The 52,599-nt window shown below is 55.3% G+C and carries 74 protein-coding genes and 1 tRNA gene (1 of these 75 only partly in view); 29 read left to right on the top strand and 46 right to left on the bottom strand.

Annotation, left to right across the window (positions count from 1 at the left end; genetic code table 11):
* The 33 genes from HZU72_RS17715 to HZU72_RS17555 all read right to left on the bottom strand — a co-directional run.
* Positions 1-174, bottom strand: the 5' end (the start) of a protein-coding gene (locus tag HZU72_RS17715; RefSeq protein WP_180094500.1) for a hypothetical protein. The gene continues 789 nt to the left of window position 1, outside the view; 174 of the gene's 963 nt are visible here — the first part of the coding sequence; the start codon lies at positions 172-174; its stop codon lies off the left edge, out of view.
* 9 nt (positions 175-183) lie between these two features.
* Positions 184-720 carry a hypothetical protein gene (locus tag HZU72_RS17710; protein WP_180094498.1) on the bottom strand — a complete coding sequence of 179 codons (537 nt, stop codon included), beginning with the start codon at positions 718-720 and terminating at the stop codon, positions 184-186.
* Positions 720-1,421 carry a phage adaptor protein gene (locus HZU72_RS17705; protein WP_180094495.1) on the bottom strand — a complete coding sequence of 234 codons (702 nt, stop codon included), beginning with the start codon at positions 1,419-1,421 and terminating at the stop codon, positions 720-722. The genes HZU72_RS17710 and HZU72_RS17705 overlap by 1 nt, the downstream gene beginning before the upstream one ends.
* A 3-nt stretch (positions 1,422-1,424) precedes the next feature.
* Positions 1,425-1,754: a hypothetical protein gene (locus HZU72_RS17700; RefSeq protein ID WP_180094493.1), complete on the bottom strand. Its 330-nt coding sequence runs from the start codon at positions 1,752-1,754 to the stop codon at positions 1,425-1,427.
* A 57-nt stretch (positions 1,755-1,811) separates the two neighbouring features.
* Positions 1,812-2,756 (bottom strand): phage major capsid protein, encoded by a 945-nt coding sequence (locus tag HZU72_RS17695; RefSeq protein WP_235976163.1) that lies wholly within the window; start codon positions 2,754-2,756, stop codon positions 1,812-1,814.
* A gap of 51 nt (positions 2,757-2,807) precedes the next feature.
* Entirely contained in the window at positions 2,808-3,791 is a 984-nt protein-coding gene (locus tag HZU72_RS17690; RefSeq protein WP_180094491.1) for a hypothetical protein, read from the bottom strand.
* Positions 3,792-4,038: 247 nt separating this feature from the next.
* Positions 4,039-6,300, bottom strand: coding sequence for a cell envelope integrity TolA family protein (locus HZU72_RS17685; protein WP_180094489.1), 2,262 nt, complete (start codon positions 6,298-6,300; stop codon positions 4,039-4,041).
* Positions 6,293-6,742, bottom strand: a complete 450-nt coding sequence (locus tag HZU72_RS17680) for a hypothetical protein (RefSeq protein ID WP_180094487.1) — start codon at positions 6,740-6,742, stop codon at positions 6,293-6,295. Before HZU72_RS17680 ends, HZU72_RS17685 begins: the two co-directional genes overlap by 8 nt.
* Before the next feature lie 17 nt (positions 6,743-6,759).
* Positions 6,760-8,370 (bottom strand): terminase, encoded by a 1,611-nt coding sequence (locus tag HZU72_RS17675; RefSeq protein WP_180094485.1) that lies wholly within the window; start codon positions 8,368-8,370, stop codon positions 6,760-6,762.
* A complete protein-coding gene (locus HZU72_RS17670) occupies positions 8,351-8,926 on the bottom strand; it encodes a hypothetical protein (protein ID WP_180094483.1) in 576 nt (191 codons plus the stop codon). Before HZU72_RS17670 ends, HZU72_RS17675 begins: the two co-directional genes overlap by 20 nt.
* A 199-nt stretch (positions 8,927-9,125) precedes the next feature.
* Positions 9,126-9,374, bottom strand: a complete 249-nt coding sequence (locus HZU72_RS17665; protein WP_180094481.1) for a hypothetical protein — start codon at positions 9,372-9,374, stop codon at positions 9,126-9,128.
* A 37-nt stretch (positions 9,375-9,411) separates the two neighbouring features.
* The gene (locus HZU72_RS17660; protein WP_180094479.1) at positions 9,412-9,672 is read right to left on the bottom strand and encodes a hypothetical protein; all 261 of its coding nucleotides are present in this window, start codon (positions 9,670-9,672) and stop codon (positions 9,412-9,414) included.
* A 12-nt stretch (positions 9,673-9,684) separates the two neighbouring features.
* On the bottom strand, positions 9,685-10,143 hold the full coding sequence (locus HZU72_RS17655) for a 3TM-type holin (RefSeq protein WP_180094477.1): 459 nt from the start codon (positions 10,141-10,143) through the stop codon (positions 9,685-9,687).
* Positions 10,140-10,460: a hypothetical protein gene (locus HZU72_RS17650; RefSeq protein WP_180094475.1), complete on the bottom strand. Its 321-nt coding sequence runs from the start codon at positions 10,458-10,460 to the stop codon at positions 10,140-10,142. Before HZU72_RS17650 ends, HZU72_RS17655 begins: the two co-directional genes overlap by 4 nt.
* 13 nt (positions 10,461-10,473) lie before the next feature.
* Complete coding sequence (locus tag HZU72_RS17645) at positions 10,474-10,827, bottom strand: YcbK family protein (RefSeq protein ID WP_180094473.1); 354 nt, start codon at positions 10,825-10,827, stop codon at positions 10,474-10,476.
* 32 nt (positions 10,828-10,859) lie between these two features.
* Positions 10,860-10,936, bottom strand: a tRNA-Met gene (locus tag HZU72_RS17640).
* Between the two features lie 131 nt (positions 10,937-11,067).
* Complete coding sequence (locus HZU72_RS17635; RefSeq protein ID WP_180094471.1) at positions 11,068-11,649, bottom strand: hypothetical protein; 582 nt, start codon at positions 11,647-11,649, stop codon at positions 11,068-11,070.
* Positions 11,650-11,674: 25 nt separating this feature from the next.
* Positions 11,675-12,472 (bottom strand): hypothetical protein, encoded by a 798-nt coding sequence (locus HZU72_RS17630; RefSeq protein WP_180094470.1) that lies wholly within the window; start codon positions 12,470-12,472, stop codon positions 11,675-11,677.
* Positions 12,472-12,786, bottom strand: a complete 315-nt coding sequence (locus tag HZU72_RS17625; RefSeq protein WP_180094469.1) for a hypothetical protein — start codon at positions 12,784-12,786, stop codon at positions 12,472-12,474. Before HZU72_RS17625 ends, HZU72_RS17630 begins: the two co-directional genes overlap by 1 nt.
* Positions 12,779-13,015, bottom strand: a complete 237-nt coding sequence (locus HZU72_RS17620; RefSeq protein ID WP_180094468.1) for a hypothetical protein — start codon at positions 13,013-13,015, stop codon at positions 12,779-12,781. Before HZU72_RS17620 ends, HZU72_RS17625 begins: the two co-directional genes overlap by 8 nt.
* Positions 13,012-13,209 (bottom strand): hypothetical protein, encoded by a 198-nt coding sequence (locus tag HZU72_RS17615; protein ID WP_180094467.1) that lies wholly within the window; start codon positions 13,207-13,209, stop codon positions 13,012-13,014. The genes HZU72_RS17620 and HZU72_RS17615 overlap by 4 nt, the downstream gene beginning before the upstream one ends.
* Positions 13,202-13,573, bottom strand: coding sequence for a hypothetical protein (locus HZU72_RS17610; protein WP_208458143.1), 372 nt, complete (start codon positions 13,571-13,573; stop codon positions 13,202-13,204). Before HZU72_RS17610 ends, HZU72_RS17615 begins: the two co-directional genes overlap by 8 nt.
* Positions 13,570-13,713 (bottom strand): hypothetical protein, encoded by a 144-nt coding sequence (locus HZU72_RS17605; RefSeq protein WP_180094466.1) that lies wholly within the window; start codon positions 13,711-13,713, stop codon positions 13,570-13,572. Before HZU72_RS17605 ends, HZU72_RS17610 begins: the two co-directional genes overlap by 4 nt.
* The gene (locus HZU72_RS17600; protein WP_180094465.1) at positions 13,713-14,024 is read right to left on the bottom strand and encodes a hypothetical protein; all 312 of its coding nucleotides are present in this window, start codon (positions 14,022-14,024) and stop codon (positions 13,713-13,715) included. Before HZU72_RS17600 ends, HZU72_RS17605 begins: the two co-directional genes overlap by 1 nt.
* Positions 14,024-14,533 (bottom strand): hypothetical protein, encoded by a 510-nt coding sequence (locus tag HZU72_RS17595; protein WP_180094464.1) that lies wholly within the window; start codon positions 14,531-14,533, stop codon positions 14,024-14,026. The genes HZU72_RS17600 and HZU72_RS17595 overlap by 1 nt, the downstream gene beginning before the upstream one ends.
* Positions 14,530-14,760, bottom strand: a complete 231-nt coding sequence (locus tag HZU72_RS17590; RefSeq protein WP_180094462.1) for a hypothetical protein — start codon at positions 14,758-14,760, stop codon at positions 14,530-14,532. Before HZU72_RS17590 ends, HZU72_RS17595 begins: the two co-directional genes overlap by 4 nt.
* Positions 14,753-14,959, bottom strand: a complete 207-nt coding sequence (locus HZU72_RS17585; protein ID WP_180094460.1) for a hypothetical protein — start codon at positions 14,957-14,959, stop codon at positions 14,753-14,755. Before HZU72_RS17585 ends, HZU72_RS17590 begins: the two co-directional genes overlap by 8 nt.
* Positions 14,956-15,528, bottom strand: coding sequence for a hypothetical protein (locus HZU72_RS17580; protein ID WP_180094457.1), 573 nt, complete (start codon positions 15,526-15,528; stop codon positions 14,956-14,958). Before HZU72_RS17580 ends, HZU72_RS17585 begins: the two co-directional genes overlap by 4 nt.
* Entirely contained in the window at positions 15,525-16,346 is an 822-nt protein-coding gene (locus HZU72_RS17575; protein WP_180094455.1) for an ATP-binding protein, read from the bottom strand. Before HZU72_RS17575 ends, HZU72_RS17580 begins: the two co-directional genes overlap by 4 nt.
* Before the next feature lie 2 nt (positions 16,347-16,348).
* Positions 16,349-17,296, bottom strand: coding sequence for a replication protein (locus HZU72_RS17570; RefSeq protein WP_180094453.1), 948 nt, complete (start codon positions 17,294-17,296; stop codon positions 16,349-16,351).
* Positions 17,297-17,405: 109 nt separating this feature from the next.
* Positions 17,406-17,609, bottom strand: coding sequence for a hypothetical protein (locus HZU72_RS17565; RefSeq protein ID WP_180094451.1), 204 nt, complete (start codon positions 17,607-17,609; stop codon positions 17,406-17,408).
* A gap of 19 nt (positions 17,610-17,628) precedes the next feature.
* Complete coding sequence (locus HZU72_RS17560) at positions 17,629-17,955, bottom strand: hypothetical protein (protein ID WP_180094449.1); 327 nt, start codon at positions 17,953-17,955, stop codon at positions 17,629-17,631.
* Between the two features lie 55 nt (positions 17,956-18,010).
* Entirely contained in the window at positions 18,011-18,187 is a 177-nt protein-coding gene (locus HZU72_RS17555) for a Cro/CI family transcriptional regulator (protein WP_180094447.1), read from the bottom strand.
* Positions 18,188-18,276: 89 nt separating this feature from the next.
* On the opposite strand from HZU72_RS17555, the gene HZU72_RS17550 reads away from it, so the two are divergent.
* The 14 genes from HZU72_RS17550 (at position 18,277) to HZU72_RS17485 (ending at position 26,402) form a co-directional block, all read left to right on the top strand.
* Positions 18,277-19,005 (top strand): LexA family transcriptional regulator, encoded by a 729-nt coding sequence (locus tag HZU72_RS17550; protein ID WP_180094445.1) that lies wholly within the window; start codon positions 18,277-18,279, stop codon positions 19,003-19,005.
* Positions 19,006-20,219: 1,214 nt separating this feature from the next.
* Positions 20,220-20,390, top strand: a complete 171-nt coding sequence (locus HZU72_RS17545) for a hypothetical protein (RefSeq protein WP_180094443.1) — start codon at positions 20,220-20,222, stop codon at positions 20,388-20,390.
* Positions 20,387-20,629, top strand: a complete 243-nt coding sequence (locus HZU72_RS17540) for a hypothetical protein (RefSeq protein WP_180094425.1) — start codon at positions 20,387-20,389, stop codon at positions 20,627-20,629. Before HZU72_RS17545 ends, HZU72_RS17540 begins: the two co-directional genes overlap by 4 nt.
* A complete protein-coding gene (locus HZU72_RS17535; protein ID WP_180094423.1) occupies positions 20,626-20,847 on the top strand; it encodes a hypothetical protein in 222 nt (73 codons plus the stop codon). Before HZU72_RS17540 ends, HZU72_RS17535 begins: the two co-directional genes overlap by 4 nt.
* Positions 20,844-21,128, top strand: a complete 285-nt coding sequence (locus HZU72_RS17530) for a hypothetical protein (protein WP_180094422.1) — start codon at positions 20,844-20,846, stop codon at positions 21,126-21,128. The genes HZU72_RS17535 and HZU72_RS17530 overlap by 4 nt, the downstream gene beginning before the upstream one ends.
* Positions 21,125-21,532 carry a YoqU family phage-derived protein gene (locus HZU72_RS17525; protein WP_180094420.1) on the top strand — a complete coding sequence of 136 codons (408 nt, stop codon included), beginning with the start codon at positions 21,125-21,127 and terminating at the stop codon, positions 21,530-21,532. The genes HZU72_RS17530 and HZU72_RS17525 overlap by 4 nt, the downstream gene beginning before the upstream one ends.
* A gap of 73 nt (positions 21,533-21,605) precedes the next feature.
* The gene (locus HZU72_RS17520; RefSeq protein ID WP_180094418.1) at positions 21,606-22,445 is read left to right on the top strand and encodes a hypothetical protein; all 840 of its coding nucleotides are present in this window, start codon (positions 21,606-21,608) and stop codon (positions 22,443-22,445) included.
* Complete coding sequence (locus HZU72_RS17515; RefSeq protein WP_180094416.1) at positions 22,438-23,472, top strand: hypothetical protein; 1,035 nt, start codon at positions 22,438-22,440, stop codon at positions 23,470-23,472. Before HZU72_RS17520 ends, HZU72_RS17515 begins: the two co-directional genes overlap by 8 nt.
* 52 nt (positions 23,473-23,524) lie before the next feature.
* Positions 23,525-24,118 (top strand): 3'-5' exonuclease, encoded by a 594-nt coding sequence (locus HZU72_RS17510; RefSeq protein ID WP_180094414.1) that lies wholly within the window; start codon positions 23,525-23,527, stop codon positions 24,116-24,118.
* On the top strand, positions 24,115-24,354 hold the full coding sequence (locus HZU72_RS17505; protein ID WP_180094412.1) for a hypothetical protein: 240 nt from the start codon (positions 24,115-24,117) through the stop codon (positions 24,352-24,354). The genes HZU72_RS17510 and HZU72_RS17505 overlap by 4 nt, the downstream gene beginning before the upstream one ends.
* 14 nt (positions 24,355-24,368) lie before the next feature.
* A complete protein-coding gene (locus tag HZU72_RS17500) occupies positions 24,369-24,605 on the top strand; it encodes a hypothetical protein (protein ID WP_180094410.1) in 237 nt (78 codons plus the stop codon).
* Between the two features lie 61 nt (positions 24,606-24,666).
* Positions 24,667-25,026, top strand: coding sequence for a YfdP family phage-associated protein (locus HZU72_RS17495; RefSeq protein WP_180094408.1), 360 nt, complete (start codon positions 24,667-24,669; stop codon positions 25,024-25,026).
* Positions 25,026-25,820, top strand: coding sequence for a DUF2303 family protein (locus HZU72_RS17490; RefSeq protein ID WP_180094406.1), 795 nt, complete (start codon positions 25,026-25,028; stop codon positions 25,818-25,820). The genes HZU72_RS17495 and HZU72_RS17490 overlap by 1 nt, the downstream gene beginning before the upstream one ends.
* A 54-nt stretch (positions 25,821-25,874) precedes the next feature.
* Positions 25,875-26,402, top strand: a complete 528-nt coding sequence (locus HZU72_RS17485) for a single-stranded DNA-binding protein (protein ID WP_180094404.1) — start codon at positions 25,875-25,877, stop codon at positions 26,400-26,402.
* Positions 26,403-26,418: 16 nt separating this feature from the next.
* On the opposite strand, the gene HZU72_RS17480 is transcribed toward HZU72_RS17485, so the two are convergent.
* Positions 26,419-26,637 (bottom strand): hypothetical protein, encoded by a 219-nt coding sequence (locus HZU72_RS17480; protein ID WP_180094402.1) that lies wholly within the window; start codon positions 26,635-26,637, stop codon positions 26,419-26,421.
* A gap of 83 nt (positions 26,638-26,720) precedes the next feature.
* Between HZU72_RS17480 and HZU72_RS17475 the strand changes: the two genes are divergently transcribed.
* The 7 genes from HZU72_RS17475 to nadB all read left to right on the top strand — a co-directional run bounded on the left by HZU72_RS17475 (position 26,721) and on the right by nadB (position 32,191).
* The gene (locus HZU72_RS17475; protein ID WP_208458142.1) at positions 26,721-28,289 is read left to right on the top strand and encodes a DNA cytosine methyltransferase; all 1,569 of its coding nucleotides are present in this window, start codon (positions 26,721-26,723) and stop codon (positions 28,287-28,289) included.
* Between the two features lie 19 nt (positions 28,290-28,308).
* Positions 28,309-28,518, top strand: coding sequence for a hypothetical protein (locus HZU72_RS17470; RefSeq protein WP_180094398.1), 210 nt, complete (start codon positions 28,309-28,311; stop codon positions 28,516-28,518).
* Positions 28,518-29,060, top strand: a complete 543-nt coding sequence (locus HZU72_RS17465; protein ID WP_180094396.1) for a hypothetical protein — start codon at positions 28,518-28,520, stop codon at positions 29,058-29,060. The genes HZU72_RS17470 and HZU72_RS17465 overlap by 1 nt, the downstream gene beginning before the upstream one ends.
* The gene (locus HZU72_RS17460; RefSeq protein WP_180094393.1) at positions 29,057-29,263 is read left to right on the top strand and encodes a hypothetical protein; all 207 of its coding nucleotides are present in this window, start codon (positions 29,057-29,059) and stop codon (positions 29,261-29,263) included. The genes HZU72_RS17465 and HZU72_RS17460 overlap by 4 nt, the downstream gene beginning before the upstream one ends.
* 81 nt (positions 29,264-29,344) lie before the next feature.
* On the top strand, positions 29,345-29,902 hold the full coding sequence (locus HZU72_RS17455; protein WP_180094391.1) for a hypothetical protein: 558 nt from the start codon (positions 29,345-29,347) through the stop codon (positions 29,900-29,902).
* Between the two features lie 59 nt (positions 29,903-29,961).
* On the top strand, positions 29,962-30,216 hold the full coding sequence (locus HZU72_RS17450; RefSeq protein WP_180094390.1) for a hypothetical protein: 255 nt from the start codon (positions 29,962-29,964) through the stop codon (positions 30,214-30,216).
* A gap of 367 nt (positions 30,217-30,583) precedes the next feature.
* The gene (nadB, locus tag HZU72_RS17445) at positions 30,584-32,191 is read left to right on the top strand and encodes an L-aspartate oxidase (protein WP_180094388.1); all 1,608 of its coding nucleotides are present in this window, start codon (positions 30,584-30,586) and stop codon (positions 32,189-32,191) included.
* Here nadB and HZU72_RS23885 read toward each other — a convergent pair.
* On the bottom strand, positions 32,188-32,616 hold the full coding sequence (locus HZU72_RS23885) for a hypothetical protein (RefSeq protein ID WP_235976162.1): 429 nt from the start codon (positions 32,614-32,616) through the stop codon (positions 32,188-32,190). The genes nadB and HZU72_RS23885 overlap by 4 nt on opposite strands.
* A complete protein-coding gene (locus tag HZU72_RS17435; RefSeq protein ID WP_180094386.1) occupies positions 32,576-32,869 on the bottom strand; it encodes an FAD assembly factor SdhE in 294 nt (97 codons plus the stop codon). Before HZU72_RS17435 ends, HZU72_RS23885 begins: the two co-directional genes overlap by 41 nt.
* 206 nt (positions 32,870-33,075) lie before the next feature.
* On the opposite strand from HZU72_RS17435, the gene HZU72_RS17430 reads away from it, so the two are divergent.
* The 3 genes from HZU72_RS17430 to lapB all read left to right on the top strand — a co-directional run bounded on the left by HZU72_RS17430 (position 33,076) and on the right by lapB (position 34,973).
* Entirely contained in the window at positions 33,076-33,372 is a 297-nt protein-coding gene (locus HZU72_RS17430; protein WP_008959540.1) for an integration host factor subunit beta, read from the top strand.
* 89 nt (positions 33,373-33,461) lie between these two features.
* Positions 33,462-33,767 (top strand): LapA family protein, encoded by a 306-nt coding sequence (locus tag HZU72_RS17425; RefSeq protein ID WP_180094384.1) that lies wholly within the window; start codon positions 33,462-33,464, stop codon positions 33,765-33,767.
* Positions 33,768-34,973: a lipopolysaccharide assembly protein LapB gene (lapB, locus tag HZU72_RS17420; protein WP_180094382.1), complete on the top strand. Its 1,206-nt coding sequence runs from the start codon at positions 33,768-33,770 to the stop codon at positions 34,971-34,973.
* A 30-nt stretch (positions 34,974-35,003) separates the two neighbouring features.
* Here lapB and pyrF read toward each other — a convergent pair whose 3' ends face one another.
* Entirely contained in the window at positions 35,004-35,705 is a 702-nt protein-coding gene (pyrF, locus tag HZU72_RS17415) for an orotidine-5'-phosphate decarboxylase (RefSeq protein ID WP_180094380.1), read from the bottom strand.
* A 270-nt stretch (positions 35,706-35,975) separates the two neighbouring features.
* On the opposite strand from pyrF, the gene HZU72_RS17410 reads away from it, so the two are divergent.
* Positions 35,976-36,257 (top strand): ComEA family DNA-binding protein, encoded by a 282-nt coding sequence (locus HZU72_RS17410; protein ID WP_180094378.1) that lies wholly within the window; start codon positions 35,976-35,978, stop codon positions 36,255-36,257.
* A 78-nt stretch (positions 36,258-36,335) separates the two neighbouring features.
* Here the strand turns inward: HZU72_RS17410 and prpD are convergent, their stop codons facing one another.
* The 6 genes from prpD to HZU72_RS17380 form a co-directional block, all read right to left on the bottom strand.
* Positions 36,336-37,820 (bottom strand): 2-methylcitrate dehydratase, encoded by a 1,485-nt coding sequence (prpD, locus tag HZU72_RS17405; protein ID WP_180094376.1) that lies wholly within the window; start codon positions 37,818-37,820, stop codon positions 36,336-36,338.
* A gap of 57 nt (positions 37,821-37,877) precedes the next feature.
* Positions 37,878-39,074 (bottom strand): 2-methylaconitate cis-trans isomerase PrpF, encoded by a 1,197-nt coding sequence (prpF, locus tag HZU72_RS17400; RefSeq protein ID WP_180094374.1) that lies wholly within the window; start codon positions 39,072-39,074, stop codon positions 37,878-37,880.
* Between the two features lie 83 nt (positions 39,075-39,157).
* Positions 39,158-41,767, bottom strand: a complete 2,610-nt coding sequence (acnD, locus tag HZU72_RS17395; RefSeq protein WP_180094372.1) for a Fe/S-dependent 2-methylisocitrate dehydratase AcnD — start codon at positions 41,765-41,767, stop codon at positions 39,158-39,160.
* A 67-nt stretch (positions 41,768-41,834) separates the two neighbouring features.
* Positions 41,835-42,962 carry a bifunctional 2-methylcitrate synthase/citrate synthase gene (prpC, locus tag HZU72_RS17390; RefSeq protein WP_022522897.1) on the bottom strand — a complete coding sequence of 376 codons (1,128 nt, stop codon included), beginning with the start codon at positions 42,960-42,962 and terminating at the stop codon, positions 41,835-41,837.
* A 231-nt stretch (positions 42,963-43,193) separates the two neighbouring features.
* Entirely contained in the window at positions 43,194-44,084 is an 891-nt protein-coding gene (gene prpB, locus HZU72_RS17385; RefSeq protein WP_180094370.1) for a methylisocitrate lyase, read from the bottom strand.
* A gap of 48 nt (positions 44,085-44,132) precedes the next feature.
* Entirely contained in the window at positions 44,133-44,876 is a 744-nt protein-coding gene (locus HZU72_RS17380; RefSeq protein ID WP_180094368.1) for a GntR family transcriptional regulator, read from the bottom strand.
* 233 nt (positions 44,877-45,109) lie between these two features.
* On the opposite strand from HZU72_RS17380, the gene pabB reads away from it, so the two are divergent.
* Both pabB and HZU72_RS17370 read left to right on the top strand, forming a co-directional pair.
* On the top strand, positions 45,110-46,462 hold the full coding sequence (gene pabB / locus HZU72_RS17375) for an aminodeoxychorismate synthase component I (protein WP_180094366.1): 1,353 nt from the start codon (positions 45,110-45,112) through the stop codon (positions 46,460-46,462).
* A 117-nt stretch (positions 46,463-46,579) separates the two neighbouring features.
* Positions 46,580-47,200 carry a phosphoadenosine phosphosulfate reductase domain-containing protein gene (locus tag HZU72_RS17370; protein ID WP_180094364.1) on the top strand — a complete coding sequence of 207 codons (621 nt, stop codon included), beginning with the start codon at positions 46,580-46,582 and terminating at the stop codon, positions 47,198-47,200.
* A 34-nt stretch (positions 47,201-47,234) separates the two neighbouring features.
* Here HZU72_RS17370 and cysB read toward each other — a convergent pair whose 3' ends face one another.
* Positions 47,235-48,209 carry an HTH-type transcriptional regulator CysB gene (cysB, locus tag HZU72_RS17365; RefSeq protein WP_180094362.1) on the bottom strand — a complete coding sequence of 325 codons (975 nt, stop codon included), beginning with the start codon at positions 48,207-48,209 and terminating at the stop codon, positions 47,235-47,237.
* Positions 48,210-48,600: 391 nt separating this feature from the next.
* On the opposite strand from cysB, the gene trxA reads away from it, so the two are divergent.
* Positions 48,601-48,924 (top strand): thioredoxin, encoded by a 324-nt coding sequence (trxA, locus tag HZU72_RS17360; protein WP_007113240.1) that lies wholly within the window; start codon positions 48,601-48,603, stop codon positions 48,922-48,924.
* Between the two features lie 68 nt (positions 48,925-48,992).
* Here the strand turns inward: trxA and HZU72_RS17355 are convergent, their stop codons facing one another.
* Entirely contained in the window at positions 48,993-50,096 is a 1,104-nt protein-coding gene (locus HZU72_RS17355; protein WP_180094353.1) for an AI-2E family transporter, read from the bottom strand.
* A 204-nt stretch (positions 50,097-50,300) separates the two neighbouring features.
* On the opposite strand from HZU72_RS17355, the gene HZU72_RS17350 reads away from it, so the two are divergent.
* Positions 50,301-51,158 (top strand): SIMPL domain-containing protein, encoded by an 858-nt coding sequence (locus HZU72_RS17350; protein ID WP_180094351.1) that lies wholly within the window; start codon positions 50,301-50,303, stop codon positions 51,156-51,158.
* On the opposite strand, the gene serS is transcribed toward HZU72_RS17350, so the two are convergent.
* Positions 51,103-52,380, bottom strand: a complete 1,278-nt coding sequence (gene serS / locus HZU72_RS17345; protein ID WP_180094348.1) for a serine--tRNA ligase — start codon at positions 52,378-52,380, stop codon at positions 51,103-51,105. The genes HZU72_RS17350 and serS overlap by 56 nt on opposite strands.
* Positions 52,381-52,599: the final 219 nt, after the last annotated feature.

The raw sequence follows: 52,599 nt of genomic DNA, 5'->3' as shown, positions 1-52,599 counted from the left end.
AGCGCCGCCGCCTGGGACGCTGAAGTATTTACCGTCATCGACAGCTTGCCGTCCTTCTGTAATCGTCGGATAAACGGCGTTAAACCCCATCGCGGCATCACGAAAGCGAACCACTTCTTCCTGTAACGCCGCGTTGGTTTGCTCCAGATTTACAACAGCTTGCTCGAATGACATACAGCCCCCTTAAATTAAGCGTCGAGGTTTAACACGCGCACCCTGTTGCTGCCCGTACACTGACAGACGGTAAGCATCGTTAATGCCCGCGTTAAAGTGGGTTTCGTGATACGCGGCTTGCTCAACGTTGCGCCACGGCTGGGGCAGCATAAGAAGCCGGAACGTCGCGCCATGGCGTAGCGCTTCAAAGTGCTGATCGCGTAACGCGTCGGGCAGCGCGCTGTCAGCCATGGGCTTAACCGCTACGCGGGCAGTAAACGTATCAGCATCACTCTGGCGATGAATGGTGACGGCATCAGGGGCAAGCTGCTCATAGTCTGTTCCGGGGGTCATCTCGCGCCCATTTCGATATACCGTCAGCGCACGGACGCAGTAAACCCCGTCAGGGGCCATGACGCCCCCCTCGCTGCTGACAGTGACATCAGTGACTATCCAGGCATTGCCATCTTGACACAGCCTGAACTCCGCCCATCGAATCGCGTCCCGTATGGTGATAAGTGGCGCTTCGGGCACGTCCTGCACGATGGCTTCTAATAGAGAATCCATTACTGGCGCGTCCGTGGTGGGTTGGATGAGTTGTCAGGCGTATTTGGTGAAATAGCGCGTGCTACCTCTATCTTCTGTCCCAAAGCCCCCATGTAGGCCGACATGTGCATTTGAGCCCGATTAAGGTTCGCCGCATGCTCAGCATCTTTGGAATAAGCGCGGTACAGGATGTAATCGGTAATCACCGGCGCGTAGCTGTCGTTGAGGCGGATGGTTTCGCTTTGCAGTCCTTCCAGCCCTTGCGCGACATCGTGCGGCGTAGGTGTTGAGGAATAGATAAGCTCCACTTCTGCGCCTAACGCTGCAGGTGGGTATACGTAAAAGCGTGTCGGATCCTGGTCATCGAACATGTACTGCTCAATGTCGACGCTTTCAGCGTCGCCGTGCCAGCTTCGTCGCGTGGTATCCAGGGAGCGTCGCGTGGTAATCATGATGCCCATCTTATCGCTGGCAGCTGCCGTGTTGCGCACTACATCAATAAGACGAAGGCCGTCGGCGGGTATCTCTTGACGCGTGCCGACAACAAGCTCCATCGAGGCGTTAATTGCGGATGCATCGGGCTTGATCTGAACAATGGCTTGATAGCTTTCATTCAGCCAGCCGATTAGCTCTTCGTTCGTCCAGCGGGTACCGGCGGCCGTCACTTCTTGCAGCACCAACTTGGCGTTGCGAATGACGGTGCCTACAGTCGTGACGGCCATGGCTTACACCTCCTGCATGTAGCGGTTCTTAGCGAGGGCTGCTGTCCAGGGAAAGATGCGCCCGTTCTTAATGTGCTTGAGCTTCCGGCCCTTATACTTGGGCTTTTCAGGGGCTGGCACATTCTCAAGGTCATAGTCGCCAGCATCTGGGGATAGCTCTTCCGAAGAAGTGACGCCCTGCTCTGCCAGGGTTTCAGCGGCCTCAAGCAGCTCGGCGCGAATCGTTTCAACGCCTTGGCGCTTATTGATTTCAACGTTTAGCTGCTCGGCGATAGGCTCAAAATCTTCCTTGGTCACCGCCTCTTCAATCTGCTCAATCAGTGTCTTGCTCATAGCGTGTTACCTCACGGTAAGTAAAACGCCACCCCGGAGGGTGGCGATGTGGGGCGCTTAGGCAGCGCGCTCGGCGTACAGGTGGCCCATGGCGTTGGGGTCAATGACCTCATAGCCGAAGACGTTGAGACCACGCACCAACTGACCGAAGTCAGTCGGGTTAGGCAGGTTCTCCATTTTGGTCATCTGTGACGCAAAGGTAAGCGCTTTCTTGTGACCGAAGATCACGTTGGTGGCCTGGCGTGTGGTCGTGGCATCGGTGACTTTCGACATGTTGTTGCTGATGTACACGTCAAAGCGGTCGAGCATGCCGACCTTGCCGTTGCGGAAGACTGACTGGTTGTCACCCATCGCGCTGGCATCACGCAGGTCGGACTTTTTGAGCATGCCGTTCATCCACGCAGGCAACACAATCCAGCGTGCGTCGTCAGGAACGTTCTGCTCATCCAGCACCGAACCACAATCCACCAGCACATCCAGGATGTTGGTTTTGGAAATGCTCACCGGCGCACCGGCTGCGCCCATGTCGTAGCCGCCAGACTCTTTGCCCGCGCCTGCACCGGCGTTCTCGGCAGCGGCATCGGCAAATACATCGCCAAGGATCACCTTGTCGATGGCGATCTTCATCTGCTGGCCAGCGTCATCCGACCAGTTGTCCATCAACTTGATGTCCGCCTGGTACTCATCGACATCGTTCACTTCAAAGGCAAAGTACTTCGCCTTATCGATGTGCAGTTCGACTTTGTCGCTGGTGGGCTTCTCGTAATTGAGACCGCCGCCAATTTCGTAGTCGCGGATGGTGATAGACGGCGTGGTGCGGATCATCACCGTGTCGCCATGGCTCTTAATTTCCCCTTCATAATCCGTGTTGGAAATCTCAGCGAAGCAGGTTCGCGTATATAACTTCTCGATCATTTTTCCCGACCAGACCTGCGGGATAAAACCCGGGCTGGAGGTGCTGGAATAGTCGGGATGACTTGCGTCGCGTACTGGGCCTGCCATTGGAATAACCTCTTATCGCCTCACGGCGAGGAATCGGAACCGCCAGCCGGGTTAACGAACCCGGCCTTCACGTTGGGCGGCGAATATGTCGGCTTCCAGGCGTTGCGCTTCATCGGCGGCATAGCGGCCAGCGGTCTTATCGCGATAGAACTGTGAAATCTCGGCCCCCGTCCACAACTTCGCGCCTTGAGAATTTGGCGTTTGCGTTGCTTTCGTGGTGCGAGGCTCCACCTGCTCATCGGGTACCGTGCGCTTTTCCGGCGTCTTTGGCGTCGCCTGACTCAGATAGAGCTTGAAGATGTCTGCCACCCCCTTCGCGCTCTGGGACTGCTGCGCCTCACTCAGCGCTTGCTGATACTGCTTACCCGACTGAGGGTCGAACTTGCTAAGAAACTGCAGGAACGCAGGATCACTATTGATCTGACGGAAGTTAGGAACGGCTTGCTCCAGGTTCACCCAAAAGCGTGCTTCGGCGTCTTCCCGCTTTTCAGCCGCATCGGCTTCCTTCTCAGCTTCGAGGCGGTCTAGACGCTCTTGCAGTTCTTTTGTATTGCCTGTTTCGGGTGCCGCGTCCTTCTGTTTCGTCATGCGTTCAATGAACGTCACCAGGTCTTCGCCAAACTCCTGCTTGAAGTGGGCGAGCTGGTCGTCAGTGATGCCGCTGCTATCAGGCGAAGGGGCTTGTTTTTCCAGCTCCTGAATGCGCCGATCCTTGTCAGCGACCTGCTGTTTTAGCTGTTCGTTCTCTTTACGCAGCGCTGGGAGCTCACCGTTGTACTTGCCTTGCAGCACTTGAAAGCGATGCTGCCAATACATCGCATCTTGGGTTTCTGGCTTAGGCTCGTCTTTCGTCAGATCAGCGGGTTGCGCGTCTTCGGGATTGGCCGTGTCAGCCTGCTTTGTGTCGTCTTGCGGGTTTTGCTCGCTAGCGGGAGTCGGGGTCTGTTCTTCCTCAGCCTCGGGGTTCTCTGGCGTGCGATCAAAGTGCTTGGCGGCAGCGGCAGCTTGTGCCTGAACGGATTGGGGTAGTGACATTTCAACTCCTATGACGCCTCTCGGCGTGTCTGTGAGCCGGCATTTGCCGGGGTTCACGATTTGGGTAACGGGTTCAACCTGCAGTGTTGAGCGCACCCACAAAAAAACCGCCTCCAGGGAAGCGGCTTGTTTGTGAGGCCGGGCAGTGCCCGGCTATTTAAAGCGTGTATCGATTACCTCCCGTGAGGTCTCCAATTTTTCAATCCAGTCTGACAGCGCGGCCGCCTCGCCCTGCTTGCGAGCCAGTTCAAGCGTATCCCGGCATTGCTCCAGGGAGTCGCGACAATCCTCGCGCTGGGACTTGAGCATTTCCAGCAGGTATTTGCCGTCCTGGCTGCTGTTGATTCGCGACAGGGCTCTCCACTGCTGTTCGTTCATTCTGTTTTCCCTGTGTTTCGGCAATGAGCTTGGCAATCTCAGCAAGCAGGTGCTGGGCATCAAGCGGCGCCTGCTGCTGGGCGATCTGGGTGTCGGCTTGGGTTTCGGCAGCATCGGCGCCGTACTTCTGGGCCTGTGCCTGCTTAACCGCTACTTCTGCCTGGCCCTTGGCCTGTTCAAGCTGTTGCTCGGCCTCCATCTTGGCCTGCTCGGCTTTCTGCTGCTGGGCGAGGTTCTGTTCCATTTGCTCTTCCGTTGGGATGAGCCCCGGCATGTCCAACTTCTCGGCTACGCTATCCAGCAGCTTGCGGCGACCTTCCATACCCAAGATGCTCATGTCGGTCTCGTTACGGGTCAGCTGCAAGAACTGCTGGCGAAGCATGCTGGTCTGCTCACGAATGAGCATGGCAGAGCTACCGCGTGCCACGACGTTGACGTCACCTTTAATACTGGGGTCGTCGCTGTACTGCATGTTGTAGAGCCATAGCGCCTCGATGACACGACGCATCACACCACGGTCAATGTGGCGAATCGCGTCTTTGATGCCCTTATTGGCCGACTCCATGAGCATCGATAGGCCGCTAGCGGTATTGCCTGCGCCGCCGACGTTTTCGTTACCGTAGGTATAGCGCGGAATATTGGTGGCATCGTCGGCACGCTTTTCAAAGGCGTCGTAGACACTCAAGAGCTCGGCAGCATTGCTCGCAGGCTGATAAAACCGCACGGCAGCGTTATTGCCAGTGACGTTGCCGTCTTTGGTGCGCCATATCTTCCACGGGTAAATGTTGGTGGGATCTTCGTTGGGCTGTAGGCGCTCTTCGTAGACTTCAACTTGCGGGCCGGAGGAGATGGCCAGGTTGTTAACCAAACTGCGCGCCGTGGCGTTACACACATCCTGAATGTCGGCCATGAGCTCAGGGATCGCTTGCCCCCAGAAACTTCCCGGTACCGGCTGATAGCTCGCCTTGTGGTAGGGACGGCGCTCTAGCGGGTCGCGATTGATACGCACCCGGATAACGTGCTGGCCAATCAGAATGGCTTCAATTTCGTATTCAGCTAGCGGGTCTTCAATATCGTCAGGATTCACGCCCCATTGCAGCAGCGTGACGCCTTGGGCGCCACCGGAGTAGATCAGCCCATCGATAGTTTCACCGTGGGTAAGCCATTCGTGGCCGCGCCCTTCCAGCTCGGCACGCTCGCCATCCGTCCATAGCCAATCGCGCAAGCCGCCCTGGCCGTACTGCTCAAGTACGCGGCGAATAGACTCTTCGTTAAACGATGGCACGCCGATCAGCTGGTTAAGCTGCAGACGGGTAAAGCGAGCCCGCTCAATGATGAACGCGCCGTCATCGATGTTTGTCGCGTCTGGGCTGGGGTACATATCAAACGGCGACACCCGCTCAAACTCAGGGCGTACCGTAGTAGTCTTGACCGGCTGCCACCCTTCTAGCCACTCCAGCGTGGGCACACGGCGAAGAATAGGGGCGCGGATGAAGGACGTCGGATAGGTGACAAAATCATCAACAAACTGCTCGAACGCATCGTTCCAGCCACCTTCCGATAGCTGATCGGCTATGACCACCTCATGACGTTCAGCGGCTTCCTCGGCCTTCTCTTGCGCCATTTGCCGGACTTGCTCGCGTGCCTGCTCAACCAGGGCAGCCATATCCACCTGCTGGCCTTGCTGCTGTGCCTGCATCGCCTGCTGCTGGAGCTGCTGCAGCACTGGCATGATGTACTCGTCAGGGACGTCGGCAACAGGCGTAGGACGTAACCCCCAAGGGCGCTCATTGGCGGGCATCATGATATCGCGGATCCATGAGCCCGCGGCACGGCACTTCGTGGCCGTCAGCATCATGTAAATCTCGGCACCACCTTCCTTGCGAATCGCCGATAGCTTATCAGGGGAATACTCACCCTTTCGGCGACGCAGGCAATCCAGCAGCCGGTATTCGACTTCCTGCTTGGCGGTTTTGGCTGATTCCCACGAACGGCGAATATGAGCGCCCAGCGACGATTCCACTAGCTGGCGGCGACGCTCTTCCTCTGCGGCCATTTGCTGGGCTTCCGCTGCCTGCTCAACGTGCATTTCTGAGGCAGTCTTGTATTGCAGCAGTCCCAGATTAGCCATTAGCGGCACCTTGCGTCAGTGCGCGATAGATGGCGGCGTCAGCTGCACGCTTATGGGTGCGCATACGCTGAATGTTGCGGCGCATTGGGCCAAGCTGGGTGAACAAGTCGGTTACGTACCCTTTAGGATCCTGCAAGAACTCCAGCAGCTTGATCGTGAAGGTAACACCCATGCCGCCTTCCACATCAAACTGCAGTCGCATGCCTGGCTCAGGCGCCGATACCTTCTCCTCGATGATGATCATGTCGATCTGCACGTTGCCAACGTCAGGGCGAATCTTCTTAGACGGAATGGGTATCTGGTGTTTCATCAGCTCTTGCGCAATACCCATCGCCGAATCGCGGGCGAGCTTTTCAATATCGCGGCTCTGCAAACCGGCTAGGCGCAGCGCTGCCGTATTAGCCCGCTGCTGTTGTGAGCTGTCAGGTGCGGAATAAATCATAGCGCCTCCCGGCGTGATTAAGTGTGAGCAGCCCAATTGCCACGCCTGCCGGTGCTGGCTGGCGTGCCGGGCAGTTGAGCCCTTGCAAAAAGTGATGATCGGGCGAGAGTTTCTAGCGCCTTAGCGCCGTGGGATGCCCAATCATGGCGAGGTGTCGGCTTATAAACGCCGCGTTTGTCATCCCACTCTTTGCGGTAGTTATCGAGGCAAAGCACACCTTGGTGGCAATCCTCTTCATTGATCCAGCACATCGGCAAGAATTGGCGTGTGGCCTGTACGCCCTCAGCATGGTTGCTAATGCGCGGTACCGTTTCAAAGTTAATACCGAAGCCTTTCGCCACATCGGAACGACTTTTACCGGTGCCAAGCTCACGAACAGCAAGATCGTGTGGCCCGAAGTGCCCGCCGTAGCGGTAACCCTTCTTATTGAGCAGGTCAGCGTAGTACTCGATGCCTTCGCCCTCGCCTTCGAGGTAGTCCACCAGGTGCACTTCACGCCCGACGACTTGAGCAAACCAAATCGCCATGGTGTCGTTCATACCCAAGTCCCAAGCGGTATAGACCGGCAGGCTAGGATTAACCTGCACCTGGCTAGTGAGGCGCTTGTGCTTACGCAGGAACTGCATCTGCGTGGCGAAGTAAGCACCCTCGACCGACTGGCTAAACGCTTCTTCTGGCGTGCTGGGGTACTCGCGCTGCATATCGTCTTGCAGCTTTTCGGCTTTTTTGGCGTACCACGCCTGCTGGCCTGCAGTCGTTTTAATGCTGTGCTTGTGTTCAAGCTGCTCGAAATACTCCCGCAACCGTTGCGGTACCACGACGCCCTTTGGCGACATGGTGTAAGTCGGCTCTTGCCACCATGGGAAGAAATGGAACTGGAAGTCCATCTCCGTCAGCGGGCGCCCCATCTCCTTGAGCTGCTGCGCTGTCTGACTGTAGTCGAAGAAGTAGCCTTCACGCCCCTCTGCGGTACTTTCGAGCGTTATCTGATTGCCGATACCCACCGCTTCAAAGGCGCCGGTAACGATCTCTTTAGCTTTATGCGGAAACTGCCGACAGATCTTGCCGAATTCAGATACATGCAGACGCTGGAGCGTGCCGCCACGGTAAGAAGTGGAGACCTTGATGCTTGAACCGTTATCAAAAACGTAGGCACCGCTACCGCTCTTGTCGCTGATCGCCTTGGGTATCTTAGTGCCCAGCATTTTCAGAAGCGCATGCCAGGCGTCGTCGATGTTCTCGTAAGCGAAGGTGATCTTGTTCCTGAAGATATCCTGCGCATCTTCCAGCTTGTGGCAGATACAGCCCGCGGCGAAGTTGTCCTTGAACAGACAATCATCCAACGCGTCGATCATTTCAAAAGTGGTGAAGCCCAACTGGCGCGCCTTCAGGATGAGATCAAGGCAGTGACCATTCAGGTAGCGCTCTCGCTGCGCCTTGTTTGGCTTGAAGCGAACCTTCTTACCGGACTTATCCTTGATCTTGTAGAGCGAGTTGAGACGGAACCATTTGAGGTTAAGCGCTGCTTTAAGATCGGCTTTATCGGTTAACCTGCCCTTCGCGTGTGCTCTCAGATAGGCGTCTGCGCGCTTGACCTGACGTGCCCGCTCACTCGGCGCCAGGATCATCAGGAGCCACCTCATTCATCAGTTCTTCAAACGTCTTCACGCCTTCGTCTTTATCGTTGGCATCAAGGCCATAGTTCTGGCGTTCTAGCTTGATAACGCGGTCGAGGGCTTGGGTACCGTGCCCCATGCACTTGCCGACGTACTCCAGGGGAATATCAATCTCCGTGATGACATCAAGCATTTGCACCTTGATCTTGCCTTCTGCCAGCTGACTGTCCAGCAGCTCGGCATAACGCTCAGCAATCCCTCGCCAGCGCTCCAGATTCTTACGGTGACCCTTAACGACGGCAGCGTTCTCATTCGCCGCATACTCAACGATCTGCTCGTCGTCGTTATCGAACGCCGCCTGGGCTTCCGGTGACAGCGACGCCTTGGTGATTTTCTGCTGCGTGCGCTCGCGTACCCGCTCAGTTAGATCCTTTTCCCAATTTCCCTTCTTTGCGCGGCGCGAGATACTGGAGCGGTGAACGCCGTGGCGCTTTTCGAGCTGAGTCATCGAGAAACGACCAGTGCGGAATTCGCGCTCGATCAGCTCCCAGTCGTTTCGTTGAGCCATAAAAAAACGCCACCCTTAACAGGCAGCGTCTCCATAGAATAGGGGCCGGGCGTCTCACGACGTGCCGGCGGTTATTGGCGGTGCCTCACGGCATGGCCAAAGGCGACGCTTCGCAGCGTAGCCGTGTCGCTTCACAGCGAGAATCAGCATTGGTTGAGCGCCCTGATGTGAGCGCTAGATCACCCCGCTGCAATAACAGTTAGGTAGGGCGCTCACCGATGCCGGTGCATTGATTGGTGCTCGATATCTCCCGCCCATCTGCGTAAGTGGCTTTGCAGACCATTCCCGCAGAGTTGCTGCGCTCAAACATAGCGCCTGCAATATCATCCGCTTGGCGCTGCGTGAGGTCTGACGCTACCACCTCGTTGCTGCCAGTGGTGCGCTCGACGTTCTCGCTATAGCGGGTCACTTCATAGCGTTCAATTTTACGTACTCGATACTCAATCATGCTTTACTCCTCGACGGCCTCAACCGCCTATTTGGGTTTACTCTTCATCTTGAATGCGTTCGTGCATCCAGTGCGCGGACTGGTGCAGCGTGGCCGCGACCATACCCCAGCACAGGCCAGCCTCTTCTGCTTCGCTGATAGCCTTCATGATGTCGTCTTCCAGCTTTATGCACGCTGCCTCGCCCGAAGGCGTGAGGGTTTTCATCCTACGGAAGTGCGTTACCGATCCCATTATCGCCTCCAGTGCCAATAACCAGATGAGAGGAACACAATCACGATCCAGCGCAGCCTGAGCCACGCTGATAGGCGCCTACTTGGTGTCAGCTTCACGATAGAGGTTCGGCTGGGTGCGATTACGCTCACTCTGGACTTCGCGCCAAGCGTTAATGCCTTTGTCCGCTGTGCGCGCCCCAACGTAACCGCCAACGCCGAGCGTCATTAAATTCCATAAGGGCTCAGGGAGGTCGAGCATTAAACCCACGCCAAACATTGCGCCTAAATAAGGTGCCAGTAGATAGTTGTTCGCAATGATGGCAACGATCACGATCATCAGCAGCGGGCGCCAATTACGCTGTAACCAGCTCTCGCCTTGCGCTTCTGCCAAAATAATCTGCATCTGCGCCTTAACGATACTGTTCTCGGAATCGATAAGCTGAGACTGGATGTCGCTCTTTAGTCGGTTGGCTTCGTCTTTATCAGTCACTGCTTTATCGATCACGCCAAACAGAGGGCCAGTAATAGCGCTCAAAGCCTTAGTTACTAAGCTCATGGTTTACCACCTCGCACACGATCAGCGAACGCCATTATCATCACGTCAATGCTGCGCGGGCCTGCCCAGCCACATACAACTGCGACGCTCGTCGAAGGCCAGCCATCCAGCCCAAACCAGATGTTTAAGCCTGCTGCGATAACGCACATAACGATGAGCGCAGGCACATCGAGCAACAAACGCTTCGTAAAAAATTTATCCCGCTCGCCGCTTTTAATCTCGGCGGCAATCTTAGCGATAAAGCCCATAAACACTGCTCCCGCTAGCGTAACCGCCAGCAGCGCTTCTTGTAGCCAGCCTGTGTTTCGCCATGGCATTGCACTCCTCCCCTTACCAGCGTGCCGGACCATGAGAGCGCGTATCGACGTGAGTAAACGTCTGATAGCGCCCAAGGCTGGCAGTGGGAAAGTTTTCGGCGAGCCAGTCGTACACGTCGTCAGTCTCTACGCCTTGAACGCGAATATCAGCGGCACGGCCAAGCGTGTGCAGGCTGTTAGGCGCTCCGCCTACCTTGGCGTTGTAATCATGGCAGCGGCAGCCGCTGTTGATGATCACAGCTTTGCCGAAATGAGTGCGCACCGCTTCGAGCACGTCGAGCGTATCCACATCTACGGTGTCAAAACCGCAACCGCAGTTACACGCAAACTCGGTGCGATGAAAGTGGGCACTAATCTTGTTGGGCATATTAAGCTCCAGCGCCTCACGGCGGGGGAAATTGGTAGCGGGCGATGGATTCGAACCACCTGTTGTCTAGGTTATGAGCCTAGCGAGACGCCATTTCTCAATACCCGCTATAAACAGAAAAGCCCCACCAGATACTGGCAGGGCCTCAAATGTAAACGCCCCGGCGCAATGCCAGGGCGTAGAATTAGATAGTGGGGATAGATTAGCTAATTCAGGCACAGTGCGCAAGAGACCTAGGCATTAATGCTTAACCTTATAGGCATCCTGAATTGATTGGGTCAAAGCGCTAAATGAATTTTGAAAGAGATTTTTCTCTTCCTTAGATTTTTTAAGCTTTTCCCGTTTTGAATATGCATTCATCCAAACCTCTGACTCTTTGCGATCAGCTGACATTGCACTATAAGTCGATTCTATATTTCGTGTGTGCTCCAGCTTCATACAGTTTAATAGCTCTAAAAGCCGTGCCATCTCACCTGCAGCATCCTCTCCAATCGCTTGAGCCAAGGATTCACAAACTTTAGCCTCGTGAAGTAAATCATCCAAAGGTAGGCCCAAGGACATAGCCAGATGCGTGACTGATGTTGTACTGAACTCAAGCTGTTGGTCGATATTGTCGATATCTCTGTAGTGCAGCTTAAGAATATCGCTCAGCTTCACAGCCCTTTGAGCATACATAAACCGCAAGTCCTGTTTGCGTTGTTTTGTACTATCGTTAATAGCCTTACCTGCAAACCAAGCCGCTACGGCAGCTGCAATTGTTGCAATAACCGTAAGGGGGAGCGAGAAAATAGCTACTACATCTGAGGCTGAGGAGACATCCATCACATTATCCTTCACTAAGTTGAGGCTAAGCAGCCCTAGACAATAACTCTGCCACAGGATGAAGCGCTTGGCACTCCCAGCGATCCAGCGTATCCAGCAACTTCTCCCACACTCCCTTCCAACACGTGCGCCCATTAGCTGCCCAGCGACGAACGTCCACCTCCTCCCCATGCTCTTCCTCGATCCATGCGGCAATGCGCCGAGGATTGTGCAGACCTGGCCGGTTATACGGGTAAGTCGCTTCTGCGTGGTGGTGAATCGCTGCCGACACTATCCACCGCAGTTGATTAACGGCTTCCGCTGGCGGGTATTCGCTTTGACCCTGCCCTGGTAAGCGCATTTGCATGCCAACGTGCATCAACGCTGTGTGCAGCCACTCCCGATCTTCTGTTAACTCATCACGTGTAAATGGGCCAAAGCAGTAACGGGCAAGCGCCTGCAGGTGCTGAGGCTGACGCTCGACCGCGCTGATTACCTGCCCCGCTTCAAGCCCGCTGACGATTTTCCAGTCATTGTCGGGAAGATGCCCTTCGTTGCTCGACTTCGATACATCTTCTAACGCTGTGCGCACTTCTGATAGGCGGCGCTCACTGCTGGCCAACGCACGCTTGAGCTCTTCGAGGTTTTCATCAAAGGGGCCTGCATTACTGAGCGCCTTGGTGTTGCGCTTATGCTCTGCTGTCAGGCTGCGCAGTTTGGCACCATTGTTGCCCACGTGTTCACGTATCCGCTTGAGGTTATCAAACAGGTCGGCGATGGGACTGTTACCGCGCCGCGTGTGATACGCCTCGAAGATCATTTGTCTAGCTGATATGTATCGCATCACCGCTCCCCGTTGCGCTTTTGTTGCGTTTTCGTTGCGTTATTGCCCATCTGTTGCGTTTTGTTGCCCTGTTTGTTGCGCTTAAGCTCGCTAACCACTTCATCCCAAACGCTTTTCACTCTTTCAGGTGTTGCGTGCGGGAATGCTTTTACCCACTGGGCATGCACTGCTTTACGATGCTCTTGTGGTGCGCTGAGCATCTGCCTCGCTACGTACTTCACCTGGCACTCTTTGGCCCATTCGTGCCATTCGTCTGAATAGCCGTTCTCCCCTCCTAGCTTGCGGCCATCGGGCCATGCTGTGGGCCTATTCATGTAAAGCGCTCTTCGGATAAAGCCCAATAATGCGCCCACGCTTGTCGTACTCTTCGCGCATACCGTTGCGTAACGTGACGGCCGCTTCCCCCTCCCTCTCACCTGACTCAATGAGCCGAACTGAATCATGGCGCCCCATATCAGGCCGCAAGCGCGGAAACTCCTGAATCAGCTCTTCGATAGTCATCCAGCGGCACGGCGCGAAGAAATGATGGATGTCGGCACTCACGCGCTATCACCTCGCTCACCTATGTAGCCGTTATTAACCGGCACCTCATTGCCGCACTCTGTGCATACCAGAGCAGCGATAAATGGCCGCTCGCTCATAATGGCCAGCGGGGTGTAGGTTTCGCCGCAGCCGCATGTGGGGAATGCGGTTTCACCTGCTCGCGGCTTACCGCCAATGTCGATAACGTCACCCATTCCCTATCTCCTCAATCGTCCACCCACCGCCATGCTTCTTGGCCCGCGGGAACGCCACCTTGAAGACAAACGGGTAAAGCTCAGCCGCTACCTTCATCTTGACCTTGGCATCCTCAGTGAATACGCCCGGGCCACCTTTGGTGTCGTGTAGCTCCATCACGCCATCGCGATCCATGACGGCGAAGTCCACGGTCAGGAATGTCTTGTCAGCCAGGCGCAGCTTGATACCGTCGAAGCGGTACCACTGGATATCGCCTGCACGCTTTAGCAACTCCAAATACTGGGCATAGGCAGCCTCAGTCTTGTTCATCTGTCCGGCTTTGAGACGACCGAGAGCAGCCAGGCGTTTGTTGTTGTGCATCATGGTTGGTCGCCCTCGCCCTGGTGGTGGCTGTACTCCAATGGCTCACCCTGGTCGTCATAGCCGTCAGTGAGATAGAGACCCAGCCCGATCAGGAAGGCGGCGCCCACTATGGCGGCGGCGGGCAGCATCCAGATGCTCATCACTTCACCGCCTTAACCAGGCCGCGCCTGGCCAGTTGATCCAATGTCAGCACGATGGCCTCATTCATGCGCGCTCGGCGCTCGTCGCGGCTTAGATGCTGGCCGTTATCTATCTCGTGGTGGCACTTGGGGCAAAGCGCAGCGGTTAACGCATCACTAGACTTCTGCCCTCGGCCACGGTGCTGGTTGCTGTGCGCTGCTTGGATACCCCAGGCACCACACAGCACACAGCTTTCAATCTCGTGCACATTGCTTAGCCATTGGCCGCTGCGGTGTGGCTTGGTGGGTAGATAGCATTCGTTGGGAAGCATTACGCCACCTCGCGGTATTCGTTGGGGTTGAAGCCTTTCAGGTTTGGATCCGTCAGCCGGAAACCGAGTCCGGTGAAGTGACGCCAGCATTCATCTAGAAACTCAGCTTTCTGCTTAGTCGTCATGCCTCGCGTCACCGCGAAGTCGAAAGGCAGCTGCATAAGCTGCAGTTTTTCTTCATAGGGCAGAGGAGCTACTACTCGCTCATAAGCAGCCTGATACTCTTCGCTATCACGGCAGAGAATCGGCACGCCAAAGTGGAGCTTGGTGTAGCCTCGGTACTCCTCTGCTGTCATGTCGCCCTGCGCTGCGGCTTCCTTGCACCACTTGCCGTGCAGCTTGTCCTGTTCGTGGGTTTTCTTTGGCTTGTACTCACGGACAATAATTTCGATGACCTTCCACTGCTGAAAGGCCGTTATGATTACGCCTGGCAGGCGAGTTAATGCGGCCATCCCGTCGCTGGTGTTAGAGGCACGCGAGACGAACGGCTTAGCGGCTGGCTTGGTCATATCAGCGGCTCCCCGGTGTACTCGCTCCATGCCCGACGGGCGCGGAAGCATGCGCCTACAAATCCTTTAGCGCTGACGGTCTGCTCGTCTGCGAAAAATCCTTGAGCCGCGCTCTCAAATTCTTTCGCTAGCGTTCTCAGCTCGTGATCGGCGGCCAGGGCGTCAGCTTCCGCGCGTTCAGCCATTTTGCTGCCTAGTGTGGTTTGATAAGTGACTGGCTTACCCATGCTCCACCTCCCGTGTAGGCATTAACCAAGCCGTGAAGCGATCCATAAGACGTGGCACTGCGATTCCTGCCAGGTCTTTGGCTGTATAGATACGTTCGCCATTCCCGGTAATGCACACCACACTGCCGTTGGTTAGCTCGTCTTTGATCTCAATGCCCTGGCTAAGCAGGCAGTTGCGCTGAAAGGTTGATAGCGTCATGCCACTGCCCTCCGCTGTTGCCAGTAGCGCAGCGTCACGCCACGCGCCATGGCCATCATCTGGTTATCGAGCAGCTTGACCCTATGCAGGCGAGGAGCTGGGCGAACCTCGCGAATCATGAAGCCGTGTGACTGCACGTTGCCAAAGCGGTAGGGTTCGATCTCCATTAATCCAGCGTATTCAGGCAGCTCTTCGCGCTTGATAAGCCCGGGCGCGGTCACCATCCAGAAATAGCTGGGCGGTACCAAGCCACAGCAATTTGAGCCCGCTGCCGCCATGCGCGCCGTCTCTGCCGCCTGCTGCTTGGCGTTGGACAAGGTTTTCGCACGCCACCACTTTGCGGTTTGCTCTTCGCCGCGAATCTGGCGCAGCTCGGCAAGCCAATCTGCACGGCTTACCTTGATCTCAAACGCGTGGCCAAGCCGTGCCTTAGTGACTGAGGCAATATCCGCTTCCGGCCCCCATACGGAACCGCAATTCGGTACCGTTATTTCATGTTTTGCCGCCGCGCAGTATGCGTAGACAACGTCTTGCACAATGGCTTCGGTAAGTACTGGTTGGTCGGTCATGCCGCACCTCTCTCAGTCCGGTAGCTGCCCCAATCCAGCTTGAGCGTGGCACCACCACCTTCCTGCATGCGGTCGATAATTCGCTTGCCGAGGTAATCTTCTAGCTGGTCGGTTTCCAGGTTGCTTATCAGGATCGTCGGCAGCATCTGCTTGTAGCGCTCGTTAATGATCTTGAAGAGCATCAGCCGCTCCCACTCGGTACCCAGTTGCGCACCGACTTCATCCAGAATCAGCAGGTCTAGCCCGCCAACGAAGGCACGAATAGCCTCACGCTCGCTTGCGCCCTTCTCTTTGCTGAATGCGCGCTCCTTGATCAGGTCAATCAGCTCGTAAACATCAATCCCCATCACTACACGACCACTGGCCAGCAAGGCATTCCCGATGGCATACGCCAGGTGACTTTTGCCGGTGCCCACGCTACCGGTGAAGATCAGCCCGCCACCTTGAGCAAGACGCTCGTCAAACTTGGTGACGTAAGCGCGGCACACGCTCTGCACGTAGGCTTGCTCCCGGCTGTGTGCTTCAAAGCCAGTCAGCGATTTATCAACAAAGCGTTTCGGGATCAGGGATTCTTCACGCAACTTCTCAAGTCGGCGGCGGCTGCTGGTTTCGCTGGCCTGGCTGACTTCTGATTGACTGACGCCCCGCGCATCTTCCATCACACACTGGGGGCATCCAGCCCACTGACCGTTGGGCATTTTTGTGTTGGCAAAAGGGCCATGAACCCGGCAGTCTTCTGATTTAGTTTCAGCAGTGCCCGCTAACATGCTGGCTAGCTGCCCGCGTACTTTTGGAGTGGTTGTCAGTGATTGCGCCATGGTTAATCCCTCGCCCATTCCGGCATTTCAAGATCGTTTTTACCGTAGGAGCCCACCGGCATCGGCTGTGCAAAGCCCTTGCGGCCATCGCTACGCTGAGGCTGGGCACCACGACCTCCTTGGCGATTGATCAGCCACTGAGCTTTAACGCCTTGCCAGCCCGCTAAAATTGCCTCGTCAATCGCTTGGTCTGGCGTCATGCCCGGGATTGCCACGCTGGCTTTGATGGCCTCGCCTAGCGCAAGCATGAGCGCTCTCTGGGTAAGCGGTTTTTTAAGCGCCTTGCGGTGGTCGATGAACGCTTTCGCAGCGTCGGTAGAAACGCCTTCAGGTAGGTTTGTCAGGTCAAGCGCGGTTGGCTTGGATTTGGGCGCAGCCTTTCCCTTGCTGGCAGGGGTCGGATTCTTATCGCTGGGAGTTGTTTTTTGGGAATCCTGTGCACACTCCCCCTCGAACGTAGTGAGAGGGGGTATGTCTTTCCTGTCTTTATAGGTCGGCTCATTTTGAGCTGTTTTAACCGGCTCATTTTGAGCCGACTCGGCTCTTTTTGTCGGAGCCTTCCGTTTTGAGCCGTTTGAGGGTTCCCAGCTTGGAACATCCTTATTCAAGGTGATCGGTGAGCGGCTGCCACCTTTGCGGAAAATAACGTTGCGACGAACTAACTCACTTATCACTTTTGAAACACGGGATTCGTGCATCTTGGTTAGTTTGGCAACGTCCTCTGCGAAAATGCGGTCACTCTTTTTATTCCATCCATACGTCAAGCGGACGACCGCTAGCACTACGCGACGCTCGCGATCCGTAACTGGCGCTCCAATAATTTCGTCAAATAGCTCGTTAGCTATACGCGTGTATCCGTCCTCCACTTGAGGCCCCTTGCTCGGCGGTGCCGGTGCCTGGGCGTCATCGCGACGCGCTCTAAATTGGTTTAAGTCGGCTACTTGTGCCATAATTACCTCTGCAAATTGTGTTTAAAGCCCGGCGCGCTCCCCAGCGATATGCCGGGCTTTGTCGTTTCTGGCCTAGCCCTTTCAGGGCCTAATATTGGAAAAGCCGGGCTTACGCCCGACCTCCCTCTATCACAGTCAACGATGGCGACGTATGGCGCAGCGCATAGAGCTGGTCATGCACCATGCTCAAGTTTGCTTCCAGCACAACGTCCTCTACCGTCATGTGCCGCTTTACGGCTTCCATCTGTGCCGCCCTCAATCCCTCAGGCGACATACTGGCCACGGCTAGCGCGACTACCTGACGATCTATCACGTGATACTCCTCGGCCCTTTCAGGCCATTGCTTGCTGTGCCACCTTATCCAGAAGGTGACGCTCAGCATTGCGGGCCATTAAGTCGGCCAATACCTGGCGGGCACTGTCATCAAGCGCGCGTCCGTTCGCCAAGTCGTCTAACAGCTGGGCTTGTTTCATTCGTCGCGCCTCCAGCGCCTCTAGAGAAAGCTCATGAAGCAATGGAGCGATTCGCCCGCCGGTCGTCATGGCGGCAGCGCTCTCAATGTCAGCAAGCTCGGCGTCAGTGAAGCGAACCTTCACAACATTGGTTAAGTGTTCGCCCTCTTGTTTGCGGCGACGGTCATCTGCGAGGTATAGGGACATGTGTATTCCTTTGTACCGTTGTGATAACGCGGCCTTCACAGGCAGGCGGTTTGGTTTAGGCAGCAATCGGATCAGCTTTCAACGCACCATCTGTGATGCGCTCAAGCTGGTACTGCCGCAGCAGCGGGATCTCTTCACCCCACATCGTTACGGCGGAGGGGGAAATTTTGAGCGCTTTTGCCAGCTCAATTTTTTTTCCGCCGAAATGCTTAATCGCGTCTTCGGTTTTCATCGGAGTGTCCTCTATTGATGAAAATATTTAAGCATGCTGAAAGCAATCCCGCAAGCATACTGAAAAACGTTTCAGTTAAGCTTGCTGAAATGAGCATCCAAGAAAGAATTCGTCAGGCCATCAAAGAGAGTGGCCAAACCAAAAGCGCGATAGCTAAGGCGTGCGGCGTTCAGCCGTCTGCCGTAACCCAGTGGCTAAACGGCGATACCAAAGCCCCTACTGCTGAGCGCTTGCTGAAGCTGGCTCGCGCAACGCGTGTCTCCTACACATGGCTGGTCGACGGAAAAGGCGATATGCACGAAGGGCCGGAGGAGCCACGTGCTGGGTATTCAGCTCGCACCAATGAACTTGAGCTCCACGACACAGAAGTGGTTGAGGGCGACGAGCCGCTAACGGCTGACGAAGTCGAACTACCTTGCTTCTATGAAGTAGAGTTTGCTGCCGGTGATGGACGCACCCAAGTAGTCGAAAACCATGGTCATAAAATGCGGTTCTCATTATCCAAGCTGGCGAAGCGTGGCGTCTCGCCAGAAAATGCCGCCTGCGCCACCGCCACCGGCACTTCCATGATGCCCACCATTGCCGATGGCTCTCCCATTGCCATTGATAAAGGCACGCGGCACATCATCGACAGTAAAATTTACGCACTCGATCACGGCGGCATGCTCCGCATTAAACGGCTCTACAAGATGCCGTTGGGTCGCGTGCGATTAGTCAGTGATAACAGCGACGAGTACCCCGAGGAGGTTCACAGCCTCATGGGGCCAGACGCACCAAAAGTCATTGGCCGGGTCTTCTGGTGGGAGGTATTTGACTAATGAGCCAGATCGCTCGTACCGGCTTAATCGTCCTGATATTAGCCTGTGGCTTTGCGCTAGGCGTGACGTGGAGCAACCGAACCAGCTTCATCTCCGCGAATGACGCCTGGTCAAGCTACGAAAACTGCGTATTGTACTTTGCAGAAAATGCAGCAACATCCAAAGGTGCTGAAATTAGCCTAAGATTCTGTCGCGCAGCCACTCAATAACACTTTCCTCCCCTAGATAAAGAATGCCGCCCAAACGAGGCGGCTTTTTTGCGCCTTAAATTTCACCATGCTTAAATAATTTCAGCAGAAACCTTGACGGATCATTTCAGCATGCTTAAATTGTATCACACGAACACAGCGCAACGTGTTCAGGCCCTACAGGTCACCGCTCTTTAACAATTTGCTCCCATCAAACGCTCCAACGGTTAGAACCGCCACGGCCAGAGATGGGTATCCAACGCCAGCCTAGTGGAGAGATAACGCTGGCCAGTTAGACGCTCGCCCTTGCGTATAGGGATACAAGGCGACACCGGCCCGCCGATCATGACAAAGCCGGATTCAAACAGCGGAGGTAGTCATGTAGCTCATTAACGGCCAATGGCCGCCCACCGCTTCGCCATCTGTGCCCACACCCAACCTGGGCGTAAGTCGGACTGTACGGATGGCGTCGTAATAGCCCTGCGAAGTGTTGCAACGCGATTACGCGATATGGAGGGAAGTCTGCAGCCCGACTGCGAAGAAACCACTGGATCGACTGCCATCGCAAGCGGTTGAGAAAGCGAGGGAACTGCGAGAGTGCCACTTAATGCCAGCCGCCTGGGCTGAGAATACAGGCGGCATCGGAATACTGCTTGCCCGCTACCAGGGAGGCGGCGGGAAGGCCCAGGCAGTATTTCGATGCAGTGAATGCATCCGACAAAGACCCACCCGTGCCATCAGGGCGTTATCTGGTGGCCATCGGGATGAGGTAGCCAAGAAATGCATGGCAGCGACTGCAGGCGTTGCCAATAAGCAGACCTTAAAGGCCGGGTTAATAACCCTATCGCTGGTTTGGTTGCCAGCCCTCATCCCGATGCTATTCGGCATCACTGGTCATTGCCCGCTTCGGCGGGCTTTTTTTAGCCGGAATGTTGCCGCTTCGGCTGCATTCCCGCGCCGCTTCCCTTCTTTCAACGTTGGCACTGCGAGAGTTACAGAGGCGGCGCGCATTTTTCAGGAGGCCATATGGCTAAACCACCACACACCAAGCATATCCGCATCGCCAGCCGCCCCACTGCCAGGCGTCGTGACGTAGACGACAAAGACGCTGAGCGCTTTCGTTTAAGGCTGACGAATGACCAACGCCGCGCTGATCTTGCGCTTCAACGGCAGCTTAAGGAGGTATGGGAGCTATGAATATTACTCAAAAACAAACCCTCGCTATGGCGCTTCCCATAGTGCTAATAGCCGCCATGGCGTGGGCAGGCAATGCCGATCATGCAGAAGCCGAGCGTGAGCATCTTCGCTACTGCGAGCGGGTCGTGCAGTTTGAAGCGCAGGCGGCGCGAGGCATTCCGATTGAGCAACGGCAAGGCCACCGCGACCATAAAGGTATCGCGGCTGAGCACTGCCCTGGCATGAGGCCAGCGCCATGACTGCCCTCACCCAGTTACACCAGTTAGCAGACCAATGCCGCGAATGCGGTTTTTTTGTGTCTGTCAGTACTGCTTACCACCCGGGCGGCAATCTTTACGTGTCGGTCATGATCTTCTCCAGCGGCGTTCAGATAGAGCACTTCTACGGCAACACGCCGCAAGAAGTGGCTGAGCTGCTTGCAGCTTTCAACGCCGCCAATACTCAGGAGGCAGCATGAAACGAGCTACAAAAATTCAGCTGCGCGCCGAATCAATCACCGAGGCCATCCACGACGGCGATCCCGAAGGTGTAGCAAAGTTTGCCACCTATCTGGACGAGGTCGGCGACCTGGCCAGCGCAATGGAAGAGCTCACGGCGACTACCACTGTGGCCGACATGGTCGATGCCTACATCCAATCATTGTCTGGTCAACGCGTGCTTTACGAATGGGCAAAAGATATTGCCGAAGCAGAGCAGCTACGCGTTGAGGAAGACGAAGCCGAAAGGAGAGCCGCATGAGCAAGCGCGAAGAGCAGCTAAATCGGCTGGCCAACGTTAACGAGTTCATCACGATCATTGCGAGCATGGGTAGGCGGTTTTTCAACTACACGCCAGAAAGTGGATTAGATCGCTGCGCCTGGATGTACCTAGACAATCATGGCCACGTTTACTTCGTCGACGCTTATAGCGAAAAGCGTATCTACACCCACTACTCAGGTCGATGGAAAGGCTTCACAAGCGGCGGGACGCTAAAGTGCTTGGTTGAGCTTTTCCGTGATCACATCAAGCGCGATGCCAAGCTAAATCGCCGCTACTTCGATATTGACTCGCCTTTTCCTTGTCCTTGGGGCTACCCGCCTGAGTGCTATCCAAAGTTGTGCAGGGCAGCCTACCGACTGGGAATTATAGAGCCATTAACCTAAAAAGCCCCTTCCGTGCGCGAACACGTTAGGGGCCATAGATCAACGTCGAGAAGATCTCCTCGGAGTATAAACCATGACACCAACCAACGAGAAGCCGCGCCTACGCGTGCCTTCCGGTCGCTATCGCGTGGTCGATAGCGCCGACCACCTTGAGCTCTGGCATCAAGTCGAAAAGACGCCAACAACTGCAGTTAGAGAAGCCAACGTCGATGGCCAGCAAATCACCACGCTGGACGCGATGTATGTCATTGAGCAAGCAACCAAGCTATTTGGCCCCATGGGCATCGGCTGGGGCTATCGCATTGAAGACGAACGCTACGACGTTGGCGCCCCTATTTTGGGCACCAAAAACGAGCTGATCGCCCACGAGCAGACCCACACCATACGCCTAGTGCTTTGGTATCGCTGGCATGGTGAGCGCGGCGAAGTTACGCAGTTTGGTCACACTCGCGCCGTTTATCGCACCAGTGCCGGTAAGTGGAAAACAGACGGCGAGGCGCCTAAGAAGTCAGTCACTGACGCTATCAAGAAGTGCCTGTCGCTCCTCGGCTTCGCCGCTGACGTTTATTACGGACGCTTTGATAACAAGGACTATACCCAGGCCCAACAAGCCGCCACGCGTATCGCTGTCGCCGAGGATAAAGACGCCGAGATCGAGAGCTACCGGAATGATTACTGGGACTGGATCAAGCGCGAGTGTGACACCCTACGTAACAAAATCCCTCATCCGAAGAGCATCGAGATGGCTGCCAGCGGCATCCTCAGCCGATTGCCGGATAAAGCCAGCATTGCTCGGGTGGAACCCGACAAAGGGCGCGACATGATCATCAAAGCGCGCGACGAGGGAATTGCCCGCGTTATCGCCGAGAAAGAAAAAGCCAAGCAGTCAAAAGAGGAACCGACCCATGACTAACGCAGCCCCCAACACCGATTACAAAAGCGAACTGATTAAGCTGGATGCCGTTGAGCAGGCCCTAGCAGGGCTGCGTGAGCAGTACGGCACCGTGCCCAATGTGCAGACGAAAGAGGGTTACGCTCTCTGCAAAAAAGGCATCAAGGAGTTAACCACCTACCGGACTAGCACTGAGAAGTTGCGCAAGGAAATCACAAAACCGCACCGCGACTTTATCGAACGCGTGAACGCCTACGGCAAAGACTTGGTGGAGAAGCTGCAGGTTATTGAGCAGCCGCTGAAAGATGCCAAGCTGCATGAAGACGAGCGTGCCGAGCGCATAAAGCAGGAGCGGATCGCCAAGCTACGCGAAAGCATCAACATCAATATCTGGAGCTTTCTGGATACCATTGCTGGCCTTGACTCAACCGGCCTCGCCGAGCTTCACGACGCCGCGCTCGCCATCGATCTAGATGGCTACTTCGACGTTACCGACGAAGCGGAAGAAGCCAAAGCGGATGTGTTGAAACGCATCAGCGAGCAGCATGGCCAAGTGTTAGAGCGTGAACGCTTAGCAGCTGAACAAGCGGAAGTAGACGCCGAGCGCCGCCGACTGCGTGAAGAGAATGAAAAGCGCGAAGCCGAACAGCGTGAGCTTGAAGAGCTGCGACGCTTTAAAGCCGAGCAGGATGCTAAGCGCGAAGCCGAAGAGGCTGAAAAGCGCAAACCAGAGCCTGAACCCGAGCCGGAACCCATGCCCGCCGCTGCTGAGAGCAGCGAGCCCGAGTATACAGGCGTGGATCAGGCTAGCGAGCCAGACAAGACGGTTGTAGCCGAGCATCGCGCTCCCATCGATACCAGCCGCATCGAAGCTGCCGCTAATTCTTTCCAACGTGGTAGCCAGGTGAAAGCCCCCGAGCAGGTCACGATCTCCCGTAAAGAGTACGACCGCCTGCTTGAGGCCGAGGCCATGCTGCTGGCCTTGCAAGCCGCTGGCGTTGACAGCTGGTCTGGCTACGGCGATGCGATGGAACAACTCGCCGCTTAATCCCTTCAACAAACCATCCAGGGCCGAAAGGCCCTTTTCTTTGGAGCCCCATATGAACCCTGTTCTCTTTTTCGACACTGAAACCACTGGCCTGCCCGACTGGAAATCGCCCAGCGAAAGCGAACACCAGCCGCACCTGGTGCAGCTCGCCGCCATCCTGGCCGATAGCGATACTCGCAAGGAAATCGCTGCGCTGGATCTGATTATTGCGCCAAACGGCTGGGAAATTCCCGCCGAAGTTTCAGAGATTCATGGCATCACGCAAGAGCATGCCCTCGCAGTAGGCGTGGATGAATCACTTGCCCTTAACCTCTTCTTCCAGCTATGGAACCAATACCCGCGGGTCGCTCATAACCGCACTTTTGACCAGCGCATTATCCGCATTGCTGCCAAGCGCTATATGGGAGAAGCCGACTCGGAAGCATGGGCCGATAAAGAAGAATTCGCCGACACCATGCTTCTGGCCAAGCCCATCATGGAGATGCTGCCGAAGGGCAGATATGGCTTTAAATCGCCAAAGCTATCGGAAGCCTATGAATTCTTCACTGGCAAGCCGCTAGAGAATGCGCACAGCGCGATGGCCGACACCCGCGCTTGCATGGAAGTCTACTGGAGCCTTCTCGACCACGAAGCTAAAGCCGCGTGAAGTCAATCACCAAGACGGTCACCACCATCTACACACCGGAGTGGATCAAAAAAGAGTTTCTGGTTTACGGGCCAGAATTCAGAAAGGCACGCGAGCGGTTGCGTAAAAAGTATAACCGCTGCTTTGCCTGTAACACGCCCTTCCAAGATGGTGACGTCGTAGCGCTTGGTGGCTTCGGAAAGCACGGCAATAAAGTGCTGTGCCAGACGTGCGCCTCTGATTTAGCTGACGGCTAGCAGGAGCTTACCCAATGCCCCTTACGAACACGCTTACTACATTCCACATCCATGTTCCCGTTCGCGTTCTGCTGCGCTATGGCGACAAGCGTCTGGGCGATATCGTCACGCACCCAGAAGGCGCCGAAGGCGCTCGAAAAGAGCTACGCGAAATGCAGGAGCAGGGAATCATCTTTCTGGTGTGCGACAGCAAGTGTAATAACCGCAAGCCAGATGGTTCTTGCGCTGGGCATGCAGAACAGGACGCCTAGCCCTTACCAGCCCGGGGCCAGCGGCCCCACACAACCCACCACCTCGATGAGGTAACTCGCAATGTCACACCCTACCGATGTAGCCAAGTTCGTTGAGGACTTGGACGGCGGCGTATTGGCTGAACGCCTGGGCACTATCCTGAGCCACGCAGCAGCATCAGCAACGGATAACCCTAAAAAGAAAGCCAAGGTGTCGATCGAGCTGACAGTCGAAAACATCGGCTCCGGCAGCAAGGTCGGCGTCAGTCATAAGCTGGCCTTCAAGATTCCGACAGCGCACGGCACCCAGTCGGAAGAACACACCACTGAAACGGTCATGTGCGTCAACACTGGCGGCGAAATGACGCTTGAGCCTAAAAACCAATTCGACATGATCGGCCACGCGCATCGTAAAGATGCCTCACAAGGAGAGAAGCACTAATGTCTTTAACTAAAGAAGCGCTGCAGCACATTGAAGCCAGCCACAAAACCGGTACCGAAGCCGCCGAAGGTCACGCGCTGATCGTTGGCGATAACTTCAAGATGGTAGATATGGAGAAGTACCAAGACCATCGACGCCGTTTCCGTGGCCAGTTCAGAACCAAGGGGCTGAAAGACTTCATCACCTACGTTTCCGGGCAGCAAGCTGACGCTCCGGTATTCATTGACCGCGACGCCATGGCGGCGTGCTCTTATCTGGATATCGGAGATAAGTCACTGCCCGGTCACTGTGACCATTCAGCTACGCTCAACCTACCCAAGACCCCCGAGTTCAGCGCCTATCTTGACGCTGACGGCAGCACTTTAGATCAGGAGGAAATGGTCGAGTTGGTAGAGGACTGGGGCCACCTGCTGGAGTTCGAAAACAGCAAAGGCGAGCCATTAGAGCGCGGCAAGGTGATTCACGCTTTCCGTAAAGTCAGCCTGGATGACTTGACCAGCATCGAGAGCGACAAGCAAGAGCATTCCAGCCGTGTGGGCGTGATGAATAGCGTCACCGTCAAGAATGCCGAGCGCTTGCCCACCGTTATTTACTGGAAGCTTACGACCTACGAGGGCCTGTCAGAGCGCACGCTGGCAATGCGCGTATCCAGCAAGACCAAAGGCGGGCCATCGTTTGGTCTACGCGCTATCGCGCTGGATGCCGCTAAAGAAGAGATTGCCGCCGAGTTCGCCAAGCTGGTAACCGACGGCCTGCCAGAAAGCGAATGCTTGTTGGGCACCTTCCAGCCTTAACAGCAGCACACAACCACAGAGGGCCTTCGGGCCCTTTTCTTTTGGAGGTAGATCATGGGCGTATATGCCACGGTCGCACGCATCGGGCGAAACGCCGAAGTGCGAAAAACAGGTAACGGTACGAGCGTCGCTGGCTTTGCAGCAGCGGTCGATGTTGGATTTGGCGAGCACAAACAAACGTTGTGGCTCGATTGCTCGCTATGGGGCAAGCGCGCTGAAGGCGGCTTGATCCAGTACTTAGTCAAAGGCCAGCAGGTGTTTGTCTCTGGCGAAATTGGCACACGTCAATTCAATAAGGGTGATGGCTCTCAGGGCTTTGCCGTCACGCTCAAGATTGCTGAGATCGACCTTGTAGGCGGCAAGGGCCAGAACGGTGGCGGGCAATCGCAAGGCTATGGCAATCAGCAGAACCAAGCGCCTCAAGGTGGTTATCAACAGCAGCCACCCCAGAATCAGCGCGCACAGCAACACCCCGATAATACAGGATATGGCGCCCCGCCTCAGAACCAGCAGCCTCCGCAGAACTACGGCGCTCCTGATTACAGCAACTTTGACGACTTTGACGACGAAATCCCGTTCTAGCGAATGCTGGTTATGCCTAGCCTATTCGCTCGTAATCCACCTTTCGTTTCTGGGGAGGGTACATGTTCGTTGCGTCAGTAATTCTGTAGCGCGCCACGACGTTTCCGTCAGGATCCCGCTGCTCAAAAACATCGATATCGGTATCCCACCCATGTTTCACCTTATTAGAGCTCTCGACCATTTCAAACGAATGAGACTCAGGTATACCAAGCTTTTCACGGTGTTGATCAAACATAACGGCTCCTAATTAGTTCAGCGAATCCAAAATTAACACCAATGCCAGCCTTGCTGCTGGCTTTTTTTATGGGGAGAGAAGTATTGAGCAACCTAAACCTGTTTGGCCACGAGTTGGTCGTTGATAATTTCGCCGGCGGTGGCGGCGCAAGCGAAGGCATCGAGCAGGCTTTAGGCCGCTCGGTTGATCTGGCCATTAATCACGACGCCACCGCCATTGCTGTGCACACTGCAAACCACCCAGGCAGCGATCATTCAGTAGCAGACGTATGGGACGTAGACCCCGAGCAAGCCACCAACGGCATGCCCGTTGGGCTGGCATGGTTTAGCCCTGACTGCCGCCATCACAGCAAAGCCAAAGGCGGGCGCCCGGTATCGAAAAGCGTACGCGGGCTGGCGTGGGTAGCCGCTCGCTGGGCAGCCAAGGTTAAGCCGCGGGTGATCGTGCTGGAGAACGTCGAGGAGTTCCAAGACTGGGGCCCACTGATCAAAGGAGCAGACGGCAAGGTTCGCCCCGACCCGGCACGCAAGGGGCAGACCTTCCGTGGGTTCGTCTGCTGCCTTAAGCGGCACGGCTACCAGGTAGACTGGCGACTGCTACGCGCCTGCGACTATGGCGCGCCGACCATTCGTAAGCGGCTATTTCTTATCGCCCGCCGTGACGGCTTGCCGATCACTTGGCCGAAGCCCACACACGCGGCCCCGAAAACGCCCGCCGTCCAGCGTGGCAAACTCAAGGCGTGGCGCAGCGCCGCTGAATGTATTGATTGGTCGCTGCCCTGCCCCTCGATTTTCGACCGTAAAAAGCCGCTGGCCACCGCCACGCTTAACCGGATCGCCAAGGGCGTGATGCGTTACGTGGTCGAGCATCAGCAGCCGTTCATCGTGAAGCTGAACCACACTGCCGACTACTACACGCCCTTCCGTGGTCAGTCGCTACTGCAGCCTTTGCAAACCATCACCACCTCACCTGGCTATGCGCTGGTGACGCCTTTCGTTACCGAGTGCGCAAACGCCAGTAGCCAGCGCAACATGCCAGCAGACGAACCGCTGCGCACGCAATGCGCCCAGGTGAAAGGCGGTCATTTCGCCTTGGTATCGGCTTTCCTCGCCAAGCACTACACCGGCGTCGTCGGTGCGGATCTGCGCGACCCTCTACCCACGGTCACCACAACCGATCATAACGCCCTGGTCAGCGCCTTCATGATCAATATGAAAGGCGCCCAGCGCAGCGCTATCGATGCGCGGGCACCACTCAACACCATTTGCGCCAGCACTACACACGCATACCTGACGGCGGCATTCCTGGCGCCTTACTACGGCAGTGGCAGCGGCGAGACTGGCCGCGACCTGCGCCAGCCTGCGCCCACGATTACTACGAAAGATCGGTTCCAGCTGGTGACCGTCACTATCGATGGTGAGACATACATAGTCGTAGATATTGGTATGCGCATGCTACAGCCGCACGAGCTTTCAAAGGCTACCGGCTTCCCTAAGCACTACCAGTTCGCACACATCGACGGCAAGCCGCTGGCGAAGCACAAGCAAGTCCGCCTGATCGGTAACAGCGTATGCCCACCCCTTGCCCGGGCAATCGTTGAAGCTAATTTCAGCCACGAGCAGCGATTTATGCCAGTCACACAAGCTGCTTAATCAATACTGGAGATTAACCATGATCGCTATTCATAGAGGCACCAACGCCGCGCTTTCCCAAGTATGCCGCCGTGCTGCCGTTAATCAGTTGATCAGTCGCAACGACGATCTTGAGGCCGAAAAGTACGGGCTCATTGAAGAGAATGATGCCTTGGCTGCTGAAAACGCCAAGCTGCGCCTTGAGGTTGCCGAGCAGGCCAAGCAACTTTCCACCATGAGGTGCGCGTAATGGCAATGGATCAACAATACACCGACACCCTGAAAGAGCTTGAACAGGCTAAGGCAGCACGTGACGAATACCGTAACCACCTAGAAGTTATCTGCGAGATGACAGGCGAAGGCTCAGATATTGGCGCCGCCCATGAGGCCGTTAACGCGCTGATTGAGCAGCGCGACCAGTACCGTGCCGCAGAGGAAGCGCAGATAGCGTTGCGGGCCAAGATGGAACAAGAGCGCGATGCGCTGGCTGCGCATTTAGAGCAACTCAGCTATTTAATCGTTGATGCTAAGCGTTGCGCCGCAGTGCTGGCCTTTCCCTTAAATTACAATGCTCCAGATTATCAAAGCTTTGCAAAGGATGTGATGAGCACTATTGAAGCTTTGAGCAAGAAAGAGCCTATAGCCAGCCTCGCTTGCCGCGACCTGATCCAGCGGGCAGAAGAGCTGGAAGAATTTGCTGCTGAATTGCCTAAATTCTCAGCTATGGGAATGGAAAAAGCCCTAATCCTGAAGGCTCGCGAGCGACGTAAACAAGCCGAGGGCCATCAATGACCCACTACCCCAAAGGCACGATGTGCATGGCCTGCCGACACGCCATTGCCGATTGTGGCCAACTACCCTTCTCCACTATGCCGCCGATGAGCAAGAGCAAGCGCCGCGTGATCGTGCGCTGCACGGAGTTTGAGCATGCTAACCGACCTACCCAACGCCAAGCGGATAGCCGCGCTAGTGAGAAAGCGGCGGCTTATTCCTGATACGCCACGCTGGCGATTATCGACACGATTATTCAAAGACTACCGCCAACAATAGGCGGTTTTTTATTGCCTGGAGTATTTATGAGCTACACAGAAATGTTTTTTTTGAAGGATGACGACTACGCAAAGGAAGAGTTTAAAAACGCATGGCGCGGAGCGATGTACGTCTGGCAAGACGTCGCTAAGCGCTATTGCAAGATGGAACGATTCCCAATGGGGATTATGGACGGCGATGAAGAGAAGATGAGTGAAGTCTGGAACTTCGATAGCCGTCACCCTGGTGAAATGACTGAGCACGACGCCATTGTAATGCTCAGTACCATGGACAATGTGTTACTGGAGGCAGACCAGTGGGAGCGAGCAGCCAAGGCATTTGAAGAATATGCCCAGGCTCACCCAGATAGCTCACTTGGCGAGCAAGCCCAGGCGCTACGAAGTGTGATGGAATCCGAAGAAGGCAAGGAGGTCGTCGCTATCGGCTGGTGTCAGACCAGTGTTTGCGGTGACGTTTGGACTGATTTTAACGAGAATGAAGACACCATTGTTTATGACCCTAAAACTGGAGATAAGCACTGGTGGATGATGAAGCAATATGACGAGCTGCATTCACCTAAGAGTGCTCCAGAGCCAGCATGTTAATTTTTTCCACCGCTTTGTAGGCCGCCCAAAAGGCGGCTTTGTTTTGTCTGGAGGTTATTATGCAAGCAGCAGAAAAAAGCCGTACCCCCGAAAGCTGGGTTGATCCTCGCTTTATTCAGATACCCAGAAAAGAGGCTGCCCGGATATTAGGACGCAGCCCTACCGAGTTCGACCGTATGCGCAAAGCAGACCCCGAATGCCCGCAGGGTTTTAAAACTGGAACCGACCGCTCGTGCAGCGTACTATTTCGGCTGTCCGATATTTACGATTACAGCGCTAAATTGATGACGCGGTACTCGAACGGAAATGCCTAACAAGCTGCGGCTTGTATCCTGCCTTGTATCCTAGAGCCAGTTTCATAACTTAACGCATTGTTTCGCTTGATAAGTTAGGTGCTGGCTCCGGGCACCACTTCTATTGTTTTACTTCCCCTCCAGTTTTTCTTCTTCAGTCATTTATTTTCTGTATCGGTTTTCTTTACGCGGCCTTTTACCGCGTCTATTCGCGTACTCGAACATTACGCAATTGTCTCCCCGAATATCACTCATTTCTTAAGCCGAAGCATCGCTAAACGCTAATCGCCGCGCTATGATGCCTGCCTTCTAATTTTTCGCGCTCGACGAAGCTAGTAACGTTTAGGGTTTGCAATATTTCGGTCAGCATCAAGGGGGAGCGGGCACCATGAGCACGCCAATATCCGATGTACTTATCATTGGCGGCGGCGTCGCTGGACTCACCCTTGCCTTGGAAGTGGCTGATCACAGGTCCGTGACGCTGGTTCGCCCTGCACAAGATGATCAAGGCGCCAGTCGCTGGGCTCAAGGCGGTATTGCCGCCGTGCTTTCGCCGGATGACGACCTTGACGCGCATATCAATGACACCTTGGTGGCTGGCGATGGGCTATGCGATATCGAGGCCGTCCGCTTTACCGTTACCCATGGGCCCGCTGCTATTCAGTGGCTGATTGATAAGGGTGTTCCCTTTACACCCGAGCACGATCCTGCCGCACGCTACCCATATCATCTAACCCGAGAAGGCGGCCACAACGCACGCCGGATTATCCACGCGGATGATGCCACCGGCCGCGCTGTGGTAGATACTCTCGTAGACAAAGTAGCGCAGCACCCCAACATCACCCAGCGCAACGATCTAACGGTGGTTGGCCTGCTACAAGACCCCCAAGGTGCCTGCCGCGGCGCCTATGGCAGCGATACCAACCAACAGTGGCACTCGCTCACTGCGCGCCATACCGTATTGGCAACCGGCGGCGCAAGCGGCCTTTACCGCCACACCACTACGCCCGCCCCTAGTAGCGGCGAAGGCATGATGATGGCTGCAGAGCTGGGTGCTCGGTTAATGAATCTAGAGTTTCAACAGTTTCACCCAACCTGCCTGTTCGATCCCGAAGGCCCGGCGTTTTTGATAAGTGAGGCGGTTCGTGGTGAAGGCGGGCATTTGCTCAATGAGGCGGGAGAGCGTTTTATGCTGGCGCTGGATAAGCGCGCGGAGCTAGCCCCGAGGGATGTCGTCGCCCGCGCCATTGATGCCGAAATACAGCGCAACTCTCTGGGTCACGTGTGGTTGGATATTCGCCATTTAGGTGGAAAGTCAATTCGCCACCACTTCCCCACTATTTTGGCGCACTGTGCCTGCCGGGGAATTGATATCACCCAGCAGGCTATCCCCGTGGTGCCTGCCGCCCATTATAGCTGCGGCGGTGTCGCCACCAACTTGCACGGCGCCACGAACGTTGCCAACCTCTATGCCATCGGTGAAACCGCCTGCACGGGGCTGCATGGTGCCAACCGTATGGCCAGCAACTCGCTGTTAGAGTGTTTGGTATTTGCCCGTAGCTGTGCACAGGCGCTGTTAGCCGACGTGGCACAGCAGGGCCAAACGACTAGCGGTAGCGAATTTCAGCCCCCGGTGCAGGCTGCGGCGGCTGTCTTACCCAAGGCAGTGCTCAGGGGTATACGCCAACAAATGCGCACCACCATGAGCCAGCATGTCTCCATTGTGCGCAGCGCCACCGGACTAAGTACTGCCCTGGCGCACTTGAAGTCACTGCTAAACAGCGTGGAAGAGATTCAGGGGGCCCTAACAGCTCCGGAAGGCAAACGCTTGCACCAGACGCTACAGTTAGCAATATTGACTGTTCTCGCCGCTCAGCATCGCCATGAGTCACGCGGACTGCATTACTCCACCGACTGGCCTAGCCGGCAGCCTGAAGCCGTTGCTTCTTCGCTTGCGATGAAAGACTTAACAGACGCGTTAGCAACAAACCGCTAGCGGCCCGGACGATGAAAGAGCTTGCGCGCCTCACGCAAGCTTTGTTGAGGCGCGCTATCAGGCCAGAGCCAAACCCGCTGCTTACCCACATAAAGCCCTATTAACCAGGGCCCTAGATAGTCACAGCGTACTCGATCCGTATCGCCCAGAGCCTCATTTCGCGTGAGAGCAGCCTTTTCAGGCTGCGGCTCGCGCAGCCAACGGCCTTGAACTTGTGGCACCGTCGGCGTCAGCGAGAGCATGCCCTTGGGTTGACGAAGATAGCCGCGCCACCCAAGGCCGCCGCCCAGCACAAGCATCGCCACTGCTGCTAACTTACCCCCGACCCAATAGCTTAATGCCACTATTCCAATCAACAAACCGCACTGAGCTAGCAGCCACAACTTAGAGGGTACGATAGGCAGAATTATCGGTGGTTTCAGCATGTTCAACAATCATTTGCACGATACGCCGCTGGCTAGGCTCCTCGGGCCACTCTCGGTGCATCAGCCAGACAAAAAGATCCTGATCCTCGCCTTCAATGAGCTTCTGGTAGGCCAGTTGATCCGCTTCGCCAAGATGGTCAAAACGCTGTTCAAGAAATGGAATAAGCAGCAGGTCAAGCTCCCACATACCGCGCCGGGAGTGCCAGTAAAGCCGTTTGCGCAAAATGGCTGCTGGGGAATTATCGTCGTTCAACGTCAGCCGCTCCAAATATATAAATGAAAGGCCAGTATACCTAAGCTGTGGGGTCGCGCCAGCGCCCTCCATCGCCTATGCTGTTAAAGAGTGTAGAACCTTGTTTTATCTGAATTGTTTTATACTGAATTGCGCAGTATGCTGAATTTGATGTTAGCGAGGTCGAGAGCACGTCACGGCCTTCAATGTTTGCAGGGAGCCAACCGATGACTAAATCTGAATTAATCGAACAAATTGCGATGCGTCAGCCGGAGTTATCCGCCAAAGATGTTGAAACGGCGGTGCGTATTATCCTGGACGATATGACGGATTCTCTAGCTAGCGGTGGTCGCGTTGAAATCCGTGGTTTCGGCAGTTTTTCACTGCACTACCGGGAGCCCCGAGTAGGACGCAATCCAAAAACAGGCGATGCAGTTGATCTGGAAGGCAAGTATGTGCCGCACTTCAAGCCTGGCAAGGAGCTACGCGAGCAGGTAGACGCGAGTCGAGCACTAGGCTACTAAAACGCGACTATTAATTTCTGTGGGATGACGTCGCCGCTTGAGTCGTACACAATAGCGCTACCGTGAACGTCACAGACTAGGAAACTCACATGCGTTGGATCAAAGGGCTGATTTTAGCCGCTATTTTGCTGATAGTAGTGCTGGTAGGCATTCTGTTTGCCGTTAATAATCAGCAAACCATTGCCTTAAACCTTATCTGGCTGGAGCTGCCAGCGGTATCACTCTCGGTTTGGCTACTCGCGACCCTGGTGTTTGGCGTCATACTCGGCATGCTCGCCATGCTAGGTGTCTACGTGCGGTTAAAAGCCACCCTGGCCCGCAGCCAGCGCCAGAATAAGCAGCAGCGTAAAGAGCTCGATAGCCTACGCACTCAGGAGTTTAAGGAACTGGCATAAATGCTGGATGTCGCGCTGCTAAGCGTACTGTTGGTCGCCATTGCCATTGGTTACGGGTTAGGTTATCGCCAAGCCTTACGCCGCCGACATCGCACACATCCGCCTGCGGCCTCGTCTCAAGGCCTCTCCCGGGACTACTTCGTCGGGCTGAATTACCTGCTTAATGAGCAGCCCGACGAAGCGATCAATACTTTTATCAACGTGCTAGCGGTCAACAGTGACACGGTTCACACCCATATCGCCCTCGGCAAGCTGTTTCGCGCCCGCGGCGAGGCCGACAAAGCCGTTAGTATTCACCAAAACCTATTGGCTCGCCCCGCCCTTTCGCAGCACACCAACGAACAGATCCAGCTGGAACTTGCTCGGGATTTTATGGCGCTTGGTGTTCATGACCGCGCCCAGCGGCTACTCAATACCCTGCTGGAGCATAGCGGTGATGATGATCACCGCTATGCTGCCAAACAGCTGCTCGTCGACTTATTAGAGCGTGAAAAAGCGTGGCAGCAAGCCCTTGACGTTATTCAGCCGCTGCTTAAACAGTATCCTAAGATGCGCCGCCCTGCGGCGCACTGGCTATGCGAGCTGGCACTGGAAGAAATTAGTGAAGCCAGTCGACCTCTGGCGAAAAAGCATCTCAAAAAAGCCCTGCAGCTGGATGAGAAATGCGTTCGCGCCACCCTGATGCTGGCCGAATTAGAGGTGGACAACGGGCACTATGCCCGCGCTATTGAGCGATTAGACAACATCCCCGGCCAGGAGATAGCGCATATCCCCACCATGCTACCTGCCCTTAAGCACGCCTATATGCGCAATAATGATGACACCGGTTACGAGGCGCACCTCTATCGCCTACTTGAGCAAGCGCCTTATACCAGTACCATTATTGCCCTAGGTCAGCTCGTCCATCATCGTGACGGCGTCGACAAAGCGATTGAGTTGATTGGTGAGCGATTGCGTGCAATACCAAGCTTGGGCGGGCTGGATTATTTGATCGACCTGTATATCGAAAGCCAGCGGCTTAGCGGAAAACCCTCCCCCGATACGCGCCTGCTGCTGCTAAAACATCATACCGAGGCGCTGCTGCTTAACCGAACGCGCCATCGCTGCCAGCGCTGCGGCTTTGCCAGCGACGCGTTACAGTGGCAATGCCCCAGTTGTCGCTTCTGGGGCACGATTAAGCCGATCATTGGCGTGGAGGGCGAATAGTGCTCACAAAGCTAAGGTATGCAGAAATATTTAGTGCCCCTCTAGCTCCACCTCAATCGCCTCAAGCGCTACCATGGGGTCGTCAGCCTGAGTAACGGGGCGACCAATGACCAGGTGGCTGCTTCCCGCTGCCATAGCCTCATTGGGGCCCATCGTCCGCTGTTGGTCATTAGCGACTGCAAAACTTGGCCTAATACCAGGGGTCACTTTCAAGAACGACTCACCGCATAGCGTTTTGATCCGCGCAGACTCCTGGGCCGAGCAGACCACCCCTTGCAAACCACTCTGCTTGGCCAGGAGCGCTAAGTGCTCCACGTGTTCTGCCAGTGGCGTTTTGATCCCCAGCTCTGCCAAATCATCGGTCTGCATACTGGTCAATACGGTAACGGCGATTAGATGGGTCGTTAAGGCGTTCTGATCCAGGCGTTGCATGGCTGTCTCCATCATCCGACGCCCGCCGCTGGCATGAACGTTGACCATCCACACGCCCTGCTCAGCCGCCGCCTGCACAGCGCTGGCAACGGTATTGGGAATATCGTGGAATTTAAGATCCAGAAACACCTCAAATCCGCGCCCATGCAGCGCCTCAAGCACTGCCGGGCCGCTACGGGTGAACAGTTCTTTACCTACTTTCACACGGCATCGGGTGGGATCCAACTGATCAGCCATGCACAGCGCGGCGTCTAGCGACGGGTAATCAAGGGCAATAATAATCGGGGAATCGGTGGCCACAACGTTACTCCAAGTACGTTTTTGACCATTATATCAGCCTCTCCCTACTCCTCGCGCCCTCATCGTGTAAGCCATTTGCCATACATTCATAGCTAAAATCTTACAACTGCTGTCATATATCGCTGACATAATCCCGCTTTAAATAAAGCTAAGTTAACAAGTGCAGCGCCGTTTATCTTGCCCACCGATAACGCGGGCACAGGTAGAAACCTCTACACGACGTCGCATGTGTAAACACAGAAAACCAACGCTATTAAAAGGATCATGCATATGAAAATGACACTTAAAGGAATGTTGGCCGCGCTACTGTTCAGCATTAGCTTAGGGCTTTCCAGTGGCGTGCTGGCACAAGAGGTAGCCCCAATTAACGTCAATACTGCCGACGCTGAACTGATGGCCGAACTACCAGGGATCGGCCCCAGCCGAGCCGACGCGATCATTGAAGAGCGCGAAATCAACGGCGCCTTTGAAAGCGCTGCAGACCTTGAGCGCGTCAGCGGCATTGGGCCTGCCACCGTTGACCGCATGCGCGATCAAGTGACATTTGATTAGCCTCATTGGAGAACATGTCGCTCGTTACCCCCACAGTGCCCGGTGTGTATAAGCACCGAGCACTGTGAATAGCGCACGTTAAATCATCCACATATCCATAAATTTGTGTACTGGCATCGCTTCAAGCGTCGTTTGATGGCTGCACAGCTCGGCAATTTTTTGGCAACGACTTGTCGGAAAGCGAGTTGCCAGACTGCGCTCAAACTTTTCAACCAACAGCGGCATCCCCTCTTCCCGACGACGTCGATGGCCTACCGGGTACTCCACTACGATTTTATCAGTCGCACTCCCATCACTGAAAAACACCTGCACCGCATTGGCGATAGAGCGCTTCTCAGGGTCATGGTAATCCGCCGAATACTCGGCGTTTTCTTCTACCACCATTTTGTTACGCAGCTCATCTATTAGCGGATGAGCTGCATGAAAGCTGTCTTCATAGTGCTCGGCGGTAAGCGCACCAAAGATAAGCGGCACCGCTGTCATGTATTGCAGGCAGTGGTCGCGATCGGCCGGATTGGCGAGTGCGCCGGTTTTGGAAATAATCCGAATAGCCGAATCGTGGGTGGTGAGCACGATTTTATCGATATCGGCCAAGCGGTCTTTCACCTGCGGATGGAGCGTCACGGCGGCTTCACAGGCGGTTTGAGCGTGAAACTCAGCGGGGAAGGAGATCTTAAACAGAATGTTCTCCATCACGTAGCTGCCAAACTCCCGCTGAAAGCGTAGGCGGCGGTCAGCTTCCGGCTTGAGGCTCAAATCTTTGTTGGCATGACTGAACAGCACATCATAGAAGCCCCATTGGGGCGCCGAGAGCGCGCTGGGAATACCCATTTCACCGCGCAGGGCGATATCCGCTAAGCGCACGCCTCGTGAGGTGGCGTCCCCTGCGGCCCAGCTTTTACGTGAACCTGCGTTGGGCGCATGACGATAGGTGCGCAGGCTCTGACCATCCACCCAGGCGTGTGAAAGCGCCGAGAGCAACTGTTCACGATTGGCGCCCAACAGCTTGGCGGTCACCGCCGTAGAGGCGACTTTAACCAGCACCACGTGATCGAGGCCAACGCGATTGAAGCTATTCTCCAGCGCCAGCACGCCCTGAATCTCATGGGCCATGATCATGGCGTTGAGCACATCGCGCATCGAAAGCGAAGCGTCGCCTTGTGCAACCCGCTGCTGTGAAAGGTGGTCAGTAACGGCGAGTATTGCGCCAAGATTATCGGAGGGATGACCCCACTCGGCGGCAAGCCAGGTGTCGTTATAATCCAACCAGCGGATGGTACAGCCTATATCCCACGCCGCCTTAACCGGGTCAAGGCGAAGCGAGGTGCCCGGTACCCGCGATCCAAACGGTACTACCGTGCCCTCCACTATCGGGCCTAAGTGCTTTGTGCACTCTGGAAAGCGCAGCGCCAACAGCCCGCAGCCAAGCGTATCCATTAAGCAGTAGCGGGCGGTTTCCAATGCCTCATCGGACACCACCTGATAATTGAGTACGTAGTCGGCAATAGCCTGAAGCTCGGGATCGTAATCGGGCCGCTCATTGGCTTCGGATGTGGCAGACATGGCTCTATCTCCTACTGTTGAATCATCTACTACTCAGTATGGCTCAAGGAACGCACCCTAAAAGCTGTCCTCAGGAATTCTCACCATGCCTTCCATTAATACCCGGGCACTACGGCTCATCACCGCCTGCTCGATATGCCACCGTCCTTCGACTAAGCTTGCTTCAGCGCCAACCCGCAAGCTGCCGGAAGGATGGCCAAAGGTGACTTCGTTTCGCTTACCGCCACCCGCCGCTAGATTTACCAAGGTGCCTTCAATAGCCGCCGCCGCAGCAATGGCAACGGCGGCGGTGCCCATCATGGCGTGATGCAGCTTGCCCATGGAGAGCGCTCGCACCAGCAGGTCGATATCCGCCGCCAGTACGTTTTTACCGCTCGATGATACGTAACCCGCCGGCGGCGCTACGAAAGCTACTTTGGGCGTATGCTGTCGGTTGCCAGCTTCCTTCACATCACTGATTAGCCCCATGCGCACAGCACCATGGGCACGAATGGTTTCAAACATCTCAAGCGCCCGACTGTCACCATTGATGGCATCCTGCAGCTCGGCGCCGGTATAGCCAATGTCGGCGGCGTTAATAAACACGGTGGGAATACCGGCATTAATCAGGGTCGCCTTCAATATCCCCACGCCTGGAACGTCCAACTGGTCAATCAAGTTACCGGTGGGAAAAATGTCCCCCTCGCCATCGGCCGGATCCATAAAGGCCACTGGAATCTCGGCGGCGGGAAAGGTCACGCCATCCAGCTCAAAATCGCCAGTCTCCTGAACTTCGCCATTGACGATAGGCACCCGTGACACGATGGTTTTCTGGATATTCACCTGCCAAATGCGTACCTCGGCCACCCCGTTTTCAGGAATACGTGCAGGGTCAACCAGACCATTGCTAATCGCAAAGGGGCCGACCGCCGCGGAGAGGTTGCCGCAATTACCGCTCCAATCCACATAGGGCTTGTCGATGGAGACCTGACCGAACAGGTAATCCACATCGTGTTCTGCCGATTCACTTTCAGACAGAATCACCGTCTTGCTGGTACTTGAAGTGGCGCCCCCCATACCATCAATCTGCTTTTCGTAGGGGTCGGGGCTGCCGATGACGCGCAGTAGTAACTGATCCCGCGCTACGCCCGGTTGCTGGGCTGCTTCGGGTAGATCGTTGAGCTTAAAAAATACGCCCTTACTGGTGCCGCCGCGCATATAGGTGGCCGGGATCTTTATTTGCGGCACATGTTTGTTTTGAACTGACTCGCTCATTATTACCACTCCTAAAAATAACCCGGTGCTCTAAGCTTTGTCCGAAAAGCTAAAGACACCGGGTTCTCTTGGTCAGATACGGTTTAAGCTGCCGACGATTCGAGGAAATCCTGGGCGAAGCGCTGCAGTACGCCTCCAGCGGTGTAAATTGACACCTCCTCGGCGGTATCCAAACGGCACTTCATCGCGACGCGCTCGCTGTCTCCACTTTGGCGATGGATTACCAGCGTGAGCATTGCCCCTGGCGAAACGGCGCCTTCGACATCGAAGGTTTCAGTGCCATCAAGACCGAGTGTCATGCGCGTAGTGCCCGGCTCAAACTCCAGCGGCATCACCCCCATCCCGATCAGGTTAGTGCGGTGAATACGCTCAAAGCCTTCTGCGGCGATTGCCTCCACCCCCGCCAGCGCCACGCCTTTGGCCGCCCAGTCCCGTGAGGAGCCCTGGCCATAATCCGCCCCGGCAATAATGATCAGCGGCTGCTTACGGGCCATGTAGGTTTCAATCGCTTCCCACATGCGGGTGACTTGGCCTTCGGGCTCTACCCGCGCTAGCGACCCCTGCTTTACCTTGCCGCCAGCACCGCGCACCATCTCGTTAAACAGCTTGGGGTTGGCGAAGGTCGCTCTCTGAGCGGTGAGGTGGTCACCACGGTGAGTGGCGTAGGAGTTGAAGTCCTCCTCCGGCAGGCCCATTTTGGCCAAATACTCCCCTGCCGCGCTGTTCAACTGAATCGCGTTGGAGGGCGAGAGGTGATCGGTGGTGATATTGTCCGGCAGTATCGCCAGCGGCCGCATGCCTTTCAGAGTACGCACTTTAGCCATATTGCCCTCCCAGTAGGGTGGGCGACGAATATAGGTGCTCTGGGGTCGCCAGTCATATAGCGGGCTGACCTGGGCGCGGGCACTCTTGTCCAGATCGAACATTGGAATATAGGTCTGGCGGAACTGCTCCGGCTTCACCGATGATTTAACAATCGCATCGATCTCTTCATCCGCGGGCCAGATATCTTTCAAAGTGACGGGGTTCCCCGCCCGATCCACACCTAATGCGTCTTTCTCGATATCAAAGCGAATCGTACCCGCAATGGCATAGGCGACCACCAGGGGCGGTGACGCCAAAAACGCCTGTTGAGCATGGGGGTGGATACGGCCATCGAAGTTACGGTTGCCGGAAAGCACGGCGGTCGCATAGAGATCACGCTCGATAATCTCCTGCTGGATTTTTGGATCCAGCGCCCCGGACATACCGTTACAGGTGGTGCAGGCGTAGGCCACCACTCCGAAGCCGAGGTTTTCCAGCTCGCTCATCAACCCAGCTTCTTCCAGGTACATCTTGACGGTTTTCGAGCCCGGCGCCAGCGACGACTTCACCCATGGCTTGCGCAGCAAACCCAGCCGGTTGGCGTTACGGGCGATGAGCCCGGCAGCAACCATATTGCGTGGGTTAGAGGTATTGGTGCAGCTGGTAATGGCAGCGATGATCACCGCGCCATCGGGCATTTTGCCCGCTCTCTCTTCCGCCTGAGCCGCCTCAAGCCCAACAGCAATACCACGCTGGGCAAGCTCTGAAGTAGGCAAATGGGCATGGGGATTGGAGGGCCCCGCCAGGGTGCGGGTTACCGACGAGAGGTTAAAGGTCAATACCCGCTCATACTTAACCTCGGTCAAGCTATCCGCCCAAAGGCCGGTGTGCTTGGCGTAGGTTTCGACCAGCGCCACCTGCTCATCTTCCCGGCCGGTAATTTTCAGGTAATCGATAGTCTGACCATCAATGTAGAACATCGCCGCGGTCGCGCCGTATTCGGGGGTCATATTGGAGATAGTGGCGCGATCACCTACCGTCAGCGCGTCGGCGCCTTCGCCGTAAAACTCCAGGTAAGCGCCCACTACCCGCTCTTTACGCAGAAACTCGGTAATCGCCAGCACCATATCGGTGCCAGTAATTCCTGGCTGCAGCTTGCCGGTCAGCTCCACGCCGACGATATCCGGCAGGCGCATCATGGAGGCACGGCCTAGCATGACGCTTTCGGCCTCCAGGCCACCCACACCTACGGAGATAACACCCAGGGCATCGACCATGGGCGTATGGCTATCGGTACCCACACAGGTATCCGGATAGGCAATGCCATCGCGGTTCTGCACCACCGGTGACATCTTTTCCAGATTGATCTGGTGCATAATGCCGTTGCCGGGGGGAATTACATCGACGTTCTCAAAGGCCGTTTTGGTCCAGTTGATAAAGTGGAAGCGGTCATCGTTACGGCGATCTTCAATGGCGCGGTTTTTCTCGAAGGCGCCCTCTTCCGACCCTGCGTGCTCCACCGCCAGTGAGTGATCGACAATCAGTTGGGTGGGCACCACGGGGTTGACCTTAGCGGGGTCGCCGCCCTTCTCGGCGATGGCGTCACGCAGCCCGGCCAAATCGACCAGCGCAGTCTGGCCTAGGATATCGTGGCAGACGACACGCGCGGGGTACCAGGGAAAATCCAGGTCACTCTTGCGCTCAATCAGCTGTTTAAGCGCATCGGTGAGCAATTCAGGATCGCAGCGGCGCACCAACTGCTCGGCCAGCACACGAGAGGTATAGGGCAGCTGTGCATAGGCACCGGGCTGGATATCTTCCACCGCCTCGCGAGCATCAAAAAACTCAAGCTCTGTGCCAGGCAGGGGTTTACGGTATTGGGTATTCATAGCAGACAGACTCACAAGAAGGGGGCTGAAAAAAGCCCGGTGTCCAAGTCACCGGGCAGCAAGCGGTTCAGTCTCGCGCTTCTATCGGCACCCATTCGCTCTTCTCAGGGCCAGTGTAATCGGCGCTAGGGCGAATAATGCGGTTATTGGCGCGCTGCTCAAATACATGCGCCGCCCAGCCGGTCAGCCGCGAGCAGACAAAAATCGGCGTAAACAGCTTGGTGGGTATATCCATAAAGTGATAAGCGCTGGCGTGGAAGAAGTCTGCGTTACAGAATAGTTTCTTCTCACGCCACATGACCTCTTCGACCCGTTCAGAAACCGGGTAAAGCACCTTATCGCCCACATCGTCAGAGAGCTTCTTGGACCAGTGCTTGATAATCGCGTTGCGCGGGTCGGACTCACGATAAATCGCATGCCCAAAACCCATAATCTTATCCTTACGCTCCAGCATGCCCATGATCTTGCTTTCTGCTTCTTCCGGCGACTGCCAATCCTCGATCATCGCCATGGCCGCTTCGTTGGCGCCACCATGCAGTGGGCCGCGCAGCGACCCAATCGCACCAGTCACGCAGGAGTGCATATCGGAAAGCGTCGAGGCGCATACCCTTGCAGTAAAGGTAGAGGCATTGAATTCATGCTCGGCGTAAAGAATCAGCGATACGTTCATGACCCGCGCATGCAGTTCAGAAGCGGGCTCGCCGCGCAACATATTCAAAAAGTGACCGCCTACCGAGTCATCATCCGTTTCGGTATCGATGCGCACGCCATCGTGGGAGAAGCGGTACCAGTAGCAAATAATCGAGGGCAGCACAGCCAGCAGCCGATCCGCAACATCTTGTTGCTGATCAAAATTTTCCTCGGTTTCCAGATTGCCCAGCATTGAGGTGCCGGTGCGCATTACGTCCATCGGGTGGGCGTCTTTGGGAATCTGCTCAAGCACCGTTTTCAGCGCATCGGGCAAGCCGCGCAGGCTTTTGAGCTTGCTGATGTAGTGATCTAATTCGCCCTGGTTGGGCAGCTTGCCTTTTAACAGCAGGTAAGCGACCTCTTCAAATTTGGCTTTTTCAGCGAGCTCTTTGATATCGAATCCACGGTAGGTCAGGCCTGAACCTGTTTTACCTACCGTACACAGCGCGGTGGAACCAGCGCTCTGGCCACGCAGTCCTGCTCCTGTTGCGGGTTTATCAGCCATGGTGTGTCTCCTATTACTGCTTTTATTTTTACTATCGATTTATGAATAAGGTCGTTCATTAAACTTTCGGCAAAGCTATCTTGGTGAGAGGGCAGGTTGAAGCGAGGGTCTTTTGTCATGGATAACAAAAGTAGCGCCCAGGGAGGGGGCACAGCGCCCTCGCGGAAACCTGCCCTCTCACCAGTTTGCAGAAGAAATCATTTCCAACTGCGTTTCATCTTAACTGGCGGTTTATTGGTCATCGCCTTTCTCGGCAAACAGCGCGTCCAGCTTCTGCTCAAAGTCGTGGTAATTGAGAAAATCGTAGAGTTCGTCGCGGGTTTGCATCAGCGGCACCACGTCTTTTTGGTGGCCGTTGTCGAGGATGCTTTGATAGACCTGCAGTGCCGCGGCGTTCATGGCGCGGAAGGCCGAGAGCGGGTAAAGCACCATGCGACAGCCAACCTCGCCCAACTCGGATTGGGTAAACAGCGGGGTAGCGCCAAACTCGGTGATGTTAGCCAAAATGGGCGCGTTGACCCGTTCACAGAAGGCTTTGTAATCATCCAGGGTATGAACCGCTTCAGCGAAGATGGCATCTGCACCAGCTTCAACGCAGGCGTTGGCACGCTCAATGGCCGCATCAAGCCCCTCTTTTTGAAACGCATCGGTGCGGGCAATCAAATAGAAGTCGGGATCGATCTTGGCATCCGCTGCCGCTTTAATGCGGTCGACCATCTCCTGCTGGGAGACAATCGCCTTATTGGGGCGGTGTCCACAGCGCTTTTGCGCGACCTGATCTTCCATATGTACCGCGGCCACGCCAGCGCGCTGCATCTCTTTCATGGTGCGGGCGATATTGAAGGCACCGCCCCAGCCGGTATCGATATCCACCAACAGCGGCAGCTCGGTAGCGCCGCAGATACGGCGGGCATCTTCCACCACATCATTCATGGTCGTCATGCCCAGATCCGGCAAGCCGAACGAGGCGTTAGCTACGCCGCCACCAGAGAGGTAAATGGCTTGATGGCCTACTTTGTCGGCCATCAACGCTGTATAAGCATTAATGGTGCCTAAGATCGGCAGCGGACGGTTAGCCTCAAGCGCGGCTCGAAACCGGGCGCCGGGAGTCATCTGGGACATGGGGCGTTTCTCCTATTGCTAATTTCTAGTTATGTTTTAGCTGCGTGATTAAGAGCTTTGCGATTTAGATGCTGACTCTTCTAGGGTCGCTGCATAGCGATCCGCCACATTGGCGCGGGAGGCGCTGACATGGCGGCGCATGAGCAGCTCGGCCAGCTCCGCATCGCCAGCTTCAATGGCATCAACAATGCGATGGTGCTCGACAAAGGCGCGCTGCGGTCGCGTGCCGCTGGCACTGAACTGAGTGCGATAAAGGCGCACAAGGTAGTAAAGGTCATCACAGAGCAGGTTCATTAGCATTTTGTTGTGGCTGCCCTGAACGATGCAGTAGTGAAAATCGAGATCGCCTTCGCGCTGGTAGTAAGCTTCGCCACGCTTTAGATCGGCTTGGCTTTCGTGCAGCGCCAGCACATCACGCAAGCCTTGCACCTCTGCCGGCGACATATGCTCCGCCGCCAAGCGCGCCGCCATACTTTCCAGGGCTTCACGCAGGTCAAACAGCTCTAAAAGCTCCTTCATCGAGAGCTTAACCACCCGGGCACCCACATGGGGAACGCGCTCGATGAGGCGGTGTGCTTCCAGGCGGCGCATCGCCTCGCGCAGCGGCCCACGTGAAATACCGTAGGTTTTAGACAACCCCGGCTCGGTGATCTTACTGCCGGGAGCAAGCTCGCCGCGTACGATGGCATCCTGCAACTGATGAAATACCCGCTCGGCGAGCGTGCGTACTTCAGGGGTTGGCATTTCATGCGGCGAGGTATCGGAATAAGAAGAAGAAACGGGTAAGCTCATGGCAAATTGTCGACAATTAGAAACATAGCGAAACTTTAGCCCCGCGAACCACCGCCGTCAACCTGCTTATAAAGCGACTTTATACATCTTTCGTAGTAGGCAAAAAGTCTATCTGCGAAATCAGTGTCAACAATCCTCTTCCGAGCGTGAGAAATGCGTCAATCGTGCGACTGGTGCCGATCTTCAACGACCTCTAACATATGCAGCCCTTTTACCGGCCAGGCGTTTGCTTAATGAACCAGGCGTTGACGATAACTGCCCTGCCCTATTCACCCGACCCATTGGGAATATTCGCCGGCCTACGTGCCAGGCCCGGCGCGGTGCTGCTCGATAGTGGCCGCCCTATCGCCACCGGTCGCTTTGATATTATCAGCAGCGACCCGCTTGCTACGCTGGAAGTTGCCCACCATGGCGTAGCGAGTATTGCGTCAGATCAGCTTAACCCCCCGGCGCACTTGGCTAACGATGCGTTTGCCCTTCAGCAGTGGCTACTGGATCAACTGAATATCCCTAATAAAACCAGTGAACTCCCTTTTTTAGGCGGGCTAATAGGTTACTGGGGCTACGATTTAGGGCGAACCTTATCGATTCAGAGCTCCCAGGCATGCCCAGTAACGTTACCGCAATCCCGCCTGGGGCTTTACGACTGGTGTATCACCCTGGATCACATGGCCCAGCAGGCGTGGTTAATCGCTACCCCGCAGCGTCGTGAACAGGTGAAAAGCTGGCTTACCAAGACCCCAGAGCCAACGAGCGCGTTTACATTAACGAATACCTTTAAAGCAGAACTTAGCCACACCCAATACGTCGCACGCTTTAACGCCGTGCAGCGCTATATTCGAGCAGGTGACTGCTATCAGATCAACCTGGCTCAACGCTTTTATGCCGACTACCAAGGGGATGAGTGGCAGGCGTACCTGCAGTTACGTAAAGCGACCCCCACACCCTATTCAGGTTTTATGGCCTGGGGCGATAAGGCCGTACTGTCACTTTCACCCGAGCGGTTTATTCAGTGCAGCAACGGCGAGGTCGAAACACGGCCGATTAAAGGTACGCGCCCGCGAGGGGCCACGCTTGAAGAGGATCAGGCGCTGGCGGCACAGCTATTGAGCAGCACTAAAGATCGCGCTGAAAATGTGATGATCGTTGACCTGCTGCGCAATGACCTGGGTCGTGTCTGCCAGCCAGGCTCCATTCGCGTTCCGCAGCTATGTCGCTTAGAGAGCTACCCTAATGTGCACCACCTAGTTAGCGTGGTGCAGGGAACGCTGGCCGGCAACTACACCCCGCTGGCACTGCTTAAGGCAGCCTTTCCTGGCGGCTCCATTACCGGCGCACCTAAAATTCGCGCGATGCAGATCATCGATGAACTAGAACCCTGCCAACGCAGTGTTTATTGCGGCAGCCTTGGCTATGTCGATGTACGTGGCAGCATGGATACCTCCATCGCTATCCGCACTATGGTTGCCGAGGCGGGAAGACTGCATGTATGGGGCGGCGGGGGCTTAGTAGCAGACTCTCAAGCGGACGAAGAGTACACCGAGACACTGGATAAAATTCGTCACCTTATTGGCGCTTTGGAATAAGCAGCGCGAGCTCTATATCAAAAAGGAATATAAAAGCCAAACTAAACGGTATTGGGGTTCGCTGCCTCCTGTTTGGTAGCCTAGGCAGTATTATTTAATTTCCGATTAGGAGGCAGTATGTCCTCAGAGCTTGAAGCGATTAACAGAGATTTCGCAAATAATCCTCAAGGGTTAGTTGAGTGGGCGCTGGCCCAGGGTGCACGACCTATTTGCACCACCAACTTTCGCCCTTTTGAGGCGGTGATTCTTCATATGGTGACCCAGGTGCGCCCGGATATTCCCATTGTGTGGATGGACAGCGGCTACAACACCGAAGCGACCTATCAATTCGCTGAAGAAGTGATTCAACAACTCAACCTGAACATCGTGAGCTTTGTACCCCGGCGCACTCGCGCCCACCGCGAGGCGCTGGAAGGCCCCATGCCGGGTATCGATGACCCGCGCCACGCAGCCTTTACTCAGGAAGTTAAAATCGAGCCCTTCGAGCGTGCGCTGCGTGAAATGCAGCCCGACGTATGGTTCACCGCACTGCGCGCTGAGGACACCCCCGAGCGCGCAAAAATGCAGCCGGTTAGCCGCAACAGCGATGGCCTATTGAAAGTTGCCCCGTTGCTGCAGTGGAGCGCCAAAGATATGTACCAGTATCTACAGGCACATAATCTGCCCAATAACTTCGATTACTTCGACCCTACCAAGGTGGAAGAGAAGCGCGAATGCGGGCTGCATTTGCAGCACTAATGCTCACTGGCGCTTAGGCTTTGTTTAAAAGAGCCTAATACTCCGGCAGGTCCAGGTCGTCAAATAACAACTGATCATGGCGCGGGCCTGCCGTTAATGCTTCATCAACCCGGTCGCGGGTTAAATGAGGCGCAAAGCGCTCCAAAAAATCATACATGTACCCGCGCATAAAGGTGCCACGACGGATACCAATTTTTGTCGTGGAGCTGGCAAACAGGTGGCTTGCATCCAGTGCCACCAAGTCATCATCAAGCGCCTCGTCCACGGCCATATGCGCCACAATGCCAACCCCCATGCCCAGCCGCACGTAGGTCTTGATCACGTCGGCATCGGCGGCGGTTAGCACCACATTGGGCGTTAACCCTTTCGCTTTGAAGGCATCATCTAACTGCGAGCGGCCGGTAAACCCAAACACGTAGGTAACCAATGGATGTTCACCGAGCGCCTCCAGGGTCAACGGGCCCTGATGAGTGGCTAGCGGGTGCCCTTTAGGCACCAGTACGCAGCGGTTCCAACGATAGCAGGGCAGTAGTACTAAATCGGTAAATAGCTCTAGCGACTCGGTCGCGATGGCGAAATCGGCCTGGCCTTCACTGACCATCTGTGCGATTTGCTTGGGCGTACCCTGCTGCATATGCAGCGCCACATCAGGGTATTTAAGGGTGAATTCGCTGATAATGGGCGGTAGTGCGTAACGGGCCTGGGTATGGGTCGTAGCAATGGCCAGGCTACCACGGCGCTCATCGCTATGCTCTTGAGCCACCTGCTTGATGTTTTCGGTGAGACGCAGTACCTGCCCGGCCAGGTCAATAATCGACTGCCCGGCAGGTGTCACACGTGTCAAATGCTTGCCACTGCGCGCAAAAATCTCGACGCCAAGCTCATCTTCTAACAAACGTATCTGTTTAGAGATCCCCGGCTGTGAGGTAAATAGACTTTGCGCCGTGGCCGAGACGTTCAGGTTATGTCGATTGACTTCCCAGATATAGCGGAGCTGTTGTAGCTTCATATCCTCACCTTATTTATTCTCTCTACAGATCTGCGTAGACCGTATCTTGATGTAGGCTGAATCTTTAAGCACACACAGGCGCTGGTGCCACATCACGTCTGACGGGTTGAGTCGTCACACTCGGCACTCTACAGCACCATATAGAATAAAAAACACCAAAATAATACTTTTATATTATAAAAAAAACGCCCTACCAGCACCCTTTAATTTCTGCTATTTAGTTAACTCACCGTGCAGGAAATTTGCCAGCAACCTTCGCGCCCGCTAACATCTGCCCACACTTATCGCGATAGACACGAGGCGCGCTGAAAGAGCACCAATGGATCGCATAATGACCGTTGCTCCATTTGAGGCAACGAAACAGTAAGAGCAACGCAAACGGGAGAAGCAAATGGCTAATAATGTTGATGTCACCAACGCCAATTTTGAGCAAGAAGTCCTCAACGCTGAACAGCCTGTGCTAATGAAGTTCTGGGCGCCCTGGTGTGGCCCATGCAAGGTCATGGCCCCGGTCGTTGATGAAGTGGCTGCAGAACGTCAGGAAAGCCTGAAAGTTGTTAGCGTCAATGTAGACGACGCACCAGAAATTGCTGCCGAGCAAGGTGTACGCGGTGTACCTACCGTCATGCTGTTTAAATCCGGCACCAAAGTCGCTTCACTGGTTGGCGCGCAATCTAAGTCACAACTGACGCAGTTCATCGAACAAAACGCCTGATGAATGTGTAGCACTTGTAATAGCCGCCGACTCTGTCGGCGGTAACACGCCTTCGCTAAATTTCCTTCCTAATTTTTGCGTTTCCACGGCGGTAGACTCGCATCGCTTACCCGAAGATCTTTTACACGGCGCTTTCCAGGCCCTAACAGCCTAGCGATCCAACGTGTTTGTGGGTGACTATCAAGTGCGATCTTCAACGTCATCGTTAGTACCACTGAAAGCAGCATCCCCGCCGCACCAAAGATCCACCCCCATACCACCAGCGATAAAAACGCCACAAATGTCGAAAGCCCCAACGCTTGCCCCATTACCCGCGGTTCAATCAGGTTGCCGAGCACAAAGTTGATGACCAAATAAGCAGAGGCTAGCAGCAACGCCTGAAAAGCGCCGCCGTCTTGGGCGACCAGCAGCAACAACACGGGGGGTATCGCCGCCAGCGCGGAGCCAATATTGGGAATAAAGTTGAGTGCAAAGGCCAACACGCCCCACAACAGAGGAAAATCCACGCCTACAATCATGCAAGAGAGCCATACCAGCGCCCCGGTGGCCAGGCTAATCATGGTTTTTACGGCTAGATAGCGCTTCAGCGTTAAGCTGAACTCACTAAAACGCTTCAAGCTAGGTGCCGGATTTTCCAGTGCGCGGGAAATTTTATCGCGCACGTTCAACGTCTCGAACAGCATGAAGATGACCAGCAGTCCAACAATGATGCCTTGCATGAAGAGATTGCCAAGCTGACTCAATAGCGCCGGCATCCAGGAGCCTTCATCTTCCCCCTCAAAGAGCGAGTTGATCTGGTCGGGATTAATCGCTAACCCCCGAGAGGAGAGTGCATTGAGCAAGTTCCAATACTGTTCATAAAGCCGCGACTCAATTTCCGGCAACGCCGTCACGAAGGTACTAAAGCTATTGACCACCAGCAGGCCAATCAGCGATATAAACGCCAACAATACCATCAATGTTAGAAATGCCGACATTCGCATGCTTAAACCACAGCGATGCAGCCACTGCACCGGTGAAGTACACACTACTGCGATAAATATCGCGAGCAGCAACGGCACTAACAAATCAGCACCTGCTTTCATTCCAGCGATGATCACTACCAACGCAGCGAGCGCCAAGGTGGCATTGAGTGGAATACTACGGTAATCCTCGTCCGACAATTTCGACATGTTCCATCCCTAGCTTGTTGTCCATATATAATGGCTGCATTCACCATATTGCACAAACCGTGCAAATAATAAGCAACTGTTTTGTGTCTACTCTTTCGTGCTGAACTTTCTTTTCTACTTCGCTTCAAAGCTGCGTCTACTTGAATGATTTATACCCGGTTTTAACTTGGCGGCGCCACTGCCCGCTCACTAAGGAAAACATTTATGCAAGTCATGCCAGCTAACCTTCACAAACCAGGCTCTAAACGTATACGCAATGGCCTATTAGGCGGCGCTCTATTGGCACTCCTTAGCGTTCCTTTTGCACACGCTGCACCGTCACAACCGCCCCAGCCAAGCCTGTATGTTCAAGCGCAGTCTTGGGTTGAGGTAGAACCCGACAAGGCCACCCTGAATGCACGGTTATGGGAAAACACGCCCGCCCTTTCCACCTTGGAAGAGAGCGATAGTAGCGCACTTAGCGATGCCCGCGAGCGATTAGAGGCCCGCGCCAGCGAATTAATCGAACAAATGGAAGCCACCGGCCTTGAACGCAATGCTATCAATGCAGGCTCGTTAAATGTTTATCCTGAGCATGTTCAAGGGCCACGCAATGAAGATGGCGAGCATGAGACCTTGCAGCGCACACGTCTTGAGCGCCCGATCACCGTCGAACTCACCGACCTTGATCAATTAAGCGAGGTGTTAGACGCGCTAATAGCCGCTGGTGTTAACTCATTGGATGGCGTGCAGTTTGATCTACAAGACCGCGACGCCGCCACTGACGAAGCGCTGGTTAAAGCGCTAGAAAAAGCGCAACACAAAGCAAACCTGATGGCCGACAGCTTAGATGCCGAGCTCGGCCATGTGCAGCGCATTGAAGAGACGCAATCGCCTATCTTCCAGCCGCGCATGATGGCAATGCGGGCAGAAAGCGATGCCGCTGGCGCCAGTCAATCCGGTGTCGCCAGTGATTACAGCCCCGGCACCATTCGTATTGATGCCGGGGTTAGTGTTGAGTGGGCGCTTAAAGGGCCAGATGCTCCACGCCGCCCAGATAGCGACGTAGCGGCTCAGGAATAGTTACCGAGCCATCCGCCTGCTGGTGGTTTTCAAGCACCGCCAGCAGGCAACGACCAACCGCCAGCCCTGAACCGTTCAGCGTATGTAGCAACTGTGGCTTTTTGGAATCCGGATGGCGATACCGCGCTTGCATACGCCGGGCCTGGAAATCCTCGCAGTTAGAGACTGACGAGATCTCTCGGTAAGTTTCCTGGCTGGGCAGCCACACTTCCAAGTCGTAGGTCTTCGTGGCCCCAAAGCCCATATCCCCGCTGCACAGCGTCACTACGCGATACGGCAACGCCAGTGCCTGCAGGATCGCCTCTGCATGACCACGCATCTCTTCCAGCGCTTCGTAGCTCTTCTCCGGTTCCACAATCTGCACCATTTCGACTTTATCGAACTGATGCTGGCGGATCATTCCGCGGGTATCGCGCCCGTGTGAGCCCGCCTCGGAGCGGAAACAGGGCGTATGAGCAGTAAGCTTCATCGGCAATGCCGCCTGCTCAACAATTTCATCGCGCACAAAGTTGGTCAGCGGTACTTCTGAAGTGGGAATCAGGTGGTACTCGCGCTCATCGTCCAACTTGAACAAATCTTCGCCAAACTTCGGCAGCTGGCCGGTGCCCATCAGCGAATCGCGGTTAACCATATACGGCACGTAGCACTCTTCGTAACCGTGCTGTTCGGTTTGGGTATCCAGCATAAACTGCGCCAACGCCCGGTGCAGGCGCGCTATCGGCCCGCGCATTACCGCAAAGCGAGCGCCAGTGATTTTAGCCGCCAGCTCAAAATCGAGATAACCCGACTGCTTACCTAGATCAACGTGATCGAGCACCTCGAAATCAAACTCCCGCGGTGTGCCCCAGCGGTACAGCTCGACATTCTCGTCTTCGCTTTTGCCTTCCGGCACGCTTTCATGGGGCAGATTGGGAATACCGCTAATGGCGTCATCCCACTCTTCCTGCACCTCAGCTAGCTCGCGCTTGGCTTTATCCAGGCGATCGCCTAAATCGCTGACTTCATCCAGCAGCGGCTGAATATCTTCACCATTGGCCTTGGCTTTACCAATCGCTTTGGAGCGCATATTGCGCTCATTTTGCAGCTGCTCGGTTTGCGTTTGCAGCTCGCGGCGACGCGACTCCAGCGCCTGCAGCCCCGCTTTATCAAGCACAAAGCCCCGGCGGGCCAGTTGTTGAGCAACCGTGTCAAGATCACCGCGCAGCAGTTTCGGATCGAGCATGAATCCTGTCCCTTGGCCTGAAAACAATAAAAGCAACGCGCCTGCGCGCGTGCATAAAGGGGCCTATTGTAGGCAAAAGCGCAGCGGGGAGCTATGGGCGGTATCGACAGACGCACGTTTAGCTACGCTAAAAGGCTCCAGCACCAGAGAAGTCAGCACTAGCACTGCTCTTTATAACGCCACACTCCAGTAGCGCGTATATGGACTCCTCCTCGCTTG

The sequence above is a fragment of the Vreelandella sedimenti genome, from assembly GCF_013416325.1.
In the GTDB taxonomy this organism is placed as follows: domain Bacteria; phylum Pseudomonadota; class Gammaproteobacteria; order Pseudomonadales; family Halomonadaceae; genus Vreelandella; species Vreelandella sedimenti.
Note: the sequence above shows the minus strand (reverse complement) of the source record. Positions and strands in the feature narration are given on the sequence as shown.

Excerpts from the sequence above, each read along its gene's own strand:
- nadB (WP_180094388.1), top strand. The coding sequence starts at position 30,584 with ATGAGCACGCCAATATCCGATGTACTTATCATTGGCGGCGGCGTCGCT.
- HZU72_RS17525 (WP_180094420.1), top strand. The coding sequence starts at position 21,125 with ATGAGCAAGCGCGAAGAGCAGCTAAATCGGCTGGCCAACGTTAACGAG.
- HZU72_RS17465 (WP_180094396.1), top strand. The coding sequence starts at position 28,518 with ATGGCAATGGATCAACAATACACCGACACCCTGAAAGAGCTTGAACAG.
- pabB (WP_180094366.1), top strand. The coding sequence starts at position 45,110 with ATGAACCAGGCGTTGACGATAACTGCCCTGCCCTATTCACCCGACCCA.
- HZU72_RS17605 (WP_180094466.1), bottom strand. The coding sequence starts at position 13,713 with ATGAGCATCTGGATGCTGCCCGCCGCCGCCATAGTGGGCGCCGCCTTC.
- HZU72_RS17590 (WP_180094462.1), bottom strand. The coding sequence starts at position 14,760 with ATGGGTAAGCCAGTCACTTATCAAACCACACTAGGCAGCAAAATGGCT.
- HZU72_RS17630 (WP_180094470.1), bottom strand. The coding sequence starts at position 12,472 with ATGCGATACATATCAGCTAGACAAATGATCTTCGAGGCGTATCACACG.
- HZU72_RS17615 (WP_180094467.1), bottom strand. The coding sequence starts at position 13,209 with ATGGGTGACGTTATCGACATTGGCGGTAAGCCGCGAGCAGGTGAAACC.
- HZU72_RS17635 (WP_180094471.1), bottom strand. The coding sequence starts at position 11,649 with ATGGATGTCTCCTCAGCCTCAGATGTAGTAGCTATTTTCTCGCTCCCC.
- HZU72_RS17500 (WP_180094410.1), top strand. The coding sequence starts at position 24,369 with ATGCCCCTTACGAACACGCTTACTACATTCCACATCCATGTTCCCGTT.
- HZU72_RS17665 (WP_180094481.1), bottom strand. The coding sequence starts at position 9,374 with ATGATTGAGTATCGAGTACGTAAAATTGAACGCTATGAAGTGACCCGC.
- HZU72_RS17685 (WP_180094489.1), bottom strand. The coding sequence starts at position 6,300 with ATGGCTAATCTGGGACTGCTGCAATACAAGACTGCCTCAGAAATGCAC.
- HZU72_RS17540 (WP_180094425.1), top strand. The coding sequence starts at position 20,387 with ATGAATATTACTCAAAAACAAACCCTCGCTATGGCGCTTCCCATAGTG.
- HZU72_RS17610 (WP_208458143.1), bottom strand. The coding sequence starts at position 13,573 with ATGATGCACAACAACAAACGCCTGGCTGCTCTCGGTCGTCTCAAAGCC.
- HZU72_RS17510 (WP_180094414.1), top strand. The coding sequence starts at position 23,525 with ATGAACCCTGTTCTCTTTTTCGACACTGAAACCACTGGCCTGCCCGAC.
- HZU72_RS17600 (WP_180094465.1), bottom strand. The coding sequence starts at position 14,024 with ATGCTTCCCAACGAATGCTATCTACCCACCAAGCCACACCGCAGCGGC.
- HZU72_RS17570 (WP_180094453.1), bottom strand. The coding sequence starts at position 17,296 with ATGGCACAAGTAGCCGACTTAAACCAATTTAGAGCGCGTCGCGATGAC.
- HZU72_RS17650 (WP_180094475.1), bottom strand. The coding sequence starts at position 10,460 with ATGCCATGGCGAAACACAGGCTGGCTACAAGAAGCGCTGCTGGCGGTT.
- HZU72_RS17460 (WP_180094393.1), top strand. The coding sequence starts at position 29,057 with ATGACCCACTACCCCAAAGGCACGATGTGCATGGCCTGCCGACACGCC.
- HZU72_RS17555 (WP_180094447.1), bottom strand. The coding sequence starts at position 18,187 with ATGAAAACCGAAGACGCGATTAAGCATTTCGGCGGAAAAAAAATTGAG.
- HZU72_RS17705 (WP_180094495.1), bottom strand. The coding sequence starts at position 1,421 with ATGGCCGTCACGACTGTAGGCACCGTCATTCGCAACGCCAAGTTGGTG.
- HZU72_RS17560 (WP_180094449.1), bottom strand. The coding sequence starts at position 17,955 with ATGTCCCTATACCTCGCAGATGACCGTCGCCGCAAACAAGAGGGCGAA.
- HZU72_RS17575 (WP_180094455.1), bottom strand. The coding sequence starts at position 16,346 with ATGGCGCAATCACTGACAACCACTCCAAAAGTACGCGGGCAGCTAGCC.
- acnD (WP_180094372.1), bottom strand. The coding sequence starts at position 41,767 with ATGAATACCCAATACCGTAAACCCCTGCCTGGCACAGAGCTTGAGTTT.
- HZU72_RS17480 (WP_180094402.1), bottom strand. The coding sequence starts at position 26,637 with ATGTTTGATCAACACCGTGAAAAGCTTGGTATACCTGAGTCTCATTCG.
- HZU72_RS17710 (WP_180094498.1), bottom strand. The coding sequence starts at position 720 with ATGGATTCTCTATTAGAAGCCATCGTGCAGGACGTGCCCGAAGCGCCA.
- prpC (WP_022522897.1), bottom strand. The coding sequence starts at position 42,962 with ATGGCTGATAAACCCGCAACAGGAGCAGGACTGCGTGGCCAGAGCGCT.
- HZU72_RS17690 (WP_180094491.1), bottom strand. The coding sequence starts at position 3,791 with ATGTCACTACCCCAATCCGTTCAGGCACAAGCTGCCGCTGCCGCCAAG.
- HZU72_RS17485 (WP_180094404.1), top strand. The coding sequence starts at position 25,875 with ATGGGCGTATATGCCACGGTCGCACGCATCGGGCGAAACGCCGAAGTG.
- HZU72_RS17680 (WP_180094487.1), bottom strand. The coding sequence starts at position 6,742 with ATGATTTATTCCGCACCTGACAGCTCACAACAGCAGCGGGCTAATACG.
- HZU72_RS17490 (WP_180094406.1), top strand. The coding sequence starts at position 25,026 with ATGTCTTTAACTAAAGAAGCGCTGCAGCACATTGAAGCCAGCCACAAA.
- HZU72_RS17550 (WP_180094445.1), top strand. The coding sequence starts at position 18,277 with ATGAGCATCCAAGAAAGAATTCGTCAGGCCATCAAAGAGAGTGGCCAA.
- HZU72_RS17350 (WP_180094351.1), top strand. The coding sequence starts at position 50,301 with ATGCAAGTCATGCCAGCTAACCTTCACAAACCAGGCTCTAAACGTATA.
- trxA (WP_007113240.1), top strand. The coding sequence starts at position 48,601 with ATGGCTAATAATGTTGATGTCACCAACGCCAATTTTGAGCAAGAAGTC.
- serS (WP_180094348.1), bottom strand. The coding sequence starts at position 52,380 with ATGCTCGATCCGAAACTGCTGCGCGGTGATCTTGACACGGTTGCTCAA.
- HZU72_RS17530 (WP_180094422.1), top strand. The coding sequence starts at position 20,844 with ATGAAACGAGCTACAAAAATTCAGCTGCGCGCCGAATCAATCACCGAG.
- HZU72_RS17545 (WP_180094443.1), top strand. The coding sequence starts at position 20,220 with ATGGCTAAACCACCACACACCAAGCATATCCGCATCGCCAGCCGCCCC.
- HZU72_RS17580 (WP_180094457.1), bottom strand. The coding sequence starts at position 15,528 with ATGACCGACCAACCAGTACTTACCGAAGCCATTGTGCAAGACGTTGTC.
- HZU72_RS17585 (WP_180094460.1), bottom strand. The coding sequence starts at position 14,959 with ATGACGCTATCAACCTTTCAGCGCAACTGCCTGCTTAGCCAGGGCATT.
- HZU72_RS17520 (WP_180094418.1), top strand. The coding sequence starts at position 21,606 with ATGACACCAACCAACGAGAAGCCGCGCCTACGCGTGCCTTCCGGTCGC.
- prpF (WP_180094374.1), bottom strand. The coding sequence starts at position 39,074 with ATGAGCGAGTCAGTTCAAAACAAACATGTGCCGCAAATAAAGATCCCG.
- HZU72_RS17455 (WP_180094391.1), top strand. The coding sequence starts at position 29,345 with ATGAGCTACACAGAAATGTTTTTTTTGAAGGATGACGACTACGCAAAG.
- prpD (WP_180094376.1), bottom strand. The coding sequence starts at position 37,820 with ATGTCTGCCACATCCGAAGCCAATGAGCGGCCCGATTACGATCCCGAG.
- prpB (WP_180094370.1), bottom strand. The coding sequence starts at position 44,084 with ATGTCCCAGATGACTCCCGGCGCCCGGTTTCGAGCCGCGCTTGAGGCT.
- lapB (WP_180094382.1), top strand. The coding sequence starts at position 33,768 with ATGCTGGATGTCGCGCTGCTAAGCGTACTGTTGGTCGCCATTGCCATT.
- HZU72_RS17495 (WP_180094408.1), top strand. The coding sequence starts at position 24,667 with ATGTCACACCCTACCGATGTAGCCAAGTTCGTTGAGGACTTGGACGGC.
- HZU72_RS17425 (WP_180094384.1), top strand. The coding sequence starts at position 33,462 with ATGCGTTGGATCAAAGGGCTGATTTTAGCCGCTATTTTGCTGATAGTA.
- cysB (WP_180094362.1), bottom strand. The coding sequence starts at position 48,209 with ATGAAGCTACAACAGCTCCGCTATATCTGGGAAGTCAATCGACATAAC.
- HZU72_RS17355 (WP_180094353.1), bottom strand. The coding sequence starts at position 50,096 with ATGTCGAAATTGTCGGACGAGGATTACCGTAGTATTCCACTCAATGCC.
- HZU72_RS17655 (WP_180094477.1), bottom strand. The coding sequence starts at position 10,143 with ATGAGCTTAGTAACTAAGGCTTTGAGCGCTATTACTGGCCCTCTGTTT.
- HZU72_RS17430 (WP_008959540.1), top strand. The coding sequence starts at position 33,076 with ATGACTAAATCTGAATTAATCGAACAAATTGCGATGCGTCAGCCGGAG.
- HZU72_RS23885 (WP_235976162.1), bottom strand. The coding sequence starts at position 32,616 with ATGCTGAAACCACCGATAATTCTGCCTATCGTACCCTCTAAGTTGTGG.
- HZU72_RS17380 (WP_180094368.1), bottom strand. The coding sequence starts at position 44,876 with ATGAGCTTACCCGTTTCTTCTTCTTATTCCGATACCTCGCCGCATGAA.
- HZU72_RS17470 (WP_180094398.1), top strand. The coding sequence starts at position 28,309 with ATGATCGCTATTCATAGAGGCACCAACGCCGCGCTTTCCCAAGTATGC.
- HZU72_RS17370 (WP_180094364.1), top strand. The coding sequence starts at position 46,580 with ATGTCCTCAGAGCTTGAAGCGATTAACAGAGATTTCGCAAATAATCCT.
- HZU72_RS17670 (WP_180094483.1), bottom strand. The coding sequence starts at position 8,926 with ATGGCTCAACGAAACGACTGGGAGCTGATCGAGCGCGAATTCCGCACT.
- HZU72_RS17675 (WP_180094485.1), bottom strand. The coding sequence starts at position 8,370 with ATGATCCTGGCGCCGAGTGAGCGGGCACGTCAGGTCAAGCGCGCAGAC.
- HZU72_RS17645 (WP_180094473.1), bottom strand. The coding sequence starts at position 10,827 with ATGCCCAACAAGATTAGTGCCCACTTTCATCGCACCGAGTTTGCGTGT.
- HZU72_RS17695 (WP_235976163.1), bottom strand. The coding sequence starts at position 2,756 with ATGGCAGGCCCAGTACGCGACGCAAGTCATCCCGACTATTCCAGCACC.
- HZU72_RS17515 (WP_180094416.1), top strand. The coding sequence starts at position 22,438 with ATGACTAACGCAGCCCCCAACACCGATTACAAAAGCGAACTGATTAAG.
- HZU72_RS17625 (WP_180094469.1), bottom strand. The coding sequence starts at position 12,786 with ATGAATAGGCCCACAGCATGGCCCGATGGCCGCAAGCTAGGAGGGGAG.
- HZU72_RS17595 (WP_180094464.1), bottom strand. The coding sequence starts at position 14,533 with ATGACCAAGCCAGCCGCTAAGCCGTTCGTCTCGCGTGCCTCTAACACC.
- HZU72_RS17700 (WP_180094493.1), bottom strand. The coding sequence starts at position 1,754 with ATGAGCAAGACACTGATTGAGCAGATTGAAGAGGCGGTGACCAAGGAA.
- HZU72_RS17535 (WP_180094423.1), top strand. The coding sequence starts at position 20,626 with ATGACTGCCCTCACCCAGTTACACCAGTTAGCAGACCAATGCCGCGAA.
- HZU72_RS17410 (WP_180094378.1), top strand. The coding sequence starts at position 35,976 with ATGAAAATGACACTTAAAGGAATGTTGGCCGCGCTACTGTTCAGCATT.
- HZU72_RS17450 (WP_180094390.1), top strand. The coding sequence starts at position 29,962 with ATGCAAGCAGCAGAAAAAAGCCGTACCCCCGAAAGCTGGGTTGATCCT.